Below are 51405 nucleotides of genomic sequence, written 5' to 3'. Positions count from 1 at the left end.
GCTGTGGGATGCTGTCGGAATCGGTTCCGGTACGGGAGGTGCCATGCGTCGGGTGTCCCTTGCCGATGTCGCCAAGGCCGCGGGGGTGGCGAAGGCGACCGCGTCGCGAGCGCTGTCCGCGCGTGACCAGGACGTCGGCGCCGCTACGCGGGCGCGCATTCTCGAGGTCGCGGCCGATCTCGGTTACCAGCCGAACCGGGCGGCGCAGAGCTTGCGCACCGGGCGGTCGCGCGTGCTGGCCGTGGCGGTGCCGAGCGGACGGACTGGCTGGGAGGGGGTGCTGGCGGGTGCGGTTGCGCAGGCGAGTCGTCGCGGGTACCAGCTCGTGCTGCACTCGCCGGGGAAGAACGAGGGAGCGGAGGATGCTTTCGCCAGGCTGCCCGCCGACGGCCTCCTGGCGATCGCTCCTGGCCGGGCGTGGGAGGCGCCGGTGCCGGCGGACGGTGCGGTGTTGCCTGCCGTGGTTGTCGACGACACCGTCGAGCACAGCTCCGGGACGGTGGTGCGCACCGCGCTCTGGCATGCAGGCCGCGCGGCTGGTGTCCACCTGGCCGCGCAAGGGCGGACGCGGCTTGCCGTGCTGGCGGAGGCGGCCGGCCCGCTGATCGACGGGTTCGCCGCGGCGTGTGCGGAGGCCGGGTTGCGGCAGCCCGAGGTCGTTGTCGCTCCTTCGGTCCTGGCGGTGGACGCGGACGGTTTCTTCGCCGTCACGCCAGCGCTGGCTGCGCGTGCGGTCACCGGGTTCCGGCGGGCGGGCTTGACGGTGCCCGGTGACGTTTCCGCCGTGGCTTTCGGCGACGGCGAACTCGCGCGGCACGCCGATCCGCCGTTGACGGTCGTCCGGCCGCTGTGGGGGGCACTCGGCGCGCGAGCGGTGGACGTGCTGGTCGACGCGGTCGAAGACGTCGCGGTGGCTCCCGCGACGGTCGAATTGGCGGCGGAGTTGGTGGTGCGGGAGTCGAGCGTTCCGGAACGAAGCGCTTCGCAGCCTCCTGGTCGTCCCGGTCACCCCCGTATTGACCAGTCGTAACCCGAGTGACATGATCCCGGAATCGATTCCAGGCGGTGCGGCTCGGATGGCCTGACGCCGCCATGAGGAGGTTGCCGGGTGAGCGGGCATACATGGTTCCTGCTGGGCGTCCTGGTCGCGGCGGTCGCGCTGCTGGTCACGCTCATCAACTCGCGGCTGCGGCTGCATCCGTTCGTCGCGTTGCTGGTCGTCTCGCTGATCGCGGGGCTGGCGGCGGGCGAGCCGCTGACGAAGATCGCCAAGTCGATCGAGACCGGCGCGGGGGACATCCTGGGCAACGTCGGCGTGACGCTCGCGCTGGGGACGATGCTCGGCCGCCTGCTCGCCGATTCCGGGGCGACCGACCGGATCGCGACCGCGGTGGTGGAGCGCTCGACTCCGCGCACGCTGCCGTGGCTGATGGCGCTGGCCGCGTTCGTGATCGGCATTCCGATGTTCTTCGAGGTCGGCCTGATCGTGTTGCTGCCGCTGGTGTTCAGCGTCGCCGAGCGGCTGCGCCAGACGGGTGCGGCCGGCGCCTCCTCCTACACTCTGCTCGCGACCCCGACGATCGCCGCGCTCGCCACTTTGCACGGCATGGTGCCGCCGCACCCCGGTCCGCTCACCGCGGTGTCCGGGCTGCACGCCGACCTGGGGAAGACGATCGTCGTCGGGTTCGCCTGCGCGGTCCCGACGGTGATTCTCGCCGGACCGGTCTTCGGCCGCTGGCTCTCCGCCCGGCTGAGCATCCAGCCGGACCAGGCGCTGGTCGCGCAGTTCACGCACGGCGCCGGTGGTGCCGACGCCGGCCGCGCCATGGCAGGGGCCGGGGTCCCCGCGGGCGCCGGCGAGCCGGAGACGGCCCGGAGCGCGGTGCCCACCGGCACCGCGATCGTGTCGATTCTCGTCCCGGTCGCGCTGATGCTGCTGCGCACGCTCGCCGAGATCGCGCTGCCGGACAAGAATCCGGTCCGGTCGGTCGCGGTGCTGCTGGGCGAGCCGGTGATCGCCATGCTGGCGGGGTTCTTGTTCGCGCTGTTCGCGCTGGCCCTGCTGCGCGGACGCCCGGGCGAAGTCGTGCGACGGTCCGTTTCGGACAGTCTGAAGCCGGTCGTCGGCATCCTGCTGATCATCGGCGGCGGCGGCGCGTTCAACGAGGTGCTGCAGGATTCGGGGATCAGCCACGCGGTCGGCTCCGCGGCGGGGCGCCTGAAAATCAGCGTGCTTGTGCTGGCGTGGCTGCTGGCGCTGCTGCTGTCGGCGTCCACCGGTTCGGCGACGGTCGGCATCGTGTCCTCGACCGGCATCGTCGCGCCGCTGCTGGCGCACAGCGGGAGCTGGTACACCGCGATGGTCGTGGTCGCGATCGGCGCCGGTTCGATCGGCTTGAACTACGTCAACCACGCTGGCTTCTGGCTCGTGAAGGAATCGTTCGGGATGACGATGGGGCAGGCGACCAAATTGCACACCACGGTGCAGACCCTGGTGAGCGTGCTCGGCCTGGCGGCACTGGGGATCCTGTCGATTTTCGTCTGAGGACACCGCGTCGCGCGGCGGAGGCGACCCGATCGTGGGGCTGACCCGAATGCCGCCTCCCCGACCTGCGCGGAGACGGCGTCGCGGAGCGGCCGAAGACGCCCGCACCCTCGAGGGCATCAGCCAGTGCCGACGGGCGCGGCGCGAACTTCTCGGAATCGTCGGTCAAGAAGGGCGAGCAGGCGCGAAGCCGCGCGGACGGAGGCGAAACCGAGCACCTTGACCTGGACGCGTGCCCCGAAGCGGATCTTCAGCGGGGGTCTGTTCTGGTCAACGCGTTGCGCGAGCGGTGGACCGGCTGGGTTCGAGCCCAGAGCCTATAAGACCGCCGCCGACCTGGCCCCTGTGCGCCGGCGGAGTCTCCTGACGCTCAGTCTGGCGTTTTCGGGGTGGCTCCCAGTCGTCGGGCGGCGAGGGGAAACAAGTCCAATGCGCGTCGGCGGACGGTCGCGGCCTCCGCTGCGGTCAGAGCGCCGCAGTGCTGGAGGCTGTGCCGATTTTCTTCCGCGGTGTCCACAGTGGTGCATGGTGCGCCCCAGTCGCTGCCGTACACGATGTGGTCGGCTCCCAGGGTCGCCGCTGCCGGCAGGAGCGAACTCGGGAAGGCTGTCGCGGCGGTGTCGACGTAGACGGTCGCCAGTTGGTCTTTCAGGTCGCGTGCCGACAGTCCGTGCGGCACCCATGGCTCGTTCCCCAGCAACGAGACTCGACCGGCGAGCGCGGGAAACGCTCCGCCGCAGTGGGCGAATACGAACGTGATGCCGGGGAATTGAGCGAAGACCTTGCGGAACAACAGGTCGAAGACGGTCCTGGCGGTCTCGAAGGCTACTTCGTACAGCGGTGCCGGGTGGTCCAAGGTCGGGGGGCCGCCTGGAGTGCCTATCGTGGCGTTCGCGTCGATCGGCGTTGTCGTCCGAGTACCTGACGATCACTTTCGGCAGAAAACGCCGTCCCTTATCGCCAAGGCCGTGAGGTCGGGTCACGCGCGCCCGGCGACCAGCCAACGTGATCACGATGCCTGCGGCTCCCCCGCCGGATCGCAGTTGGCGACGATGAATTTGCTGTCCGATGACCGCGGCGGAGTTGAACAAGCGACTCGCGGACGTCGGGCGGTGCACCGTTGCGCGCGGCTGTAGTGGCTGAGTCAATCAGTCACTACGCCAGGCGAAGACTGCCGCGTCGCGCTGTCGGCCGTCAGCAGCGCCGCCTGTCGGCTGCAGTGCGTGAGGGCCGAGTAATGCCCATCTACGGGAGAATCGGGAAATAGCAGCTGTTTCCGTGTCCTGTTGCCGAGTTTGGCACTCAAAACGTAGCGAGTGATGGAGTTCGGGGGTCGACTCGGAGCCGAAGGCGAGCACCGGGCACTGGTCGCAGTGAGTGAATGTCCATCAGTGTGCTTGCCCCGGCGCTCCGCTCCCTCCTAGGGTTGGGCGCGCTGGGGAAGGGCAGTGGCGATTCTGGGCCGAATCGGCGTAACCGTCGAATCCTGCCCTGCCAACAAAGGGGAGCGACTGTGTTGCAATTGCCGGATATTTTCGATGCGCAGAACTACGCGCGGGTGCGCAGTGCGCTGCCGGAAGCGCAGACCATGCCGCACTGGTGCTACACCTCGCCCGAATGGCATCGCCGGGAAATCGACGCCATTTTCCGTCCCGCTTGGCATTTTGTCGGGCTGGCTTCGATGCTGCCCTCGCGCGGCAGTTTCCTCACCGCCGAGACGCTCGGCCAGCCGGTGCTGCTGGTCCGGTCGGACGAGGGAATCCGGGCATTCCGGAACAGTTGCCGGCATCGCGGCTCGATTCTCCTGGAGGAAGCCCAGGGGACCTGCGGCGGTATCCGGTGCCAATACCACAGCTGGGTGTACAGCCTCGACGGAAAACTGCTTCGGGCTCCGGGGACCGAGGAGTCGAGCACCTTCGACCCGGAGCGGCACGCGCTCACCGACCTGCGCTGGTCCGAATTGGAAGGCCTGCTTTTCGTCACCTTCGACGAGAACGCCCCGCCCGTGGACCAGTACTTCGGCGATTTCGCCGAGCGGGTGGCCAGATCTTACCGGATCGCCGAGATGGCGTGCGTGCACCGACGCAGTTACCATCTCGCCTCGAACTGGAAGCTTTACGTCGAGGTGGACATGGAGACCCTCCACACCAAGCACATCCACCGCGGGTCGATCGGCGAGCAACCGGTCGTTTCGCCGCCCACCAGCGGCGAGTGGATCACCGTATTCCACGAAAACGACCACACCCCGGCATTGGCCCCCGGCGAGCGGCACCTGGGTTTCCCGGCCACGCCGGGCATCAGCGGCGCGGCGAAACGCGGCACCCATTTCTCCGTGCTCGCTCCCGGGTTTTTCCTCGTCACCGCGCCGGACTGCATGTGGTGGATCCAGAAATACCCGGAGACGCCGACACGGACCCGGGTCGACGTCGGCTACTGCTTCCCGCGCGCCAGTGTCGACCGCCCTGACTACGCCGAGGTTTCGGCACGCTACATCCGCCGCTGGGACCAGGTCGTGCGCGAGGACGACTGGATCACCGAATTCCAGCAGCGCGGCCTGCCGGGCAGCACCCCCGGCTGCTACACGCCCGAGGAACACGTGGTGCACCGCCTGGACAACTGGATCCTGGACCGGGTGCTCGGCGCGGCGGGCGACCGGGCGCCGAGCGCGCAGGGGGTGCCTGGGTGAGGACCGGCGAGGCCGCGCCCGCGGAACTCCGCCGCGGGTTCCGGCGGGCGCGAGCCGGCTCGACGGCGCTGCTGCTGGCCTTGTTCACCATCGGTTTCTTCCAGCGGTTCGCGCCCGCCACGTTCGCCGAACCGATCGGCGCGGCGTTCGGCGTCTCGGCGGCGCAGCTCGGCCTCTTCGCCGCGGGCAATTTCTGGGTGTACACGGTGATGCAGGTTCCGGTCGGACTGCTGATCGACCGGTACGGCACCCGGATGGTGGTCGCGGTCGGCGGGGCGGTCACCTCGGCGGGGACCTTGCTGCTGGCCGCGGCTCCGGGGTTCGGTGTCGCCGCCGTCGGACCGCTGCTGGTGGGGCTCGGCACGTCCGGCATCTTCGTCGGCCTGCTGAAGAGCAACGCGACCTGGTTTCCCGAGCGCCGCTACGGTGTCGTCACCGGCATCACGATGTTCGTCGGCAATCTCGGCAGCATCGTCGCGGAGGGGCCGTCCGCCTTGCTGCTCACGGCGTTCACCTGGCGGTCGATATTCCTTGTCGTCGGACTGCTCGCCGTGACGACAACGGTGCTGGTCCTGGTCGTCGTGCGGGATTCGCCGGAGGAGGCCGGGTACCCGGGCGTGCTTCCCCGGCCGGCCGCGCCTGCCGCGACCGCTCCGGCGAACGGGTCGCACCGGTTGAGGTCGGCGCTGGCCAGCAGGCAGGTTTGGCTCGTTTTCGCCGCGGTGATCGGCACCAACGGCACCTTCTACGCTTTCTCCGGCCTGTGGGGGGTGCCCCTCCTGCGCGACGGCTTCGGGTTGAGCAACGCGGCCGCCTCGGCGTACACGACCATCGGGCTGGTCGTGTACGGCTGCGGCAACATCCTGCTCGGCCTGCTCTCGGATCGGCTGGGCCGGCGGTGCCCGGTGATCCTGGTCTGCTCGGCCAGCGCCGTGCTGGGCTGGGCCGGGTTCGCCTTTCTTCCGTGGTCGCCCGGCTGGTCGGCGGTGGTGCTCTACGCACTGGTGGGCCTCGCCGGGGCGCAGGTGGTGCCCGCGTTCGCGGCGGTCAAGGAATCGACCGCGCCCAGTGCCGCGGCGACCGCGCTCGGGGTCGTCAACGTCGGCGCGTTCCTGGCGTCGGGACTGATCCAACCGGTCTTCGGCTGGATCCTTGACGCCCGTCCCGGTTCAACGGACGCGTTGAGCCATCCGGTCCTCGCCGATTACCGGTGGGCCCTGATCGTCCCGCTCGCGCTGAGCGCGGCCGGATTGTGCTGTGCGCTCGGCGTGCGGGAGACCTTCCGGCACGGCCCGGATCACTGACCTCCCAGCGCATCCGCGACGGCCAGCAGCGCCGCCCGCGAGCGCTCAGTGCCCTCCGGATCCGCGAAGCGGCCGATGTCCTGCACGATCACGTGCTGGCACCCGGCCTCGGCGTACTCGCCCAGTTTCTCGGCCACGTGCTGGGGAGAACCGTGCAACACAGCCTCGCGCACCAGCGCGTCGGGGATGCTTGCGAGCACCTCCGGGGCCTGTTCGGCCGGAATTTCGTGCGGCACATACGCGTGCGGCAACGGGTAGTCGGCACCGTGTTCGGCGAACGCCGACCGGCCGCGATACAGCGCGACAGCCCGGACTTCGGGGCGCTGCAACAATTTCGCGCTGTCCGCGTCGTCGCTGCCGAGCGCGGCCCAGAGGAACAAACAGGGGCGAACGGCAGCCGAATCCCGGCCCGCCGCGGCGGCAGCCTCCCGGATCGCGGCGAGATTCGACCGGTACTGCCGCACCGGCAAGCTGGTCGGCAGCCATCCGTCGCCGTACCGGGCGGTCAGCCGGAGCATCTGCGGACCGTGCGCGGCCACATACACTTCGAACGGGGAGACCCCGGCCAGCGGCAGGTCCGGGCCCTCGGGGCTCAACCGGCCCTTGTCCCGGAGCGCGGCCAGGTCGCGCAGGGCCGGCCGGATGTAGTCGAGCCGTCCGGTCCGTTCGCGGCCGGGGTGCAGGCCGAACGGGCGGAGCTGGCCCGGGTCGCCGACCCCGAGTCCCAGCACCATTTTCCGGCCGCCCAGCCAGCTCGTGGTGGCGGCGGTGTGCGCGAGCGCGACCGGGCTGCGCCGCACGGGATCGGTGACCGCGACGCCGAGCGGCACCCGGCTCGTCGCGGCCGCGCCCGCTGCCAGCACAGAGAACGGCTCCAGCAGCAGGTGCGGATCCGTTTCCTGCGCGCCGCGCGGCGCCCAGCCCTGGAGGTGGTCGAGCATCCACGCGCCCGCGACGCGGGGTTCGCGGTCCGCCCACCGGATGTCCTCCAGCGGATCGGCTTCCGGACGCACCGAGATTCCGGTTCCGAGGGTCAGCACGGGACACTCCCTGGCAAGTCGACGGCGATTCCGCGGAATCCCGCCGATTTTTCCGGCCCCTGCCGCCGATCGCAACCGGGCGGCCAGTACTGCTCGATCACCAGCCTGCCGATCACAGCAGTCGACCGGGTTTTCCGGCTGTCGCCCTCAAAGTCGTCAAGCAAGCGTTCGTGGCGTGGATCCCGGCGGGCGGCGGGCAGCATGCGAGGTGCACCCGCCTGGTCTCGTCCGTCTGTTTGAATGCGGTCGGAGCTTGCAGGGCAGCATCGCGGCTCGGGCGGCTCAGAAGCGCCACACGAGCCAGCTCATCAAGGTCCGGCCCAGCGCGTCGAGCCAAGCCCAGCGGGGTTGTCGCGCCTGCAAGAACGCCGTGGTTCCGGCAAGGAAGATGCAGAGAGCCCAGTAGAATCTCGCCGGACGCTGTCGCAATGCCCGTCGCCACGAGGATTCCCAGAATCGCTGCCCACGCGGGAATCGGGAGCTGGAAGAGGGCGATCGCGCCTCCGCTGGTCATGATCAGGGCGACGCCGGGCACCCGATCCAGTGCCTCGTCTGGATCCGCAAGCAACGCTCCGCCCGGGGCCACCGCGATCAGCACGACCGCACCGACTCCCAGCCAGCCCGCGCCGAGCACGCCCGAGAGCACATCCACCGCGAAGAGCAGGCTCGGATACACCCGAAGCTCGGAAGAGGCGTCCGCCATGGACCAGGCGAAAACTGTTTCTGCGAGCAAGACAGCGCCGACGACGAGCATGCTCACCAGCAGGGCGCGGGAGGACGCCAGTATCCTCCTGATCGTCGGCGAGGTGCTGTGCGCGCTCCCCGGCGAAGCTTCGCCGAGCCCGCAGGTGACGGTCCTGTCAACTTTCTCGGCTCGAGCCGGGCGCATTGGCTGACCCGCCCGGCGCGAGGGCGTCACGCTGGTCCGGCACCTGCGCACGACCGACCGCTCCATGCTCGGCGGCCATTGCGAACTGCTTTTCGACGACGTCTTCGTCCCGGACGAGGATGTTCTCGGCGAGGTCGACGAGGGCTTCCGATACGTCCAGGTCAGGCTCGGCCCCGCCCGGATGACGCATGTCATGCGCTGGACCGGCGCCGCCCGCCGCGCCCACGAGGCCGCGGTCCGGTACGCGGCAGAGCGCAGTGCGTTCGGCGGCAGGCTCGCCGGACTCGGCATGGCGCAGCAACTGATCGCCGACAACGAGATCGACCTCGCGGCGACCCGCGCCCTGCTCCGCGAAGCGTGTGCCGAACTCGACGCGGGAGGCAGGGGAGCCAAGATCACCTCTATCACCAAGACCTTCGCGGCGGAGGCGCTCAACCGGGTGGCGGACCGGGCGACCCAGCTCTGCGGCGGCATGGGACTGTCCGCCGATCTTCCGGTCGCCCGGATCGCGCGCGAACTCCGGGCGTTCCGCATTTACGACGGGCCCTCGGAGGTGCATCGCTGGTCGCTGGCCAAGCGTGCGGTGCGGGACCTCGAACGGGAGATCCGGTGAACGCTCCACAGTTGACCGAGGCCGAGCTGGCGCGCGTCGTGTCTGTCCTCGCCGGCGCCGGCGTGTCGATGCGGGGCGGCTTGGAGTCGCACCTCATCGCGGGAGGCCGCTCCAAGCTGACCTATCGGCTCAGCGACGGCGACGCGTCCTGGGTGCTGCGGACGCCGCCGCGGGCCGGTCGCACGCCGTCGGCGCACGACGTGGCCCGGGAGTACCGGGTGACGGCCGCCCTCGCCGGCACCGGGGTTCCGGTGGCGCGGGCAGTGGCGCTGTGCGAGGACGAGTCTCTGATCGGCGGCCCGTTCGCGGTCGCCGAGTACGTCGACGGGCACACGATCCAGACCCAGCACGAGCCGAAGTTGCGTTCGCCCGGGGCGCGAGCGGGCGGCTGTCCAGCACCGGTCCGAGCCCGAGGGGCGGTTCGTGCGACATCGGCTCGTGGTGTTTCGCGACTGGTGGCATTCGCACCTAGTGGACCGGAGCAGCGTCCCCGGACGCGACCGCTCAGCCCCTCGACCAAGACTCGCGGGGGCCGTCGCTGGCTGGCTGGACGCATTCCCGGCTCGCGTATTCCCGGGCCGAGGTCCGCCTGTCCGGCGGGATGAAGGCCGCCAGCGACGAGCGCTCGTGCTCGGTCATCGGGCGAGCCGTGCGGCGCTGTCCGTCCCACATGACCAGCACCGCCTCCGACTTCGCGCGGATGGTTCCGCCGGCCGAGACTGCCTCGGATATCAGCACGCTCGACGTGCCCAGTTCCAGGACTGCCAGGGTCACCGTCACCGTGCCGTCCGCGGGCGTGATTTCGCGGTGGTAGTCGATGTGCTGGGACCGGAGGACGCACGGCGGGTGTTGGGTGCCGAGACTTTTGACCAGCCACTCGGCCCGCGCCTCCTCCAGCAAGGCGAGATACGCGGTCGCGGTGAGGTGGCCCATCGCGTCTATCTCAGTGGGCCGGAGTTGACAGTCGCTTCGCCACATGGACGCACGGTATGCAACCCGGCCGCGTTGTTCGGACGGCGGGCGGGTTCTCCGCCCGGTCGGGGGAAGCATCCCCCAGCCGGGCGCAGTCGGGGAGAGGTTCCGTCTTGGCGCGGGCGCGTACGTCACGGTCAGGCGTCCCCGGCCCGGCGCTGTCGCGGCTGTCATTTTGTCGGTGTGAAGCACCTCCGCCGACTCGCGCGGAGCGGGTGCCGCCGGAACCGGGGACAGGTACTACCCGGGTAGTTCCCCGGGTGTCCGGACGCCTGTGACCAGCAATGATTCACATCACAGGTGGATGGCTCGCCCCGTGAAGCGGGTGGTGCAGTGCCCGGCGCGGCGCTGCGGGAGCCGTCCCGTGGGTCGGCGTTGACCGCACGAGCAGCCGGAGGTGCCCGGATGACAGTCATGGCCATGGAACGGCCCGTTCCAGCCGGGGAGATCCCGCGCGACCGCTGCCAGGCGCAGCGGGTGTTGATCGTCGAGGAACACGAATTGCTGCAGGCCGGGTTGCGGGCGGTGCTGCACGGCGAACCGTGGGTGGCGTCGTGTCTCGGGGTCTCGACGGCCGATCTGGCCTGGCAGGTGGCTCGGCGGTACCAGCCGCAGCTGGTCCTGGTGAGCACGTCGTTGCCGGGCCGGGCCGGGCTCGGGCTGTGCCGCGAATTCCATGCGCAGATGCCGCATGTCCGGGTCGTGCTGATGTCGGCGGAGGGGCGGGTGTCCGCCGCGCTGGGCTTGGTGAACGGCGCCGTCGCGGCCTTGCCGAAGCAGATGCCGACCGCGGCGCTGGTCGCTTCGGTGAAACGCGTCGCGGAGGGCGGGCGGGTGTTTCCGAAGGACACCGGGCCGTTGCCGGTGCAGCTTTCCAAGCGCGAGCTGGACGTGTTGCAGCACCTGGTCTCCGGTCAGAGCAATCCCGAAATGGCCCTGTCGCTGAACCTTTCGCGGCACACCGTCAAACAGCACACGAGCGCGGTCTACCGCAAGCTCGGCGTCCGCAACCGGGCGCAGGCCGCCAGCCGTGCGCAAGAACTCGGGCTCGTCGCCTGACCCCGCGTGCGGCGCCGCGGTCCGATGGGGCAATGGCGCACAAATCGGGCGACGGCGCCCCGGTTCCGATGCCTGGTGAGCCGGGAACCGGAGACGTACGATGACGCGCGTCCCGGCCACCGATACCCGCAGGATGCCCATGGCTTCACCGCAAGGGAGAGCGCCGACGACCGTGCCGGCGGACTTGACGAGTTTCGTGGGCCGGCGGCACGACGTCACCGCGGTCCGGCAACTCATCGGCGCGGCGCGGCTGGTCACGCTCACCGGCATCGGCGGCGTCGGCAAGACTCGGCTGGCCTACCGTGTCGCGGCTGACGTGCGGCGCGCGTTCCCGGACGGGGTGTGCCTGGTCGAACTGGCGGCTCTCGAGGACCCGGCGTTGCTGCCGCACGCGGTGCTGGGCGCCCTGGCCGTCCGGGAGCAGTCCGCGCGCGAACCGGCCGAGGCGCTGTGCGATCAGCTGCGGACCTCGCGGATGCTGCTGGTCTTCGACAACTGCGAGCATCTGGTGGCGGCTGTCGGCGACCTCGCCGACGCGGTGCTGCGCGCGGCGCCCGAGATCCGGATTCTGGCCACCAGCAGGCACTCCTTGAAGATCGCGGGCGAGCATGTCTTTTCGGTGCCGCCGCTGCCGGTGCCGGATCCGGACGAGCCGAGCACGCCGGGAGCGGCGACGCACTACCCGGCTGTCGCGCTGCTGACCGAGCGCGCGGCGGCCGCGGTGCCCGGTTTCGCCCTTACCGCGGAGAACGAGGCGGCGGTCGTGCGGCTGTGCCACCGGCTCGACGGCATTCCGCTGGCGATCGAGCTGGCCGCGGCGCGGCTGCGGGTGCTGTCGATCGACGATCTCGTGAGCCGCCTCGACGACCGCTTCGCGATGCTGCGCGAGGGCAACCGGAACGTGCCGGAGCGGCATCGGACGCTGCAGGCGCTCGTCGACTGGAGCTACGACCTGTGCACGCCGGCGGAGCGGCTGTTGTGGGCCCGTGCGTCGGTGTTCGCGGGCGGATTCGACACCGAGGCGCTGGAAGAGGTCTGCGCGGACCTGGCGCTGTCCCGGGAGGCCGTCCTCGACACGGTCGCCGGTTTGCTGGACAAATCGATCTTCACCCGCGACTTGCATGCGCGACACGCTCGGTTCGGGATGCTCGACACGGTCCGGGCGTACGGGCAGTCCCGGCTCGCGGAGGCCGACGAGCGGACGCACCTGGAGCGGCGGCATCGCGACTGGTGCCTGAAGCTCTTCGAAGCGGCGGGCGAGAAATGGGTCGGCCCGCAGCAGCAGGAGTGGACTGACCGGGTGCTGGCGGAGCACGCCAATCTTCGCCGGGCACTGGAGTTTTCCTTTTCAGTGCCGGGGGAAGCGCGAACCGGCCTGCGCTTGGCCGCGATGCCCTGGTTCTGGGGAGCCATCACGTCGGTGTCCGAGGGAAGGCTCTGGCTGGAGCGCGGGCTGGCCCTGGACGAGGAGCCGAGTCACGAACGAGCCTGGGCCTTGGCGACCGCTGCCTACGTCGGCGCCTTTCTGGGCGACCAGGACGCGCTCACTGCCGCGCCGGAGCAGGCTCGTGACCTCGCCCGGCAGCTTGGCGACACGGCTGCGCTCGCGTACGCCACGCACGTGATGGGGATGCGGCTCGTGGTGTCCGACGATCCCGCCGGAGCGGTGCCGGTGCTGACCGAGGCGCTGGTGCTGTACGAGCGCGCCTGCGTGAACTCCCAGTACCCGGACAGTTTGAGGGTCGAGTTGGGAGCCGCGCATTTGCGAGCGGGCGAGGTCGGCCGCGCGGCCGACCTGTTCGCCGAACTGTTCGAGCACTGCAAAGCCAACGGTGACCAGTGGAATCTCTCGTACGCGTTGTGGGGGAGGGGTTTCGCGGAATTGCTCCAGGGCGACGTCGCCCGCGCCGAATCGGACTTGCGCGCCGCGCTGCGAATCAAGTGGACGTTCCACGACACACTGGGCATGGCTTTCGCCATGGAGCAGTTGGCGTGTGCGACCGCGGCGAAGGGGGACAGCCAGCGTGCGGCGATGCTCTTCGGTGGCGCGGAAAAGCTGTGGCAGGCCATCGGAGCCCCGCAGCCCGGCGCTGGCGCCCGGCAGTTCGGCCCGCAGCGGGAGAAGTACGAAGCCGCGGCGCGGAAGGATCTCGGGGACGAGCGGTTCGAAACCGCCTTCGTCCGCGGGGCTGAGCAGCCGCGGTCGGAGATCGTGGCGCTGGCATTGCTCGACGCTGCGCCGGACAGCGGCTCGGAGCCGGTTCCGGCGGACGTCTCAGTGCTGACCCGGCGTCAGCGCGAGGTCGCGGAACTCGTCGCCGAGGGGCTGTCGAACAAGGAGATCGCCAAGAAGCTGGTGATCTCCCTGCGGACCGCGGAAGGGCATGTGGAGAGCATTCTCGCGAAACTGGGCTTTTCGACCCGGACCCAGATCGCGAACTGGATGGTGCGGCCCTCGCGGTGACGCGCGGGCCGCGGCGCCGGGCGCCGTCAGATCTCCTCGGAGACGACCTCGACGACCGGTCCGGCGGGGCGGTTTTCGACGAACAGGGACAGTTCGGCGAAATAGGCGTCCGGGTCCACCGCGCCCTCCGGCCCGTGCACGCCGGGCTTGTCGACCACGCCGCGCGCCATCATCAGCGTCGCGACGGCGAGCGGGTAGCCGGTCATCTCGCCCATGTTCGCGTCGGGCAGCACGATCGGCTGCGCGCCGACCCGGATTCCCTTGCCGTCCTTGGTTCCTTCGGCGACCGCGAAGAGGTTCGGCAGCGTCGGGGACGGGCCCGCGGCGGCGCCCCCGGTGTTCGGTTCGCGCAGGATCTGCTTGGCCGCGCCGGCGACGTCCAGTTCGCCGGCTCGCACGCGCTCGGCGACGCGGATCATGCCGTCCATCAACCCGCGGCGGGCCACCATGAGGTTGAGCGAGTCGCGCACCTCGGGGCGGACGCGCGGGAGAGTGAGCGGCTCGGGATGCCCGCAGACCCAGACGGAGCCTGCTTCGCGGCCGGGGTAGGCGAGAGTCATCTCCTCGAGTGCGTAGGCGTCGACGAGCCCGCCGTCGCGCCAGGTCTTGATCGGCTCGGTGCAATTGTGGACCCAATGCTCCAGAGCGGCATTCGGTTTCGGGTCAGGATCGTCGGCGGTCGGGTAGGGCAGCGCTCCGGCGCGCCAGGCAGTGCAGACCCGGTCGACGGTGTCGCACTGGTTCATCGCCAGCAGCGCGAGGAGGTTGCTCGTGCCGGGGCTCGCGCCCATCCCGATCACCGCGGTGACCCCGGCGGCGCGGGCGGCGTCGTCGAGGCCGAGCATTTCGAGCGTCGGTTCCCAGTCGTCGCAGATGTCGAGGTAGTTCGTCCTGGTCGCGATCGCCGCGGTGAGCACCTCGCGCCCGAAGCGGTAGAACGGCCCGGCGGTGTTGAGGACGATGTCGACCGGCGTCAGCGCGTCGTGGAGGGCGTCGGCGTCGGAGATGTCGAGGTTCAGCGGCTGGGCTTTCGGGCCGAGTTCGGCGACGAGCCGGGTGGCGCGGTCCTGGTCGCGGTCGGCGACCAGCACCGATTCCACCTCGTCGGCTTTGGCGAGGGCGCGGCAGGCGTAGGCGCCCATCTCGCCCGCACCGCCGGTCACGAGGATCCGCTTGCGCCCGCGGCGGTTCGTGGAGGAATTCGTCATGCGGCCATGGTCGGGCGCGCGGCAGGCCCGGCGAGCCGGTGCGGGCGTTCTACGCCCGCTCGGGGGATTCGGGCCGCGGGTCCGGCGGAGTGCCCGCGCGGCGGCGAACCGGGGATGCCGGATATCGCCGGTTCTGCCTGTGCTGCGAGCTTTGCGCGGGACGGTGTGACCCACGGCATCCCCCATCCGGTCACATCGCGGGTCCGGCGGCCGGTCCGGTCCGGGGGCGCTTCTACCTTGTCCGCCACCCAGCGAGCCACTCGAAAGATCGGGATCGAACATGACCCATATGCAAGAGCCGGCGAGCCTGTCCGCCGCCGAAGACGTCGGTGCGCGGCCCGCGCCCAATCGTGCCGCGCTGATCGGGATCGCCGCGGTCCTTGCGACCGTGACCAACGCGGTGGCCTTCATGCTTCCCCCGCTGCTGCCGCTCATCACGATCAGCTACGCGCACAACTCGGTGACCGCCGCGACGTGGGTGTTCACCGCGCTCACCCTGGGCGGCGGCGCCGGGTTCGTCCTGATCCCGCGGATGACCGACGTGCTCAGCGATCGCACCGTTTCGCTGCTGTCCGGCGGATTCCTCACCGGCGGCGCACTGATCGCGGCGGTGGCCGACAACTACGTCGCCCTCGTCGCGGGCTCGGCGCTGATGGGCTTCGGCGGCGCGGCGCAGCTGGTGCCGCTGAGCTTCCTGCGCCGGCACTTGGGCGGCAACGCCGTGTCGACGGCGGTCACCGTGCTGATCATGGCCACCGGCACCGGCGTCGTGCTCGGCATGGTCGGCGGGGGCGTCTCGCTGAAGCTGTGGCCGGTGCCGGACCGGCTGACCCTCGATCCGACGACGATGGCCCCGGTCGTCCCGCACCAGTCGATCGCGCCGTTCTTCTATGTGCTGGCGGGGCTTTTCGTGCTCACGACCATCGGCCTCCTGGCGATCGTGCCGAACTCGCCGCCGGAGTCCCGCGGGCGGATCGGCGTCTTCGGGACCGTGTGGCTGATCGGCTGGGTCGCGGTCGTCCTCCTCGGCTTCAGCGCGCCCGCCGACACCGCGATCGGCAAGCACGCCGACCTGGTCCTGCTGCTCGGCCTCGTGCTGGCGGCCGGCTGGGTCCTCGCCGAGCGCAAGTCCTCGAAACCGACCTTCGACTTGACGTTGCTGCGCAAGCCTTTCGTCACCACGGCGTGCTTGTCGGCCGGCCTGTTCGGCTGTGTCGACGCCGCGTTCCTGGTGCTCGTCAACTACTACTTGCAGAACCCGAACGACCCGGCGATGCTGCACGGCAATCTGCCCAACCCGTTCCCGGTCGGCGGCGTGCGCCTGCCCGCGGGCGCCGGGTGGCCGGATCACGTCGCACAGTACGGCCTGAACTTCAGCCCGCTCGCGACCAGCCTCGTGATGCTGCCGTTCGCGCTGACGATGTTCCTGTCCGGCAAGGTTTCCGAGCGGTTCGTCGCGCGCGGACGGCCCGGGGTGGTGCTGGTCGCCGGAGCGGTGATCTGCGCGGTGGGCCTGGTTTTCCTTGCCGTCGCGCATGATCAGGTATGGGAATACGTCGTCGGTTCCGGCATCGTCGGCCTCGGCAGCCGGGCAGGCTACAGCGGCGCGTTCGCCGTGCCGCAGTTCGTCGTGCCCGAGGAGCGCGCCGGCATGGCGGCGGGCATGCCGGGCACCGTCATGGCGATCGGGTTCGCGGTCGGCGCGGCGGTGATCACCGTGGTGCAGAACGCGTCGGGCTTCGTCTACCAGTCCGTCGACGCGGCGGTGCTGACCGAACTCGGGACCAAGGCCGCGAGCGGTTCTCCGGCGGCGGTGAAGGCGTACACGGATTATGCGGGCCAGGTGAACCTGAGCACCTCGGACCTGCTGCTCGACGGCACGCACTTCCCGCTCGCGGACGTGTACACCTACGGGTATTGGATCACGCTGGCCTTCCCGGTGCTCGTTATCGTGGCGACACTGGTGTCCCGGTTGCGGCACCCGCACGGCTTCAGCTTGCTGGTGGGCGCCAGCGACTGAACGGTCTGCCTCGCCACAGCGGAAAGTCCCGGTGCGGGCAAGAAGCCGCAGCCTTCGATCTGTCAGGAGGCTGCGGCTTCTCCGTGCCCGTCTCGCTGTCTGCGGGAACGCGACCGGAGCGGGGACTCCTCCCGCTGGATGTACCGGCCGCGCCCGGCGCCGACCGGCCCGGCAGTCCTGCGAGCGCACGCCGGTCTGCTTCTGCAACCCCGGCAGCCCGTGGCAACGCGGATCGGACGAGACCACGGACGGCCTCCTGCGGCAGTACTTTCCCAAGCGCACCGACCTCGCGGGCTGCACCCGCCGGGACCTTGACGACGTCGCCGCCGAACTCGCCTCGCGACCACGCAAAACGCTCGGCTGGGAAACCCCCGGCCGAGCGTCTCGCTAAGCCTCTCACCGAAGCCAGTTGATCAACTTGGGGTGCAACGACCCCTTGAATTCGCCTCGCGGCCGGGGCTTTCCGCTGTGCTCAGGAGATCGGTCCTTCGCGGACGATCAGCAGATCGTCGACCGAGTCCACGGCCGGTTCGACGAACTCCAGGAACACGGAGAAGAAGTCCCGCGGCTCGATGACGCCTTCCGGTGCGTGCACGCCCGGCTCGGCGATGCGGCCCTGGCGGAGCAGTTCGAGCCCGACGGCCAGCGCCGCGCCAGTGCCGCCGCCCATCTTGCCCGGCGGCATGGAGGCGGGCTCGATCGAGACCGCCAGGGGTTCGCCGTCGCGTTCTCCCCGGGCCAGCGCCCACACCTGGTGAAGCGGGTCGCGGGTCCGCGGCGTGCCTTCGGGCGGGCCGGGCATGTCTTCGAGCCGGCTGGCTCCCTCTGCGAGAGACACGCGGCCCGCATCGTAGTCCGCCGCGACAGAGCGGGCGTGGTCGAAAACCCAGGCCGGACCGGACGTGAGGTTGGTCGAGTTCACGACCGTGGGGAAGTAGCGAGGCAGCGTGATCGCTTCCGGGTGCCCGACTGTGTAAGCCTGAACCTGGCCTTTGCCCGGGTAAAGCAGCTCGACGGGAGCGATGGGTTCGATGTCTTTCTCCGCGCCGTCGCGGTAGGCGCGGATCGAGCCGCTGATCTGGATCAGCCAGTGCTCGACCGCCGCACCGGCTCCTCCGGCCGACGGGTAGGCGGGTTCGTCTTCGAGCACGGCGCCGCGCATCGACCAGCCGGTGAAGATCTCGGTGACCTTGTCGAGTCGGCGGGCAGCCGCGACCGCGGCGAGGTTGGAGATGCCGGGGCTGCCGCCGATGCCCTTCACGACGCGCAGGCCCTTCTGCCGGGCAGCCGCGTCGAATTCGAACGCCTCGACGGTGGATTCCCAGTCGTCGTCGATGTCGAGGTAATCGCAGCCGGATTCGACGGCGGCTTCGACGATCGGCCGGGCGAACTTCGAGAACGGACCCATGGTGTTGAGGACGACGTCGCAGTCCGCGAACGCCTCGCGCAGCGCAGCCGGGTCGGTAGCGTCCAGGCGCACTGCCTCGCACGGACCGCCGACCTCGTCGGCCAGTTGCTGAGCGCGCGCGAGGTCGAGGTCGGCGATGAGGAGCTTGCGCGCGGAGCCGAGCTTGGCGATGCCGCGCACGGCCCAGCGGCCCATCGCGCCGGCTCCGCCGACGATGATCACGGTGCCAAGAGGCGGATTCTGGTCAGACACGGGTGCTCCTTCGGATCTTGTCGCGGTTCAACAGTTGGTCGGCTCGGTCGAGCGTGCGGTCGGCGAGCCAGCCCAGGCGCAGCGTCACCGGGTTCACGACGCCGGGAGCGAACCGGGGCGACTCGCGCCAGACGGCGGCGAGGTCGTCGTGCGTGCCTTTGTCGCAGAGCCGGTCGGCGAGCAGGGTGCCGAGGTACGGCGCCTGGGGAAGCCCGTGGCCGTTGCAGGCCAGCGAGTAGTGCACGCGGGGGCTGGCCTGTCCCGCGACGGCCATGTTGGAGGGGGTGAGCCCGATCCAGCCGCCCCAGGCGCGCGCCGGTGCGATGCCGGCCAAGGTGGGGAAGCGTTCCCGGAAGCCGCGCATCAGGTCGTCGACGACCGCCTGGCCGGGCATCCGGTCGGCGCGTGCCCGGCGCGCGGTCTGCAGGCTGCGCGTGGTGAAGACGATGGTGCCGCGGTCCGTGGTCCGGAAACTCTGCATCACGAAGTGGTTCGTCGTCATCGGGACGCGGCTCGTCCAGCCCGCTTCGTCGAGTTGCGCGGCGGAGACCGGCTCGGTTTCGACGGCGGTCACATACACCGGCGTGCTGAGGTTCCTCGGCGTGATCGGCAACTGGTTGGCGAACGCGTTGACGGTCAGGATCGCTTGGCCGGCAAGGATTCTCCCGCCGGGAAGGTCGATCCGGACGGTGTCGCCGGTGTCGATGACGCCGGTGACCGGGCTCTGCTCGAAGACGCGGACATTCGAAGCGCGAACCGCCTCGCGGACGCCGAGAGCGAACTGCCCCGGGTTGAGGATGCCGCCGACTTTGACGTGCATTCCGCCCGGAAACGCCGGGGGGATGCCCAGCTGCTGAGCGTCGCCCACGACGGATCGGCGGCCTGGCTTGGCGTGCGCCGCCATCTTGCGGAACGCGGCGACGGTCGGGGCGGCCGCGATGTTGCCGGTCGGGCGGTAGCCGCACTCGATCCCGCGGCCGTCGATCAGTTCCTCGGTGAAACTCACGGCATTGGTGGCGAACCGGTACAGATCCCGAACGCGGTCGCGGTAGAAGGTCTTCAGGATCCGGGGATCGCTGCCCAGCGTCGGCGTGAGGTACCCGGCGTTGCGCGCGCTGGCTCCCCAGCCGCACAGGTCGGCCTCGACCAGCACGACGTCCCGGCCGAGTTCGGCGAGCCGGAGCGCGGCGGCCATCCCGCCGAGCCCGCCGCCGACGACCGCGACGTCGCAGGACGTCTCGCCGGACAGAGCCGGCTCGAGCGTCTCCGGCCGGTCGACCCAGCCGCTGCCCGAGAGATAGGCGACGGACGATCCGCCCGCGTTGTCCATTGTGGTCACTCGATTCGCTCGTCTCTGCGCGGATTGGTCAACGGTCGAGGATTTCGGTGACGACCTCGTACACCTCGGCGCCGGGCGCCGGCGGTTCGGGCGCGAACTTCGCCAGCTCGGCGAAGAAGACCTTCGGATCGATCGCGCCCTCGGGGCCGTGTACGCCCGGCTTGGCGGCCTGGCCGCGTGCCGACATCAATGCCGCGACAGCCAGCGGGATGCCGGTCATTTCGCCCATGTTCCCCTCCGGCTGCACCAGTGCCTGCGCGCCGATCCGGACCCGGGAGCCGTCCTTGACGCCCTCCGCGACGGCGAAGATGTTGCTGGGCAGGTTCGGCGACGGACCCGCGGCCTTGCCGCTGAGGTTCGGCTGCCGCAGCAGTTCGTCGGAGGCCTGCCGGACATTCAGCTCGCCCGCACGGACGCGCTCGGCGATCCGGCCGATCCCGTCCATGAGGCCCCGGCGCGCGCTCATCACGTTCAGGGACTCCCGCACCTCGGGCCGGACCCTGGGCAGGGTCAGCGGTTCGGGGTGGCCGCACACCCAGACTTGGTCTTCGCCGTGTCCGGGGTACGCGAGCGTCCGTTCCTCGAGCGCGTGCGCGTCCACGAGGCCGTTGTCGCGCCAGACCTTGATCGGCTCGGTGCAGTTGTGCACCCAGTGCTCGATGGCCGCGGTCGCCTCGGGGAACTCTTCTCCTTCGCCGGGCCGCGGGAAGTGCGCGGCGGAAGCGCGCCACGACGTGTAAACGCGGTCGACGGTGTCGCACTCGGCCATCGCCAGCACCGCGAGCAGGTTGCTGGTGCCCGGACTGGCGCCCATCCCGATCACTGCGGTGACGCCGGCCGCGCGGGCGGCGTCGTCCAGTTCGAGCATCTCCAGGGTGGGTTCCCAGTCGTCGCAGATGTCAAGATAGTCGGTGCCGGCGGCGATGGCGGCGCTGAGCACTTCGCGGCCGAACCGGTAGAACGGGCCGGCACAGTTGAGTACGAGGTCGACGTCGGAGAGTGCCTTCGCCAGTGCTTCGGAGTCCGAGATGTCGAGCGCGAGAGCCGTCGCCTTCGACCCGAGCTTGGCCGCGAGCCGGGCTGCCTTCTCCTCGTCCCGGTCTGCGATGACGAGTCGCTCGATCTCGGCGGCGCCGGCGAGAACGCCGCACGCGTACGCGCCCATCTCCCCGGCGCCGCCGGTCACCAGAACGTGCTTGGCGCCGTGCGCGGAATCTGTCGAAGTCATGGCCGCATCGTGGCGGGGAAGCGGGTGCGAGAGCGGTCGCGACGGACGCAGTGTGCCCGGCTGGGGGAGCAGCGGCGAACGGCACGCGAGCGGACTTTTCCTTGCCCGGCATGTCGTTTCGCCGCTGCCGTCCCGGCTAGAAGGTCACCACGCCGCGGATCAGCTCGCCGGCGAGGAGGTCGTCGTAACCCTGGTTGACCTCTTCGAGGCGGTATTCCCGGGTGACCAGCTCGTCCAGTTTGAGCTTGCCGGTCTCGTAGAGGCCCAGCAGCCGCGGGACGTCGGATTGCGGGTTGAACTGGCCGAAGATGCAGCCCTTGACCGTCTTCTGGAACATCGCCAGCTGCGCGGCGGGGAGCTGGATGCTCAGGTCGTCCCACGGGCCCATGGCCGTGACCGCGACAGTGCCGCCCTTGCCCACGACGGTGAAAGCGGCCGTGACGACCTCCGGGCTGACGTCGCCGACGATGACCATGGCCGACTCGGCGCCCTGGCCGTGGGTCATCTCCCACACCGACTCCAGCGCCTGGTCCGCGTCCGCGAACGCGTGCGTCGCGCCCAGCTTCAGCGCGGTTTCGCGCTTGAACTCGACCGGATCCACGACAACGACGTACTTCGCGCCGGCCGCGGCCGCGCCCTGGACCGCGTTCACGCCGACTCCGCCCGCGCCGTAGATCACCGTCGTGTCGCCCGGGCGGACGCCCGCCACGTTGACCGCGGTGCCCCAGCCGGTCGGGACGCCGCAGGAGGTGAGCACTGCGCGGTCGAGCGGGAGGGCAGCGTCGATCTTGATCACGGAATGCTGGGAAAGCGTGCCGTACTGCGAAAAACTGCCGACCGAGCACATGCCGCCGGCGTCCTCTCCGTTCAGCTTGAACCGGAAGGTGCCGTCCGGCAGCTGCCCGTCGAGCAGGTTTTCCCCGAGATCGCACAGGTTCTGCTTGCCGCTGCGGCACCATCGGCATTCGCCGCAGCTCGGGATGAAACTCGCCAGCACGTGATCGCCCGGCTTGACCTTGGTGACGCCCGCGCCGACCTCCTCGACGACGCCCGCGCCTTCGTGGCCGCCGACGATCGGCAGCCGGGACGGGAAATCGCCCTTGAGCAAATGGAGATCGGAATGGCACAGGCCCGCGGCGGCGTACCGGACGAGAACCTCGCCCTCCTTCGGGCCGGTCAGGTCGAGTTCGACGATTTCGAAGGGCTTGCCGACCTCGGTCAGCACCGCGGCAGTGGTTTTCATCGCGTTTCCTCGGATTGGCTCGTTCGTGGGGGACGGCGAATCTAGGCCGGTCGTGCCCGCTCTCCGCCCCGTCCTGGCGGGGAATGCCCGGACGGGGGAGCCGCGGCCGCGGGGTTTGCCGTCCGTGAGGGGAACCCTGAGGGACTCTGATTCCGTCAGGGTTCCCCTCACGGACTTGAGCAAGCGGGCATTCGGGGTCAGGAACTGACGCGGGCGACCTTCGTCGAGGCGAAGAACCCGAGACTGCCCAGACCGGCTTTTTCGGCCTCGGTGAGGTTTTCCACGGCCGCGGCGAGCAGCCGGGCCTTGTGGCCCGCCGACTGCATGGCGCCGACCGTGGCGCGGCAGCCTTCGGCATAGACGCTGAGCGTGGCCGTCTCGGTCTCGTGCTGGCCGCTCGCGATGGCTGCCACCGCTTCCTTGGCGGTACCGGCCAGGGTCTGGAACGCCAGCTCGCTGATCGCGTTGAGCGTCTCCGGGTCGACGCCTTGGTCGAGCGCGTAGGTGGATGCTTCGACGTACGCGCTGAGCGCAGCGGAGTAGAACCCGCCGATGATCGCGGCGTCGAGGACGCTCGCCGCCTTCACGTTGTCCGAGACGAACATGGAGTACGGCCCGGGTGCGGTCAGGGTTTGCTCGTGCTCGGCCCATGCCTCGGCCGAGCCCGAGTAGAGGACCATGCCCTCGTCGGTGCCGACCTGCTGCGGGTAGCAGAGCACCGCGCCGTCGAGGTAGCGAATGCCGCGGGCGTCGGCCCACGCCTTCAGCTCCTCGGCGTCAGCGGGAGTGCCGGTGCCTACGTTGACGAAGGTGGTCCCGGTCCAGTCGGAGGCAGCCGCGATGGCTTCGCCAGTGGTCGCGTAGGTGGAGGTGACAGCCACTACGAGTTTCGAGGACCGGACGATTTCGCCGATGTCCGCCACGGCGCGCACGCCGTCGGCTTCGAGTGCTTCGGCCTTGGCCGGGGTGCGGTTCCAGGCGGCGGTCCGGTGGCCCTTGGCGGCGAAGTTGCGGGCGAGGGCGGAGCCCAGCAGCCCGCAGCCGAGGACGGCCACGTCGTAGGTCTTCGTCGTTGAAGAGGTGTCAGTCATGGATTCTCCGTGTTCTTTCGGTGCGGCGGACGGGTCAGGCCTTGCGGGGACCGAGGCGTACCGGGAGCGATTGACGCTGGTTGGCGAAAAACGACGCGGTGAACGGCGCGTCCCCGGCGATCTCCATTTCGGGGTAGCGCTTGAGGGTTTCTTCGATCATCACCCGCAGTTCGAGCCGGGCCAGTGCGTTGCCGAGGCAGAAATGCCGGCCGCCGGCCCCGAAAGCCAGGTGTTCCGGGTTCCGGGTCACGTCGAAGCGATCCGGGTCCTCGTAACGGTCTTCGTCGCGGTTCGCCGACGGGTACCACATGACGACCGAGTCGCCTTCCTTGATCTGCGCGCCGCCGAGTTCGACGTCCTTGGTCGCGGTGCGGCGCATCAGCGCGAACGCCGGGAACATCCGCAGCGCCTCCTCGACCACGTTCGGCACCAGCGACGGGTCGGCGAGGACCTTCCGGCGTTCGTCCGGGTTCTCCATCAGCGCGATCATCGCGCTGGTGTAGGTCGCCATCGTGCTGTCGTTGCCCGCGGCGAACAGCAGCAGCATGCCCGCGATGATCTCGTCGTCGGTGAGCTTGTCCCCTTCGACCTCCGCGCCGACCAGGATGCTGATGAGGTCGTCGCCCGGGTTGGCCTTGCGGTCCTCGACCAGCGCCACGCACTGCCCGATCAGGTCGGGGATGAAGACGGTCAGCCACTCCTCGAGCCCGCCGGGGTTGAAATGCGGGTCCTCGAGGGCGATGTAGCGGCTGATGTTGTGGATCCAGCGGGCGTCGTCCTCTTCGGGAATGCCCATGAACCCGTGGATGACGCGGGCGACGATCGGCTTCGACACGTCGTTGACCAGGTCGCAGGAGTCTTTGCCGTCGAGGCGGTCGAGCACGTTCTTGACCGCCTCGACGACCCGGTCCTCCTCCGCCGCGATGCGGTCGCGGGTGAAGCCCTCGAGGAACAGCTGCTTGAGCCGGTCGTGCCGGGGCGGGTCGAGGTTGATCATGTCCGTCTTGGCCAGTTCGACCAGGTCCTCGGGCATGCCGTGCCAGGTCAGGTCGACCGCTCCCTCCCGGTGGGAGGAGAACGTCTTCCAGTCGCGGCTGACGCGCGCGACGTCGTCGGCTTTGGTGACCGACCAGAAACCGGCCGCCTCGGGCATCCCGGCGATGCCGGCCGAGTGGTGCACCGGGCATTTGCCGCGCATTTCGGCGAAAACCTCGTGCGGCGGGCCGGCGGCCCACAGCTGCGGGTCGGCGACTGTGAAGCCGGGGTCGTCGAGTGTGCTCATCGTTCCTCCGCAGTGACGTAGCTAACGCTGATGCGCGCGAACGTAGATCCAGGGACCCGGCGCCAGCGGGGACCGGCTAGGTCTCGGCCCGGTTGGGGGAGGCCCCGTCAGACCTTTTCGCCGTCCCACGCCGCCCCGGTGACGCCGCGCGCGCGGACCTGGTCCTTGTTCACGCGCTGGGTCGGCGTCTTCGGCAGCTCGTCCACGATCTCGATGAAGCGCGGGACGGCGTGCTTGGGAAGGTCGGCGGCGAGGAAGTCGCGCAGCGCCGCCGGATCGCATTGCCCGCCTTCGTGCTCGACGACCAGAAGCGCGACGTCCTCCTCTCCGAGGTCCGAGGGCACTCCGATCGCCGCTGCCTCGCGCACGTCCTCGTGCTTGTTGGCGGCGCACTCGACCTCCCAGGCCGACACGTTCTCGCCGCGCCGGCGGATGGAGTCCTTGAGCCGTCCGATGTAGTAGAGGAAGCCGTCCTCGTCGGCGCGCATCCGGTCGCCGGTGTGGAACCACAGGTTCCGCCAGGCGGCGACCGTCGCCTCCGGCTTGTTCCAGTAGCCGGCCATGACGGTGTGCGGTTCGCGGGGCCGCAGGATCAGCTCGCCGACCTCGCCCTCGGGCACCGGCTGGTCCTGGCTGTCGACCAGTCGCACCTCCAGGTCGGGGGTCGGCCGTCCCACCGAGCCGATCCGGTTGTGCGCCGGCGTGTTCTGGGCGATGCACAGCGCTTCGGTCATGCCGTACATCTCGATCAGCCGGACGCCGAACCGTTCTTCGAACGCGTTCTGGAGCGCCGCGGGGGCTCCGCCACCGGTCCCGATGACGGCAGGGTGGTCGCGGTCGGCGGCGCTGGGCTCGGCGGAGTACAGCATCGAGAGCATCGTGCCGAGGTAGCCGAAACACGACGCGTCGGCCGCGCGCACCTCGTCCCAGAACCGGCTCACGCTGAACCGCTTGCCGAGAGCCAGCCGTCCGCCGGTGAGCAAGGCGCCGAGGACGTAGGAGCGGGCGTCGGAGTGGAACAACGGTTCCGGCGTGTAGGTCGTCTGCCCCGCTTGCATGCCGAGACCGGTGGCTCCGCGGCGGGCCCACGTGATCTGGTAGGCGTGGGGAAGCAGCACGCCCTTGGACGGACCCGTCGTGCCGGACGTGTAGATCATCGTCGCGATGTCGCTTTCGAGCGGTGGCACGACCGCGCCGCCGCGGCCCAGCTCCCGAAGCTCGTCGAAGGTCAGGTGCCGGGTGCCGGGCCCGAACGGCAGCTCGCCGTCGTCGGGATCGATGAGGACCGCGAACTCCGGGGGCTCCGGAACGACCGCGGCGACTGCGCGCAGATAGGCCGGAAGCCCGATGACCACCCGCGGGCCGCAGTCGCGGACGAGATACTCCAGGAACGCGCCGCGCGCTTCCGGGTTGACCGGGACGTCGATCATCCCGGCACAGTCCACCCCGAGCCAGGCGACCACCGTCTCGAGCCGGTTGTCCGACACGATCAGGCCGCGGTCTCCCCGGTCGAGACCGAGCGCGCGCAGGCCGGCGGCGATCGCCGTGACCGACCCGAACAGATCCGCTCGCGAGCATTCCTCGCCGTCGATCAGCAGAACCGGAGCGTCCGGGGCCTGCTCGGCCTGCTCCTTCAGCACGGCGAAAACGGTGGCTTCACCCACAGCGGAATTCCTTCCCAGCGATGTTTCTCGGCAGTGCGCGGCGCATCGGCCCGGACGGCAGCAAACCGCGCGAATCGCGCGCAGGGACGTGCTGCTGCCCAAGCGGTGCCCGGCTGGGGGAGCACCGTGTCATCCCCCAGCCGGGCCCAGTGTCGCCGGGCCGGCTCCGCGCAGCGGCCGCCGCACGCACGATCGCCCGGTGCAGAGGGACAAAAACGTGCGTGAACAGCAGTGTGAAGTCGTTGTCATCGGCGCCGGCGCGGCCGGGCTGGTAGCCGGGTCGACACTGGCGGAATCGACGGACGTCGTCGTGCTCGAATCCGCGGACCGGCCCGGCGGCCGCGTGGAATCCGTCCGGCACGGGGACTACTGGCTCAACATCGGGACCCAGTTCACCGAAGGCGCCGGGCCGTTGTTCGAGGTGATGGACCGCTACCGGATCGAGCGGGGCTCGCTCGCCGGCCGCAAGGCGGCGCTGTACCTCAAAGGCCGCATGGTGACCACGGACAGCCCGCCGCTGCTTCTCCTGCGCTCCCGGATGCCGTTGGCCGCCAAGGTGGAGCTGGCGCGGGTCGGCTTGCGCATCAAGTACGCCTACGCCCGGCTCTTCGGGAAGAACGCCGAGGCCGCCCGTGCGATGCGGACCCGCCTCGAATCGCGAACCGGTGCGGAGGCGCTGATGGCGGGCGTCCGGTCGCGCGAGATGACCGCGCTCTTCAGCGCGTGGTCCGGGCAGTGGATCGGCTGCGAGCCGGAGGAAACCGCGGCGACCCAGCTCGCGATCTCCATCGGAACCGCGTTGGAGAAGGCGGCGAAAGTGCCGAACTTCGCGCTGCCCGTCGGCGGGAACCAGACCTTCACCGACGCGCTCGCGAAAGACCTCGGCGACCGGCTGCGGCTCGGGTCCGAGGTACGGAAACTCACCTGGACCGACAGCAGCGTGACCGTCGAGTACGCCGACGAGGACGGTGCGGTGCGGTTGACGGCCAAGCGCGCGATCGTGGCGACTCCGGCCGACTGCGCCCTCGCGGTCATGCCTGACCTGCCGGACGCTTACCGCGCGGCGTTGTCCGACATCGAGTACGGCCGGTATGTCCTCGCCGGCGTCTTCACCAAGGAACAGGGTTCACAGCGATGGGACGACTACTACGGCATCTCGACGCCGGAGCTGTCCTTCCAGATGGTGTTCAATCACGCGGCGCCGCAGCGCGTCGAAGGTCCGCGGAAGCCGGGCGGTGCGCTGGTTCTGCTGTCCGGAGGGGCCGCCGCCGATGCGCTCTCCCGGCTCTCCGACGAGGAAATCGAGGATGCGTTCCTCCGCGACCTGGTCCGGTTGTTCCCGGAACTCGACGGCGAGATCGACCGCGTGGTAGTCAAGCGGCAGCCGCGGGTGGTCTCCTACTGGAAGCCGGGCAAGCGGGACGCGTCGCAGAAAACTCTGCGAGTGCCGGTCGGTCCGATCTGGTTCGCGGGCGACTACCTCGGCGATCCCTCGCTGGCGGCCGCGGCGGCGTCGGGGCAGCGCGCGGCCCGGAAAACCTTGCAGAGCCTGGAATCGTGACCTGACCCGGCAGAACAGGAAGACCGCCGCGGCTTGGCGCCGCGGCGGTCTTCCTGGAGAAGAGACGGGGGTCAGAGACCCATGTCGTGGGCGATGATCAGCTTCATCACCTCGGACGTGCCGCCGTAGAGCCGGTTGACCCGGCTGTCCGCGTAAAGCCGGGCGATCGGGTACTCGTTGATGTAGCCGTAACCGCCGTGCAACTGCAGGCAGCGGTCGATCACGCGATCGGCGACCTCCGTGCAGAACAGCTTGGCCGAAGCCGCCTCTGCCGGGCTCAGTTCGCCCGCGTCGAGCGCCTCCAGCGCGCGGTCGGTGACCGCTTCCGCCGCGTCGACCTCCGCCTTGCACGCGGCCAGCTCGAACTTCGTGTTCTGGAACGTCGCGACGGGTTTGCCGAAGACCTTCCGGTCCGCGGTGTAGGACTGGGCGAGCGCGACGGCCGCCTTCGCCTGGGCGTACGCGCCGTGCGCGATGCCCCAGCGCTCCGAGGCGAGATTGTGCCCGAGGTAGGAGAATCCCTTGTCCTCCTCGCCCAGGAGGTCCTCGGCGGGAACGCGGACGTCGGTGAACGCGAGTTCGGCGGAGTCGGAAGTGCGCAGCCCCAGCTTGTCCAGCTTGCGTCCGACCTGGTATCCGGGCAGCGACGTGTCGACGGCGAACAGGGAGAGGCCGAACCGGCGGTCGTCCTCGCGGGGCGGGCTGGTGCGGGCGGCGACAATCACGCGGTCGGCGTTGACGCCGCCGGTGATGAACGTCTTGGCCCCGTTGAGGACGTAATGCGTGCCGTCTGCGGAGAGCTTGGCGGTGGTGCGGATGCCGCTCAGGTCGGAGCCGGTGCCGGGTTCGGTCATGGCGAGCGCCCACATCTGCTCGCCGGTGACGAACCCCGGCAGGTACCGCTGAAGCTGTTCGTCGGTGCCGAGCAGCTTCAAGTACGGAAGGGCCAGCAGAACGTGACAGCTGGAGCCGCCGAGCAGGACCCCGACCCGGGCGATCTCCTCGTATTCGATCGCGGTGAACTTGTGCGTCGTCAGTCCGGCGCCGCCGTGCTCCTCCGGCACCGAGATGCCGAACAGGCCGAGTTCGCCCAGGTCCCGGTACAGCTGGCGGGGGACCCCGCCGGCCGCGAACCACTCGTCGTAATGCGGGACGACTTCCGCTTGCAGGAAGGCTCTCAGCGTCTTGCGGAAGGACTCGTGGTCTTCGTCAAACACAGTGCGGTGCATGGAACCTCAGCTTGTTCGGGGGAGTCCGGCGCGGCCGGCGGCGCGCCCGCGGCGTCCGGGAATCTAGGCAGCGGTCCCGGTTGCTTGGCGGCCGTCGCGCGTGCTCGTGCCCGGGTGGGGGATGAGCGGAGCCTGGTCCGAGCGCACGGACACCCCCGGTCGGGCATTCTTTGCCCGCGCGGGCGCGGGCGCCCGCCGGGAACGCTCCACACTTTCCGGCCAGGTCCGCCGGAACGCAAGGAGAGCACATCATGGCGCTGACGCTCACGATCGACCTCGAAGGATGCACGGGCTGTGCTTGCTGCATGATGGAATGCCCGGATCTCTTCGACATCGACGACGAATCCGGCCAGGCCGTCCTTCTGGAACCGCACCCGTCCGACGACCGCCTCGACGAGGCTGAACGCGCGGTGCGGTCTTGCCCCGAGGGCGTCATCACGTTGGGGAAGGGCTGACGGCGATGGACCGCATCGTCGTGGTCGGCGGCTCGGTGGCGGCGGTGAACGCCGCCGACGGGCTCCGGCGCGCCGGGCACGAGGGCGAGATCACGCTGGTGAGCGCCGAGAACGTGCTGCCGTACGACCGTCCTCCGCTGTCCAAGGACGCATTGCGCGAGGGACAGCAGCACGCGGCCCTGCTGATCAAAGAGCCCAGCTGGTATGAGGAGAACGCCGTCGGCGTCTCGCTCGGCGCGGCGGCGGTCGGCCTTGACGCTGCCGGGAAAACGGTGTTCCTCGAAGGCGGCCGGGAGCTGTCTTACGACGGCTTGGTCGTCGCCACCGGATCCCGGACCCGGCCGCTGCCGGTCCTCGAAGGCGTGCCGGGCGTCCACGAGGTGCGATCGTTGTCGGATTCGCTGAGACTGCACGAGCACCTGCTGCCGGGCCGTCATCTGGTGGTGATCGGTGCCGGCTTCATCGGGCTGGAAGTCGCCGCCACGGCCCGGAAGATGGGGCTGGACGTTTCGGTCGTGGAGATCGCGCCGGTCCCGCTGACCCGGGTGCTCGGCGCGGAACTCGGCCGCTGGTTCCAGGACCACCATGTCGGGCACGGGGTGAACCTGCACTGCGGCACCGGAATCGAACGGATCGAGAGCGCGCCGAACGGGAACCGGGTCCGCCTGGCCGACGGCACGGTGCTGGCGGCCGACCTCATCGTCGCGGGTGTCGGCGTCCAGCCGGCAACCGGCTGGCTCGACGGCAGCGGCGTCGAAGTCGAGAACGGCGTGGTCTGCGACGAGACGCTGAGGACGACCGCACCGGACGTGGTGGCGGCCGGCGACCTCGTGCAGTGGCCGAACCGGCTGTTCGGCGAGACGATGCGGGTCGAGCAGTGGCTGAACGCCGTCGAGCAGGGCGCGCACGCGGCCCGGACACTGCTCGGCGAGAGCGAGCCGTTCGCCCCGGTCCCGTACTTCTGGTCGGACCAGTTCGAGGCCAAGGTCAAGTTCGTGGGCCACGTCAGCGGCGACGACCAGGTGAAAATCACGAAGGCGGACGAGAAGTCGCTCGTCGCGATGTTCGGGCGCGGCGACCGGCTCCGCGGGGTGCTCTGCGTGAACGCGCCGCGTCAGCTGGCGCTCGGCAAGCGGGCCATTCTGGACGGCGTGTCCTGGGCGGACGCCGTCGCGACTTGACCGGCATCGACGGAACTGGAGAAACCCATGGGCACGGACGGAATTCCGGAAAACCTGACCCTGGCCGAATTCGGCTTGTGGACAGACGGTCCCCCGCACGGGACCTTCGCCGACCTCCGGGCGAAGTGCCCGGTGCACTGGTCGCCGGACATCCCGGTCCTGCCCGAGGAAGAGGGTTTCTGGTCGCTGACCAAGGCGGACGACATCGCCGCGGTGAGCCGGGACTGGAAGACGTTCTCCTCGGAGCGCCAAGGGATCGACATCACCAACCACCAGATCCCGCTGGAGTTCGCGCGGGCCGAGTTCATCGGCATGGACCCGCCCAAGCACGACCGGATCAAGCAGCTTTTCCTCAAGGGCTTCACCGCGCAGAAGATCGCCGAACACGAGGAATGGATCCGGGCGATCGTCGTGTCCGTGCTCGACCGCCTCGACGGCGAGGAGACCTGCGACCTGGTGAGCGCGGTTTCCCAGCCGATCGTGGCGCGGGTGATCCACCGGCTCCTCGGCATTCCTGAATCCGAGGATGTCAAGTGGGCCGGTTACATGAAGCGGTACATGGGGCGCGACGACCCGGACCTGAACCCCGGCGGGATCGACGCATACGTCAACGAGCTGCTGCCGACGCTGATGTCGGAGGTCTCCGAGATGATCGAGGCGCGCCGGGCGCATCCGACGGACGATCTGATCAGCGTCCTCGTCCACGCGGAGATCGAGGGCGAGACGCTTTCGGCCGAGGAGATCATGTACGGCACGTTGCTGCTGATCGGGGCGGGCAACGACAGCACGATGGCGACGTACGTGAGCGCGGTCAAGGCGCTGATCGAAAACCCTGGCGAACGCCGGAAAGTGCTCGACGATCCGTCTCTCGTCCCGAGCGTGGTCGAGGAGGCGTTGCGGATGTTCCCAGCGTTCTCGATGATGCGCCGCACCGCGACGAAAGACGTCGAGATCCGCGGCCAGCTGATTAAAGAAAACGACAAAGTCGTGATGTGGTATCCGTCGTCGAACCGCGACGAAGACCGTTACGAGGACCCGGATCGCTTCGACGTGACCCGGAACCCGGAGCACCAGGCGTTCGGGGCCGGAGGCAGGCATTTCTGCCTCGGCAACGCGTTGGCGCGACTGGAACTGCGGCTGATGCTCGAGGAGACGCTGAAACGCTACCCGGAGATGGAGATCGTCGGCGACGCGCCGCACGCCGAGTCGTTCTTCGTCAATCAGGTCAAGGCATTGCCGGTCCGGCTCGGCCCGCGGGTCGGCTGACGCACGCAACACCGCCGCTGCCCGGCGAACGAGCAGCGGCGGTGCTGTGTTTCAACCGGTTCTTCAGCCCGCGGTCCGGATGAGCTTGCGATTGACGAACTCTTCCGCGCCGAGCCGGCCGAGTTCGCGCCCGAACCCGGACAGCTTCACGCCGCCGAACGGCAGGCCGGGTTCCTCGGCTCCGACGAGATTGACGTAAACCATTCCGGCTTCGAGCTGGTCCGCGACCCGCTGCGCCTGCTCCGGATCGGTGCTGAACACGTAGGAGCCGAGCCCGAACGGAGTGTCGTTCGCGACCGCGATCGCTTCCTCTTCCGAGTGCACGCGGTACACATTCGCGAAGGGCCCGAAGAACTCCTCTTTGGCCGCCGCGTTCCCAGCGTCGATGTCGACCAGGACAGTGGGAGCGAAGAAAGCCCCGTCCCGCGTACCGCCCAACGCGACCCGCGCTCCTCCGTCGACGGCGCGGCGCAGTTGCTCCTCGAGCCCCTCCGCGGCACCGACCGAGGAGACCGGACCGAGCACTGTGTCCTCGGCGGTCGGTGAAGCGGGTTCGAGCTGGGCCAGCGTCGCGGTCACCTTCGCGAGGAACGCGTCGTAGAGATCGTCCATGACGATCCAGCGCTTCGCGCCGTTGCACGCTTGGCCCGCGTTGTCGTAGAACCGGGCGCCCAGCGCGGATTCCACCGCGGTGTCGAGATCGTCGGTGCTCAGCAGGAGGAACGGGTCCGAGCCGCCGAGTTCGAGGACCGCCTTCTTGAGGTGCCGACCGGCGGTCGCCGCGACGTGCGCGCCGGCCTTCTCCGAACCGGTGACCGACACTCCGGCGACCCGGGGGTCGGCGATGATCGAGTCGATCTGGGCGTAGGTGGCGTAGACGTTCTCGTAGGCGCCGGCCGGAAAACCGGCGTCCAGCAACAGCTGCTCGATCGCGGCCGCCGACTCCGGGCACTGGGACGCGTGCTTGAGCAGAATCGTGTTGCCGGCCATCAGGTTCGGCGCGGCGAAGCGGGCGACCTGGTAGTAGGGGTAGTTCCACGGCATGACGCCGAGCAGAATGCCGACGGGCTGCCGCCGGATCACCGCGGTGCCTTCGCCCCACTGAAGCGGGACCGGCTCGTCGGCGAGGAATTCCGCGGCGTGCTCGGCGTAGTACTCGAAGATGGCGGCGGCGAAGTCGACTTCCAGGACGCCCTGGTTGGTCGGCTTGCCCATTTCCCGGCTGATGACGAGCGCCAGCTCGTCCCGGCGCTCGGCGAACAGCGCGGCCGCTTTGCCGAGCAGCGCCGCCCGGTCGGAGACCGACGACGAACGCTGCCACTGGCGGTAGGCGGACTCGGCGCGGTCGAGCTTCGCGGCCAGCTCGCCGTCCGACAGCGCGGCGTACTCCTTGAGGGTCTTCCCGCTGGTGGGGTCGACAACGGCGTAGGTGCTCACGTCATCCTTCTTTCTCGATCGCCGGGCGCGTGGCGTCCACCCTGGGCGACCCGATGCGCGGCCGGGCTTTCGTCTCTCAAGGAGTGCCTGGCCGGGGGATGCGCAGCCGGGCCGGCGATCAGGTCCGAGGCGCTCCGCCGGCCAGGCGCAGCGCCAGGCCGGCATACCGGTCGGCGATCTGTTCCGGGGTCCAGCGGCCGCCGTCGCGGTACCAGCGCACGAGATCGATGCCGAGCGAGAGGATCGCGGCCGCGGTGAGGTCGACGTCGGGCACGTCGAACGCGCCCGCCTCGACACCGCGGGCGACAAGCCGGCGCATCTCGTCGTCGATCGCGCGCCGGATGCCGCGGATCTCGGTGAGGTGCTCGGGCGCGAGAGCGGCGAGTTCGTAGTTGACGATGCGCGCGCCCGTCGGGCTGCTCGCGTGGTGCAAGGCGAAGTCGTGCATGGCCCGGTGCAGCGCTTCGGCCGGATCGGCGGTGGTTGCGATCGCCGTCCGGACGAGGCGGAGCGTGGTTTCGTGTCCGTCCTTCGAGATTTGGTACAGCAGCTCTTCTTTCGATTTGTGGTGCACGTACAGCACTGCTGGGCTCTTTCCGGCCGCGGCGGCGATGTCGCGCGTGGTGGTGCCGTGGAAACCCTTGTCCGCGAACGCTTTCACCGCCGCTTCGTGGAGGAGGGAGCGAGTGTCTCGGGGGTGCTCTGGAGTGTCCGGCACGGGTGGTCCTCTCGTCGGGCCGCCGGGGCATCCCCCAGCCGGGTGCGACGTCGCGGGTGCGCCGCGGGAAGCGCGGCGGTGCGGCCTAGCTTGGCATAAGCGAGCGCTTAGTCAAACCAGGAGAGCACATGCCCGAAGCAGTCATCGTCGCCACCGCCCGCTCCCCGATCGGCCGGGCGGGCAAGGGATCGCTCAAGGAGATCCGGCCCGACGACCTCGCTGTCCAGATGGTGCAGGCGGTGCTCGGGAAGGTGCCCGAGCTGGACCCGCGCGACGTCGCCGACCTGATCCTGGGCTGCGGGCAGCCGGCCGGCGAGTCCGGCAACAACCTGGGCCGGGCGGTCGCCGTCCTGTCCGGATTGGACCACCTGCCCGGCGTGACCGTGAACCGTTACTGCTCAAGCAGCCTGCAGACCACCCGGATGGCCTTCCACGCGATCAAAGCCGGGGAAGGCGACGCCTATCTCTCCGCCGGGGTCGAGACGGTCAGCCGCTACGTCAACGGCACGGCCGACATCGCCGACGCGCAGAGCCCGGCCTTCGCCGACGCCCAGGCGCGCACCGAGAAGCGCGCCGCTGGCGGTGCGGAAGCGTGGACTAACCCGCGTGAGTCCGGGGAGCTGCCGGACCTCTACGTCGCGATGGGGCAGACCGCCGAGAACGTCGCCCAGGTGCTCGGCATGTCCCGCGAGGAACAGGACGCCTTCGGCGTCCGCAGCCAAAACCTTGCCGTGCAACGGATCGAAGAGGGCTTCTGGGCTCGCGAGATCACGCCGGTGACGACGCCGGACGGCACGGTCGTCACCGCCGACGACGGCCCGCGGCCGGGCACGACTCTCGAGGGCGTCAGTCAGCTCAAGCCGGTGTTCCGTCCGGATGGGACGGTGACGGCCGGGAATGCGTGCCCGCTCAACGACGGTGCGGCCGCGCTGGTGGTCATGAGCGACACCCGCGCGAAGGAACTCGGCCTCACGCCGCTGGCCCGGATCGTCTCCACTGCGGTCACCGCGCTCTCGCCGGAGATCATGGGGCTGGGCCCGGTCGAGGCGGTCCCGGCGGCGCTGAAGAACGCCGGTCTGGCTCTCAGCGACATCGATCTGGTCGAGATCAACGAAGCGTTCGCCGTGCAGTCGCTCGGTTCGGCGCAGCAGCTGGGCATCCCGCTGGAGAAGCTGAACGTCAACGGCGGCGCGATCGCCGTCGGCCACCCGTTCGGCATGACCGGTGCCCGGATCACCGCGACCCTGATCAACTCCCTGCAGTGGCACGACAAGCAGTTCGGCGTCGAGTCGATGTGTGTCGGCGGCGGCATGGGCATGGCGATGGTGCTGGAGCGGCTGTCGTGACCGGCCGGTTCGCGGGCAAGACCGCGATCGTCACCGGGGCCAGCCGCGGCATCGGGCTCGCCGTCGCCGAACGACTGGTCGCCGACGGTGCGCGAGTGGTCATCACCGCCCGCAAGCAGGAAGCATTGGACGAAGCGGTCGCGCGCCTCGGCGGCCCGGAAACGGCACTGGCGGTCGCGGGCAAGGCGGACGACGCCGAGCATCAGGCGGACACGGTCCGGCAGGCGATCGACACCTTCGGCAGCGTCGACTTCCTGGTCAACAACACCGGGATCAACCCGGCCTACGGGCCGCTGGTCGACCTTGACCTCGCTGTGGCGCGCAAGATCGTCGAAGTCAACTGCGTCGCCGCCGTTTCCTGGGTGCAGCACGCGTACCGCTCCTGGATGCGCGAACACGGCGGCGCCATCGTCAACGTCTCGTCGCTCTCCAGCGTCCGGACGGCCCCGAACATCGGCTTTTATGGGGCCACCAAAGCGATGCTGAATTCCCTGACGGAATTGCTCGCGGTGGAACTCGGGCCCGGCATTCGCGTCAACGGGGTCGCTCCCGCGGTCGTGAAGACGAAGTTCGCCACCGCGCTCTATGAAGGACGCGAGGAGGAAGCCGCGCGGGCCTATCCGTTGAAACGGCTCGGCGAGACCGAGGACATCGGCGGAGCGGTCGCGTTCCTGCTCTCGCCGGACGCTGCCTGGATGACCGGGCAGACCGTCGTCATCGACGGCGGCGTCAGCCTCACCGCGGGCGAATAGCGGGGGTCTCGTGAGTGGCGGCGCCGGTTAGAACCGGCATAGCCACTCACGAGACCCGGCCACCACCATCGACAGGAGTCATGCATGACCACCACCCGCCGTACCGCCATCGTCACCGGCGCTGCCCGAGGCATCGGTGCCGGTGTCGCCGAACGCCTTGCCGCGGACGGATTCGCGGTCGCCGTACTCGACTTGGACGAGGCGGCGTGCGCGGCCGTAGTCGCCCGGATCGCCGAAGCAGGCGGCACCGCGCTCGCTGTCGGCGTCGACGTCTCCAATGAGGAAGCGGTCGAGGCCGCCGTCGCCCGTGTCGCCGCTGAACTCGGCGACCCGGCCGTGCTGGTCAACAACGCCGGGATCCTCCGCGACAATCTGCTGTTCAAGATGACGGCTGCGGACTGGGACGCCGTGATGGGCGTCCACCTGCGCGGATCCTTCCTGATGAGCCGGGCGGTCCAAGGGTTCATGACGAAGGCCGGCTGGGGACGCATCGTGAACCTGTCCAGCACTTCGGCGCTCGGCAACCGGGGCCAGGCCAACTACGCGGCGGCCAAAGCCGGTCTGCAGGGCTTCACCAAGACCCTCGCCCTGGAACTGGGCAAGTTCGGCGTCACCGCCAACGCGATCGCACCCGGCTTCATCGAGACGGAGATGACCAAGGCCACCGCCGAGCGGATGGGCGTCTCCTTCGACGACTTCCGGACCGCCGTGGTCAAGGACATCCCGGTCGCCCGCGGCGGTCTGCCCGCCGACGTCGCGCACGCGGTCTCCTTCTTCGCCAGTGAAGGCGCAGGATTCGTCTCCGGCCAGGTGCTCTACGTGGCGGGCGGGCCGAAGGCGTGAAGACCTTCGACGGAGTCGCGGAGCTGGAACAGGCGGTCGGGAGCCATCTCGGGTACTCGGACTGGCATTCCATCAGCCAGGAGCAGGTCGATGCCTTCGCCGGGGCGACTGGGGACCACCAGTGGATTCACGTCGACCCCCAGCGGGCGGCGTCGGGCCCGTTCGGCACGACCATCGCGCACGGATTCCTCACGCTCAGCCTCGTTTCGATGCTGAGCTGGCAGGTCTACCGGATCGACGGCGTCTCGGCCGGGCTCAACTACGGGGCCGACCGGCTGCGCTTTCCCTCGCCGGTGCCGGTCGGCTCCCGGGTGCGGGCGGGTGTCGAACTTCTCGGTGTCACCCCGAAGACGATGGGCTATCAGGTGACGACCCGGGTGACCGTCGAGCGCGAGGACGGCGGGAAACCAGCTTGCGTCGTCGACCTGCTCGCGGTCGTGGTGCCGTGATGGGGCAGGAGTCGTTGCCGGACCTTGATCTCGACCGGTTGGGGGAGTGGTTGCCGACCGCGGTCCCGGAGGCCGGTGCGGACCTGTCGGCGCGATTGATCGCGGGCGGCAAGTCGAATCTGACCTACGAGGTGAGCGACGGCGTCCGCACGTGGATTGTCCGTCGCCCTCCGGTCGGTCACCTGCTGGCCACCGCGCACGACATGGCCCGCGAGTACCGGGTCCTGGCCGCCCTCCAGAACTCGGCCGTACCGGTGCCGCGGACTTTCGCGCTCTGCCGCGACGAGGCGGTGCTCGGCGCACCGTTCTACGTAATGGAACGGGTCGACGGACGGCCGTACCGGTTCCGGGCGGATATCGCGCCGTTGGGTCCACAAAGGACTCGGGCAATCGCCGAATCGTTAGTCGACACACTGTCCGCGCTGCACGCCGTCGACCCGTTCGAGGCTGGGCTGGCCGACTTCGGCCGTCCGGGCGGATTCCTTTGCCGCCAGGTGAACCGGTGGAAGCGGCAGTTCGACGCTTCGCATACCCGGGACCTGCCGCGGGTCGACCAGCTGTACATCGCGCTGCTGTCCGAGGTGCCCGCCGAATCCGCGACCGGCATCGTGCACGGTGATTTCCGGCTCGACAACGTGCTCGTGGACGACCAGGACCGGTTGCGGGCAGTGATCGACTGGGAAATGGCAACTCTCGGCGACCCGTTGACCGACCTCGCGCTGATGCTCGTCTACGGCCGCCTCGGCGAGACCGCGGCCGGGAACCAGATCGTGGATGTCGCGTCGGCACCGGGGTTTCTGTCCGAGCGCGAGATCATCGAGAGGTACGCCGCCGCGAGCGAACGCGATCTTTCCCGGTTCGGCTTCTACCTCGGCCTGGCGTCGTTCAAGCTGGCCGGAATCGTGGAGGGCATCCATTTCCGGTACGTCAACGGGCAGACCGTCGGCGACGGTTTCGCGGACGTCGGTCAGTCGGTCGAACCGCTGCTCGAGCGCGGCCTGGACGCGATGAGGGAGTACCGCTGATGGAATTCCAGTACGACGCCCGCACCGAAGAACTGCGCGCCGAACTGCTCGACTTCATGGACAACCACGTTTATCCGGCCGAAGCGGTGTTCCCGGAGGAACTCGCGGCGCTGCCGGACCGCTGGGCGTGGGACAGCGCGCCGATCATGCGCGAGCTGCGTGCCGAAGCACGTCGTCGCGGTCTGTGGAATCTGTTCCTGCCCGGGGAGCACGGCGCGGGTCTCACCAACCTGCAGTACGCCCCGCTCGCGGAAATCACCGGACGCAGCGGGCATCTGGCACCCGCGGCGCTGAACTGCGCGGCGCCGGACACCGGCAACGCGGAAGTGCTGACCCAGTTCGGCACCGCGGAGCAGAAGGAACGCTGGCTCGAACCTTTGCTGGCGGGCGAGATCCGGTCGGCGTTCGCGATGACCGAGCCCGCGGTCGCGTCGTCGGACGCGACGAACATCGAGCTGAGCATCAGGCGCGACGGCGACGAGTACGTCTTGAACGGCCGCAAGTGGTGGATCACCGGCGCGATGAACCCGAACTGCCGGATCTTCATCGCGATGGGCAAGACGGACCCGTCCGCCGAACGGCACCGGCAGCAGTCGATGATCCTGGTTCCGCGGGACACGCCCGGGTTCTCCGTCGTGCGCGGCATGCACGTGTTCGGTTACGACGACCACGAGCACGGCGGCCACGCGGAACTCGTCTTCGAGAACGCGCGGGTTCCCGCCGCGAACCTGATCGCGGGCGAGGGCGACGGATTCGGCATCGCCCAGGCCCGCCTCGGGCCGGGACGGATCCACCACTGCATGCGGGCGATCGGCGTCGCGGAACGGGCTGTCGAGCTGATGTGCGCTCGCGCGGCGGAACGGGTCGCGTTCGGCAAGCCGCTCGCCGAGCAAGGGGTGATCCGCGACTGGATCGCCGAATCAAGGGTGCGGCTGGAGCAGCTGCGGCTGCTCGTCCTGAAAACCGCGTGGCTGATGGACACCGTCGGCAATCGGGGCGCGCACACCGAGATCCAGGCGATCAAGATCGCCACGCCCGCCACCGTGCAGTGGATCCTGGACAAAGCGATCCAGCTCCACGGCGCGGGCGGGCTCTCGCAGGACTTTCCCTTGGCCGCCGCCTATTCTGCCAACCGGACGTTGCGGTTCGCCGACGGGCCGGACGAGGTGCACAAGAACGCGCTGGCGAAGGCGGAACTGCGTCGCCAGGCGGAACGGAGGCAAGCGAAATGACGCCCGACGAACTCGCCGGAAAGGTCGCCGGTTTCCTCGCCGCGCACGACCCGGCGACCACTGAGCGCACCGAGTTCCTGCGGGCCCGGTTCTATGCCGGGCTGGCCTGGGTCGCCTTTCCCGAGGGGTACGGCGGTCTGGGGCTGCCGCAAGCGCTGCAGTCCGAAGTGGACCGCCGGTTCGCCGATGCGGGAGCGCCGACGAACCGGCCCGAGCGCAACGGCATCGGGCTCGGCATGGCGGCGCCGACGATCCTGAGCTACGGCACGACGGAACAGAAGGACCGCTTCTTGCGTCCATTGTGGACCGGCGAGGAGATCTGGTGCCAGCTGTTCAGCGAGCCAGGTGCCGGGTCCGACCTGGCGAACGTCTCCACCCGCGCGGTGCGCGACGGGGACGGGTGGGTCGTCAACGGGCAGAAGGTCTGGACCTCCGGCGCGCACAACGCGCGCTTCGCGATCCTGCTGGCCCGGACCGATCCGGACCAGCGCAAGCATTCCGGGCTCACGTACTTCCTGTGCGACATGACCGATCCGGGCGTCGACGTCCGCCCGCTGCGGCAGCTGACCGGCGAGGCCGAGTTCAACGAGGTCTTCCTCACCGACGTGCGGATTCCGGACAGCCAGCGGCTCGGCGCGGTCGGGGAGGGCTGGAAGGTCGCCAACGCGACGCTGAACAACGAGCGCGTCTCGATCGGCAAGTCCGCCGAGCGCGAGTCCGGCATGATCGGCGTCGTCGCCACTGCCTGGCGGGAACATCCCGAGAAACGGACGGCCGAGCTGCACGACCGTCTGCTCAAGCTGTGGGTGGAGGCCGACGTCGCGCGCGCCACCGGCGCCCGGCTGCGGCAGAAGCTGGCCCAGGGGCAGCCCGGACCCGAGGGGTCGACAATGAAGCTGACCTTCGCGCGGCTCGCCCAAGCGCTGTCCGGCCTCGAACTCGAACTGCTCGGCGAGGACGGCCTGCGCTATTCCGACTGGACTATGGTGCGGCCGAAGCTGGTCGACTTCACCGGCCGCGACGCGGGATACCGCTACCTGCGCGCCAAGGGCAACTCAATCGAGGGCGGCACCTCGGAAATCCTGCGCAACATCGTCGCGGAGCGGGTGCTGGGCTTGCCCGGCGAACCGCGCGTCGACAAAGACGTCCCCTGGAAGGAAATCCCGCGATGACCCCGGCAAGCGATCTCGATCTGCTCCCTACGGAGATCGAGGAGGACCTGCGCGCCAGCGTCCGGGACGTGCTCGCGGACCGGTGCGACCCGCACGCGGTGACGGCGCTGTACGACGGTGACCGAACGGTCGTCGGCGGCCTGTGGAAGACGCTGTCGGTCGATCTCGGACTGGCCGGCCTGCTGGTTCCGGAGTCTCGCGGCGGGCACGGCGCGTCGGCGCGGGAAGCGGCGGTCGTAGCCGAGGAATTGGGCCGGGCGGCCGCACCGGCTCCCTTCCTGACCAGTTCGGTGATCGCCACGACCGTGCTGCTGAACTCCGGTTCGCAGCTGCTCGACGAGCTGGCGGCCGGAAGCCGCACTGCCGCGCTGGCCGTGCCGTGGTCGACGGGTCCGTACGAGGTCCTCCCGGCCTTGACCTCGGACGGCGACCGCATCACCGGCACGGTCACCAGCGTCGCCGGAGCGCTCGAAGCGGACTTGCTCCTGGTGCCGGTGGCAACGTCGCACGGCATCGCAGTATGCGCGGTCGACGCTGACGCCGTCTCGACGGAACCGGTGGTGTCGTTGGACATGACCCGGCAGCTCGCCGACCTCACGTTCGACCGGGCACCGGCTTCGGTGGTCCTCGACGACGCGGAGCCAGCGATTCGGCACGCGCTCACGGCGGGGGCAGCACTCCTGGCGGCCGAACAGGTCGGAATCTCGCGGTGGTGCCTGGAGACGACTGTGTCCTATCTGAAGGAGCGGCGTCAGTTCGGCCGCGTCGTCGGCGGGTTTCAGGCGCTGAAGCACCGGCTGGCGGACCTGTACACCGAGATCGAGTCAGGATCGGCGGCCGCCGGTTACGCCGCGGCGACGCTGGCCGCCGAGGACCCGGACGTGCCGGTCGCAGCGGCAGTCGCACAGTCCTACTGCAGCGACATGGCGGTGCACGCGGCGGAGGAAGCGGTTCAGTTGCACGCTGGAATCGGGATGACCTGGGAGCATCCGGCGCATCTGTATTTGAAGCGGGCCAAGGCCGATCAGCTTGCGCTCGGGTCTCCGGGCGCGCACCGAGGCGCCCTTGCGCGCCTGGCGGATCTGCCCCCCGCCCCGGTCCGCTCCGACTGACCGCTGTCTCGGTGGGACCACTGGGCTCCAGCAGATGCGGCGCGTGATCTGCTGGAGCCCGTCGGCCAGTTGCACTGACGCGGAAGCCCTTCCAGCGCAAGCGAATCGCTTACCGCCCGTCCGCTTCCTGCTGGAGCACCCAGCTCGCGATCTGGGTGCGCGCCTTGAACCCGCGCTTGGCCAGGATCTTTTCGACATGGCCTTCGGCGGTCCGCAGGGAAATCACCAGTTTCGCGGCGATCTCCCGGTTCGACATGCCCTCGGCGACCAGCCGCGCGACCTCGAGTTCGCGCCGGCTCAGTCCGGACGGCGCGGAGTCCGTTCTGCGCTCGGGCTGCTGCTGCTGCGGCTCGCGCAGGGCGAACGCGAGCGTTTCCTCGACGGTGAACGCGCCGCCGCGCTCGCGGGCAGGCTGGAACTTCTCCGCGGCCAGGTCCATCCGGCCCTGCCGTTCGTACCGTCTTCGCGCCCCGGGCATCAGCCGGGCGCCGATCGTCCGCCACAAACTGTCGGTGGCGCCGACCAGAGTGGCCGCGCGGTCGGCTTCGCCGCGGTCGGCGGCGACCCACGCGAGCACTTCGAGCGTCAACGCCAGGCCGAGGGTGTCGCGGAAGGGCCGCTTGATCCGCAGCGCCTCGAACAGTTCGGTTTCGGCCGTCTCGTGCTCGCCCCGGACCAGCGCGAGCATCCCGCGCAGCCATCGGGCGTACGAGAGATTCCAGCGTTCCCCAGCCGCGGTGCAGCGTTCGTAAAGCTCCTCGACGAGTTCCGCCGCGCGGTCGAACTCTCCCAGGAGGACGTAGGTGGTGGCCATTTCCACCCGGAGGCTGTCGGCGTACTGCGCGGGGACGCCGGCCTCGGCGTACTGCTCGAGAGCCTCGGCGAAGATCGAGAGCGCGGCCCCCATCTTCTCGACCGGGCCGAACGACCGGAAGAACCCGCGGACGTGGTTGGCGAACGCCAGCGCACCGAGGTCGCCCAGCTCGATCGCCAGGTCCCGCGCCTGCTCGGGCAGGTCCGCCAAGGTCTGGTCGCCGCCCTCGAAAGCGCCGACGTACGCGGTCGTGGCCAGAGCCCAAGCTCGTTCGCGGCTCGGCGCGGGGTCCAGGGCCAGCGCCCGGTTCAGCCACAGGCGTGCTTCGTCCATGTGGTCCATGGCACCCCAGAACCACGGGACGGCGGCCATGGCAAGACCGGTCCGGGCCTCGGCCGGGTCGGACACGCAGTACTCCAGCGCATGGCGCAGGTTCGCGTACTCCTGGTGCAGCCGCAGCGCCCACTCTTCTTGCCGCGGTCCGGCCCATTCCCGCTCGGCGGTCTTGACGAGACGGGCGTACCAGTCGCGGTGGCGGCGAGCCAGTGCGGTCTCCTCGCCGGCCGCGGCGAGCCGGGCGCGGCCGTATTCGCGGATGGTCTCCATCATCCGGAACCGGACGTGGGCGCCGTGCTCCTCCCGGACCAGGATGGACTTGTCCACCAGCCCCGCGACGGTGTCGAGGACGGCGGACGGCGGGAGGCGGTCGTCCGTGCACACCGCCTCGGCCCCGGGGATGTCGAACCCGCCGGCGAAGACCGACGAACGGGTCCACAGCACCTGTTCGGCCTCGGTGCAGAGGTCGTAGCTCCAGTCGATGAGCCCCTGCAGCGTCCGGTGCCGTTCGGGGATGGTGCGGTTGCCCTCCCGCAGGAGCTGGAAGCGGTCGTCCAGCCGGTCGGCCAGCTCCTGCACGGTCAGCACCCGCAGCCGGACCGACGCCAGCTCCAGGGCCAGCGGGATGCCTTCGAGACGATGGCAGAGCCGCACGACGGCGGCTTCGTTTTCGGGCGTGACCCGGAACCCGGGAACGACCGACGCCGCCCGGTCGGCGAACAGGGCGACCGAGGGATAGTGCAGGGAGCCGCCCGGCGCGAGACCGGCGTCCGGGTCGGGGACCAGCAGCGGGAAGACCGGGTAGAGGTGCTCGCCGCGCAGCCGGATCGCGTGCCTGCTGGTGGCGAGGACGCTCACGTCGGGCGCGGCGCCGAGCACCTCGTCGGCGAAGTCCGCGATCGCTTCGACGAGGTGCTCGCAGTTGTCGAGGATCAGCAGCAGCCGGCGCGGCCGGAGGTAGTCCCGGAGGACGGCGAGCGGACCGGCGGTGGTCCGCGAGCGGATCCCGAGCGCGTCGAGCACGGTGTGCGGCAGAAGGTCGGGATCCTTCAGCGAGGCCAGTTCGACCAGGCACACCCCGTCCGGGAACGCCCGGTTCAGCTCCTTGGCGACCTGGAGCGCGAGGCGGGTCTTGCCGACTCCGCCGAGGCCGGTCAGCGTCACGAGCCGGGTGCTGGAGAACAACTGGCGGACGGCGACGATGTCGTTGCGCCGGCCCACGAAGCTCGTGAGGCTGGCCGGGACTGTCCTCGTCGTTGAGGCAGACGGAGAAGCCATGAGGTCCTTGGTCTCGCGGTGGGCGGGTCGTGGAGAAGTCTATGCCCGGCCGAGCACGGCGGGCGGCTTCGGCGTGCGGCTCGGACCGCGCGAACACCGGTGCCGGAGAAGCAGGCAGGACCGGGACCCGAAGCCGCCAGTGCGGTGCCGACGACCGGCCCGGGGCGGGTGGCTCGGGCGGTCGTCGGCACCGCACTGGTCGCGGTCCGGGGAGGATCGAGTCAAGCCCGCTGGGGCACGGACGCCGCGCTCGCGCTCCGCGTCAGGACCGGCGGATTCTTTGCGGGCAATGGCTTCTCCTCCTCGTCCGCGGGCATCTGGACAACGGCCGTCCCGTGTCGCGCAAGCGGTGGGACCTGCTCGATCAGGCGCGAGAGTTTCCGGGCTCGGCGTCACCCCTTTCGTCGGGTTGCCGGTCCGGCCGGGGGAGGGAGAGAAGCGCCTGCGCGTAGAGGCCGAGCTTGCCGAAGCCCGCCGCGTCCGCCTCCTCCAGCGTCGTGACCGCGGCCTCGATCAGCCGCGGCCGGCGGCCGTCCGCGCGCAGTGCGCCGAGCGTCCGCTTCGCGCCCGCGGCATAGGTTTCGAGCGTGGCCTGGTCGGTGGCGAAGTCTCCGGTCTCGAAGGCCGCGGCGGCCTCCTTGGCACTGTGGCCGATCGTGCGGAGCACGAGCCTGGTGGTCTCGCGCAGCATTTCCGCCGAGACGCCCTGCGCTTGGGCGTAGCTGGCCGCCTCGAGGTAGGCGCCCATCGCGGTCACGTAGAACGACCCGATGATCGCCGAATCCACCGCGCTGGCCGCGCCGATCCGCTCGGAGATGTGCTGGGATTTGCCGCCGAGGCACCGAAGGGTCTTTTCGTGCGCCGCCCAGACCCCAGGGGAACCGGAGTACAGCACGAGCGCGTCAGGTGAGCCGACGAACTCGGGGAACGTCAGGAGCGAGCCGTCCAGATAGGGCACGCCGCGCTCGGCGGCCCAGGCTGCCATCGATTCCGCTTCGGCGGGGACGCTCGTGCCGAGGTTCACCAAGGTGGTCCCGTTCCAGTTTCGCACTGGGGCCAGCGAAGAGCGGGTGGTCGCGTAGTCGGCCGTGCAGGCGATCACCAGCGGCGCGCCCGCCACGGCGTCCTCGATCGCCCGCACAGGTTCGATCCCGTCTCGGGCGAGGCGCTCGGCGCGCTCCGGAGTGCGGTTCCAGACCGCGACGGAGCGGCCGTGGTCGGCGAGGGTCCGAGCGAGCGCGGCACCCATCAGACCGCAGCCGACGACCGCGACGTCGTGGCGTTGTCCGGTGGCGGTCACTGGGCGGTCAGGCCGCCGTCGACGACCAGCGTGTGGCCGGTCAGGTAATCCGAGGCGGCCGAGGCGAGGAAAGTCGCCGGTCCGACGAATTCCTCCGGCTGCGCCCAGCGGCCCATCGGGACCTGCCGGCGGATGTACTTGGCGACGGCCTCGTTGGCTTCGAGGTCCGGCAGCATCGCCGTTTCGACATAGCCCGGAGCGATGGCGTTGACCTGGACGTTCTTGCGGGCCCATTCGAGTGCGACGGCTTTGGTGAGGCCGACGAGTCCGTGTTTGGCGGCGATGTAGGCGCTGTCGTCGCGCATGCCGACGAGCCCGAGCACGGACGCGATGTTGATGACCTTGCCGCCGCCGTCCTTCAGGTAGGGCGACGCGGCGCGGGTCAGCAGCCAGCAGGACTGGAGGTTCAGTTCGATGACCCGCTGGAAGACGGACGGATCGGTGTCCTCGATCGAGGAGTCGTGGTCGTCCGCGGCGTTGTTCACCAGGACGTCGAGACCCCCCAGCGTCTCCGCGGTCGTCGTCACGCAGGAGTGGATCGCGTCGCTCGACCGCAGATCGACCGCGTGGGCCTGGAAAGTCCCGGCGGTGTCGGCGATGAGCTTGGCGGTCTCGCGCAAGCCGTCTTCGGACCGGGCGGCGCCGACGACGTTCGCGCCGCGGCGGGCGAGGCCGACGGCGATGGCCTGGCCGATGCCGCGGCTGGCGCCGGTGACGAGCACCCGCCGGCCGGTGAGGTCGAACAGGTCGGAGGTAGCGGAGAAGGCGTTCATAGACGGGAGGCTCCCCGCCAACGGGCCGCAGATGCCGTTGGAGCGAAAGAATCCTGCCCAGCTGGGTGATGCGTCGCCGGTTGTCCCGGCGCTTCCGCCGCGCGGCGGAAGGCGGCACGGTGCCGGACGGCGGCGGGGACGGGAGAGCCCGTTCCGCGGCGGAACTTCCCCCAACCGGGCCGTTTCCCGGCGCGCGCCGGACCGTTCCCCGCGGCGACGACCACTATGGACGCGCAATGCCGGTTCGGGCGCGTGAGTGCGGCCGCGCCCGAACCAGCATCCATGCGCCCTTGCCCCGCGCATGCGCGGCCACCGCGCGTGGAGGTCATCGAGGTGGCGGTGCCACGCAGCAGCGCTCCGGGCGGGCGAGGGCCGGGGTCGATCCGCTTCTGGCCGCGGACGTGCGGACGAGCGGGAATTCGAGTCCGGACACGGTGCCCGCTCGACGCGTGCTGGCCTCCTTGCCCTTCTTCGTCAGGGGCGTTCCTCTCCATCCGGCGGGAAGCCCATCAGCTGTTCCCAGTCGGTCAGCGTGTCGTCGAGGCGCGCGGCCATGTCGTCGAGTTCCGCCTCGGTGATGGTCAGCGGCGGCGAGATCCACATCGGAAGGCCGCGTTCGCCCATGGCGCGCCGGTTTCCGTACAGCGCCGAGTAGAAGACGAGGCCGTTCGCGAGGCCCACCTGCTGGAAGCGTTGTTCGGCGGAGGCATTCCTCGGGAAGTAAGTCCGCCCGTCAGGTCCGACCAGTTCGAGGACCATGAAGAGGCCCCACCCGCGGACGTCCGCCACAGACGGATGAGCCAGCAGACTCTCGCGAAGGGCGAACAATTGCGCGCTCCGGGCCCGGCAGTTGTCGAGCAGGCCCTCCGCCTTGATGATGTCGATCGTCGCGACACCGGCCGCGCACGCCAGTGCGTTCCCGCCGTTGGTGAATCCGTGGACGAAGCCCACGCCATTGACGAAGGGCTCGTTGACCCGGTCGTGGACGGAGACCGCGCCGAGGGGGACATTCGCCGACGAAATGCCTTTCGCGAAGGTCATGAGGTCCGGCACGACGCCGTGGTGGTCGATGCCGAACCATTCGCCGGTGCGGCCGAATCCGGTGACGACCTCGTCGTCGATGAACAGCACGTTGTTCTCGTCGCAGATGCGGCGCACTTCCCGCCAGTACAGTGCGGGCGCGACGACGCCGTAATCGGAGCCGCAGCCGTGCGGGGTGGCGATGAAGGCGGCGATGGTCGGGGCTCCTTCGAACGCGATGAGGCGCTCCAAGTCGCGCGCGCAGCTCAGTGCCCAGTCGTCCCGGCTGACGCCCTCGGGGCGGCGTGCGTCGCTGTACTGATGGATTTTCGGCCAGTGCTGGATCATCGGGTCGTAGTGCCGCAGTGTCCCGGGGTGGCCCGACAGCGCCATCGTCGCCAGGGTCATCCCGTGGTAGGACTCGTAGCAGCTGACGATCTTGTGCTTGCCCGGGTTTCCCGTGGCCACGTGGTACTGCCGGGCGAGTTTCAGCGCGGTCTCGACGGCCTCCGAGCCGCCCGACACGAGGAAGCTGCTGTTGTGCCCCTCCGGCGTGATCTCGGCGATGGCCTCGCCGAGGTCGATCCGGCGCCGGTTGGCCAGCGTCGGGTGCACGAAGCAGTACCGGTCGAACTGCTCGACGATCGCCTCGCGCATCTTCGGATGCCCGTGCCCGAGGTTGACGGCCATCGGCCCGCCGGAAATGTCGTAGTACCGGTTTCCCTTGGTGTCGTAGATAAAGACGCCCTCGGCTCGCTCCACTTCGACGTCGAGTGCGTGGTAGTTGAACGCGCGACCCCACTCTCCTTCGGCCTCGAGCGGGGCATAGGCCACCTCCGGCGACTCAGCCATCTCAATCAGCTCCTCGTGTTCTCGTGGACGGTGAACTGCGGCTCGCGACCTTCGGCGAAGGCCGCGGCGGCTTCTGTGGAATCGGGTCCCTGGGACGCCTCGACGCTCGCGAGCGTCTCGCGGCGCATGATCTCCTCGGTGGTGCCGTCCCAGGCCTGGTCGAGCAGGTTCTTGGCCAGCCGTAGCGCGGTAGGCGACTTGCGCTTCAGGACGGTGACGACGCGGGCGACCTCGGCATCCAGTTCGGCGTCGTCGACGACCCGGTTGACCAGCCCCCACGTCTGGGCTTGCGCGCCGTCGAAGGGCTCGCCGAGCAGGATGATCTCCTTCGCGACGACCGGTCCGGCGGTACGCGGCAGCACCGCGGTGAAGCTGTTCGTGACGACGAGCCCGACGGCGGTCTCGGTGAAACGGAACACCGCGGAACTGCCCGCGATCACCAGGTCGCCGCTCAGCGCGATCTCGGCGCCGCCGCCGATCGCGTAACCATGCACCCGGGAGACCACCGGAACCGGGCAGGACCGGATGCGGCGGGTGATCTCGTGCAGCCGGTCCGTCGTGGCGGCCAGTTCGTCCGCGGTCATCGGCGGTCTGCCAGCCTGCTCGGCCGACCATTTGAGGTCGTGCCCCGCAGAGAACGCACGGCCCGCTCCGCGCAGCACGACGACCCGGGTCGACGCGTCCAGTTGCTCGAAGGCCTCGTCGAATGCTTGCAGGAGTTCGGGATTGAGCGCGTTGAGTCGGGCCGGCCGGTTCAGGATGATCGTGAGAACGCCGTCTTCGAGCGAGGTCAGCACCGCGGCTTCGGTCATGGGGGCATCGTTCGGCACGAGCGGGCGCGCACGCCGTCAGCGGCGGGCCAACCGCACCCAGCCGGGGGAAGCAACGGGTTCGTCGCGCCCCGATCGGACCATGCGGCAGGTGCGGCGCCGGTGACGGACCGGGGCGTCGCCACCCGGTGGCCACACCCCGGTCCGGCAGGTCATCCGGCAGTCATCGCGGCCCAGGAAGAGAAAGCCTGTTCCGTGTTCTGTGCCCACCACTTGCTGTTGTACGCGGCCTCGCCGTCCATCTTGCCGACGTTGTTCTGCGGGAGCCATTCCTCGAAGATCGCGGGCACCTTCGGTTTCGACTTGGGAGTGGTGGGGCCGTAAGGGACGTTCTTGGTGAACGCGGCCTGCGCTTCCGGCGTCGCGATGTAGTTCAGCAGTGCCGCTTGCGCCTTCGGGGCCTTCGATCCCTTGATCGCATACAGGGCCGCCCACGCGGCGAAACTGTGGTTCCAGACGACCTTGACCGGAGCGCCCTTCTGGGCCGAGAGGGCAGCCCGGCCGAGATAGCACAGGCACATGGCGAAGTCCCCGGACTCGAGCTGCTGCGACTCTTGGGCGAGGGTGGCGTCCAGCGTCAGGTTCTTGCCCAGCGTCTTGACCGTGCTCGCCGCGCGATTCAGGTCCAGCGGATAAAGCTTGCCGGGCGCGACTCCGCTCGCCAGCAGCAGCGACTCGAGACCGCCGGCCGCGTAGTTGTACATGAGCCGCTGGCCGGGGTACTTGGCGGTGTCCATGAAGTCGGTGATCTTGGCAGGCGGATTGTTCCCGAATTTCGCGGTGTTGTAGACGAGCGCGATCTGCTCCACCGAGACCGGCACGGCACACTCGTCCGCGACGTACTTGGGGTCGATGTCGCCGATGCGGACGCCGAGGTCCGCCCGTTTTTCGTAGAGAGAGCCGCAGCCCTGCGACCCGTTCCCGGTGTCGAGCCAGATGACGTCCCAGGTGGTGTTGCCCGCCTGCACCATCGCCTTGACCTTGGCCGGGTCGGAGGGCGAGTCGGTGGCGACCTGGACTGCCGTCTTCCGCGCGAAGGGCTCGAGCCATGCCTTCTGCGCTGCAGCCAGCGTGTCCCCGCCGTAGTTCACGTAAACGAGCCGTTGGCCGGACAGACTGTCGCCGTTCGCTGAACCGGCGTCGCTGCCGGACGACGACCCGCACGCGGCGACGAGCACGAGCGCAAGACCTCCGCTCAGCGCGGCGAGCGCGGATTTGGCTGTGATTCTCACGATCCACCTCTGTTCAGGGGTTCAAAGGGAACGGCGATCGTGCGGGAGGCGGGCAGGTCGCTCGCGACCCGCGAAAAATTGGTTGCCCGCCTGGGGGAGTGACGGCAGCGTGGGGTGATGCTCTTCCCCCAGCTGGGCGGCAGTCTCCGCGGTCAGGCGTCCGCTCGCGCTGGCGGGAGCGGACGATGAGGGGCCGCCGCAGAGAAGGGGAACACGCTGTGAGTACTGAGATTCGGCGCACCACGACGCACTGGGGGACTTTCGACTTCACCGTGCGCGACGGGAAGGCGGAGTCCACTGGCGCACCGCCTGACGACCCCTTCGGGGCGCCGCTCGCGGTCGGTCTCCACGAAACCCTCGACCATCCGCTGCGCATCCTGCGTCCGCACGTCCGGGCGGGATGGCTGGAGCACGGGCCGCGGCTGAAGGAAAACCGCCGCGGCGGTGAGCCGATGGTCGAAGTCGAGTGGGACGAGGCCTACGACCTCGTCGCACGGGAACTCGCGCGAGTACGGTCCGAGCACGGCGACCAAGCGGTCTTCGGCGGTTCCTACGGTTGGGGCAGCGCCGGCCGATTCCACCACGCACAGAGCCAGATCCACCGCTTTCTGAACCTGGACGGCGGCTACGTCTCGTCCCGCAACAGCTACAGCATGGGTGCTCTGGAGGTCGTTCTCCCGCACGTGATCGGCGGGCCGGACACGGGGATGTTCGACTGGAGCCCGCAATGGTCCGAGATCGCCGAGCACGGCGAGCTGTTCATCGGATTCGGCGGCGCACCGCTGAAGAATGCCCGGGTGAACAACGGCGGCTTGCGCCGGCACAGTGCGGCCGAGGCACAGCGCGCCTGTGCCGAAGCGGGCGTGCGGTTCGTCCTGGTGAGCC

Annotated in this window: 43 protein-coding genes and 1 pseudogene (1 of these 44 cut by a window edge); 23 read left to right on the top strand and 21 right to left on the bottom strand. The window is 69.7% G+C overall.

Annotated features, from left to right (window positions below; all coding sequences use genetic code 11):
- Together D0D37_RS01430 and D0D37_RS01425 are read left to right on the top strand one after the other, a co-directional pair.
- Positions 1-1030: LacI family DNA-binding transcriptional regulator (locus D0D37_RS01430; RefSeq protein WP_208719743.1), on the top strand; the 1030-nt coding region annotated here is incomplete at its 5' end.
- A 78-nt stretch (positions 1031-1108) separates the two neighbouring features.
- Positions 1109-2545 (top strand): GntP family permease, encoded by a 1437-nt coding sequence (locus D0D37_RS01425; protein WP_116198648.1) that lies wholly within the window; start codon positions 1109-1111, stop codon positions 2543-2545.
- A 370-nt stretch (positions 2546-2915) separates the two neighbouring features.
- Here the strand turns inward: D0D37_RS01425 and D0D37_RS01420 are convergent, their stop codons facing one another.
- Complete coding sequence (locus D0D37_RS01420; protein WP_244223336.1) at positions 2916-3401, bottom strand: amidohydrolase family protein; 486 nt, start codon at positions 3399-3401, stop codon at positions 2916-2918.
- Positions 3402-4058: 657 nt separating this feature from the next.
- Here D0D37_RS01420 and D0D37_RS01415 point away from each other — a divergent pair.
- Both D0D37_RS01415 and D0D37_RS01410 read left to right on the top strand, forming a co-directional pair.
- Entirely contained in the window at positions 4059-5231 is a 1173-nt protein-coding gene (locus D0D37_RS01415) for an aromatic ring-hydroxylating oxygenase subunit alpha (RefSeq protein WP_162834039.1), read from the top strand.
- Positions 5228-6535, top strand: coding sequence for an MFS transporter (locus D0D37_RS01410; protein ID WP_162834038.1), 1308 nt, complete (start codon positions 5228-5230; stop codon positions 6533-6535). Before D0D37_RS01415 ends, D0D37_RS01410 begins: the two co-directional genes overlap by 4 nt.
- On the opposite strand, the gene D0D37_RS01405 is transcribed toward D0D37_RS01410, so the two are convergent.
- Together D0D37_RS01405 and D0D37_RS01400 are read right to left on the bottom strand one after the other, a co-directional pair.
- Positions 6529-7575: an LLM class flavin-dependent oxidoreductase gene (locus D0D37_RS01405; protein WP_116198644.1), complete on the bottom strand. Its 1047-nt coding sequence runs from the start codon at positions 7573-7575 to the stop codon at positions 6529-6531. The two genes, D0D37_RS01410 and D0D37_RS01405, sit on opposite strands and share 7 nt — an antisense overlap.
- Positions 7576-7687: 112 nt before the next feature.
- Positions 7688-8329 carry a hypothetical protein gene (locus D0D37_RS01400; RefSeq protein WP_116198643.1) on the bottom strand — a complete coding sequence of 214 codons (642 nt, stop codon included), beginning with the start codon at positions 8327-8329 and terminating at the stop codon, positions 7688-7690.
- 199 nt (positions 8330-8528) lie between these two features.
- Between D0D37_RS01400 and D0D37_RS01395 the strand changes: the two genes are divergently transcribed.
- Both D0D37_RS01395 and D0D37_RS01390 read left to right on the top strand, forming a co-directional pair.
- Positions 8529-9077 carry an acyl-CoA dehydrogenase family protein gene (locus D0D37_RS01395; protein ID WP_116198642.1) on the top strand — a complete coding sequence of 183 codons (549 nt, stop codon included), beginning with the start codon at positions 8529-8531 and terminating at the stop codon, positions 9075-9077.
- Between the two features lie 68 nt (positions 9078-9145).
- Positions 9146-9682, top strand: a complete 537-nt coding sequence (locus D0D37_RS01390; RefSeq protein WP_116198655.1) for a phosphotransferase — start codon at positions 9146-9148, stop codon at positions 9680-9682.
- On the opposite strand, the gene D0D37_RS01385 is transcribed toward D0D37_RS01390, so the two are convergent.
- Positions 9582-10055: an acyl-CoA thioesterase gene (locus tag D0D37_RS01385; RefSeq protein ID WP_279630233.1), complete on the bottom strand. Its 474-nt coding sequence runs from the start codon at positions 10053-10055 to the stop codon at positions 9582-9584. The genes D0D37_RS01390 and D0D37_RS01385 overlap by 101 nt on opposite strands.
- A 399-nt stretch (positions 10056-10454) precedes the next feature.
- Here D0D37_RS01385 and D0D37_RS01380 point away from each other — a divergent pair, with 399 nt between their 5' ends.
- Positions 10455-11108, top strand: coding sequence for a response regulator transcription factor (locus tag D0D37_RS01380; protein ID WP_116198640.1), 654 nt, complete (start codon positions 10455-10457; stop codon positions 11106-11108).
- A 184-nt stretch (positions 11109-11292) separates the two neighbouring features.
- On the top strand, positions 11293-13572 hold the full coding sequence (locus D0D37_RS01375; protein ID WP_208719742.1) for a LuxR C-terminal-related transcriptional regulator: 2280 nt from the start codon (positions 11293-11295) through the stop codon (positions 13570-13572).
- Positions 13573-13598: 26 nt separating this feature from the next.
- Here the strand turns inward: D0D37_RS01375 and D0D37_RS01370 are convergent, their stop codons facing one another.
- Positions 13599-14780: a saccharopine dehydrogenase family protein gene (locus D0D37_RS01370; protein ID WP_162834036.1), complete on the bottom strand. Its 1182-nt coding sequence runs from the start codon at positions 14778-14780 to the stop codon at positions 13599-13601.
- A 280-nt stretch (positions 14781-15060) separates the two neighbouring features.
- On the opposite strand from D0D37_RS01370, the gene D0D37_RS01365 reads away from it, so the two are divergent.
- Positions 15061-16800 carry an MFS transporter gene (locus D0D37_RS01365; RefSeq protein WP_116198638.1) on the top strand — a complete coding sequence of 580 codons (1740 nt, stop codon included), beginning with the start codon at positions 15061-15063 and terminating at the stop codon, positions 16798-16800.
- 193 nt (positions 16801-16993) lie between these two features.
- Positions 16994-17191: pseudogene (locus D0D37_RS01360) on the top strand (transposase); the annotation flags it as partial.
- An 81-nt stretch (positions 17192-17272) separates the two neighbouring features.
- Here D0D37_RS01360 and D0D37_RS01355 read toward each other — a convergent pair.
- The 7 genes from D0D37_RS01355 to D0D37_RS01325 all read right to left on the bottom strand — a co-directional run bounded on the left by D0D37_RS01355 (position 17273) and on the right by D0D37_RS01325 (position 26307).
- Positions 17273-18460, bottom strand: coding sequence for a saccharopine dehydrogenase family protein (locus D0D37_RS01355; protein WP_116198637.1), 1188 nt, complete (start codon positions 18458-18460; stop codon positions 17273-17275).
- Positions 18453-19790, bottom strand: coding sequence for an NAD(P)/FAD-dependent oxidoreductase (locus D0D37_RS01350; protein WP_116198636.1), 1338 nt, complete (start codon positions 19788-19790; stop codon positions 18453-18455). The genes D0D37_RS01355 and D0D37_RS01350 overlap by 8 nt, the downstream gene beginning before the upstream one ends.
- Before the next feature lie 37 nt (positions 19791-19827).
- Entirely contained in the window at positions 19828-21027 is a 1200-nt protein-coding gene (locus D0D37_RS01345; RefSeq protein ID WP_116198635.1) for a saccharopine dehydrogenase family protein, read from the bottom strand.
- A 136-nt stretch (positions 21028-21163) separates the two neighbouring features.
- The gene (locus D0D37_RS01340) at positions 21164-22270 is read right to left on the bottom strand and encodes an NDMA-dependent alcohol dehydrogenase (protein ID WP_116198634.1); all 1107 of its coding nucleotides are present in this window, start codon (positions 22268-22270) and stop codon (positions 21164-21166) included.
- Positions 22271-22467: 197 nt separating this feature from the next.
- Positions 22468-23361 carry an NAD(P)-dependent oxidoreductase gene (locus D0D37_RS01335; protein WP_116198633.1) on the bottom strand — a complete coding sequence of 298 codons (894 nt, stop codon included), beginning with the start codon at positions 23359-23361 and terminating at the stop codon, positions 22468-22470.
- Positions 23362-23395: 34 nt separating this feature from the next.
- The gene (locus D0D37_RS01330; protein ID WP_116198632.1) at positions 23396-24643 is read right to left on the bottom strand and encodes a cytochrome P450; all 1248 of its coding nucleotides are present in this window, start codon (positions 24641-24643) and stop codon (positions 23396-23398) included.
- Positions 24644-24750: 107 nt separating this feature from the next.
- Positions 24751-26307: an AMP-binding protein gene (locus tag D0D37_RS01325; RefSeq protein ID WP_162834035.1), complete on the bottom strand. Its 1557-nt coding sequence runs from the start codon at positions 26305-26307 to the stop codon at positions 24751-24753.
- Positions 26308-26524: 217 nt separating this feature from the next.
- Here D0D37_RS01325 and D0D37_RS01320 point away from each other — a divergent pair, with 217 nt between their 5' ends.
- On the top strand, positions 26525-27868 hold the full coding sequence (locus tag D0D37_RS01320) for a flavin monoamine oxidase family protein (RefSeq protein WP_116198653.1): 1344 nt from the start codon (positions 26525-26527) through the stop codon (positions 27866-27868).
- 71 nt (positions 27869-27939) lie between these two features.
- On the opposite strand, the gene D0D37_RS01315 is transcribed toward D0D37_RS01320, so the two are convergent.
- Positions 27940-29097: an acyl-CoA dehydrogenase family protein gene (locus D0D37_RS01315; protein WP_116198630.1), complete on the bottom strand. Its 1158-nt coding sequence runs from the start codon at positions 29095-29097 to the stop codon at positions 27940-27942.
- 251 nt (positions 29098-29348) lie between these two features.
- Here D0D37_RS01315 and D0D37_RS01310 point away from each other — a divergent pair, with 251 nt between their 5' ends.
- From D0D37_RS01310 to D0D37_RS01300, 3 genes are read left to right on the top strand one after another with little or no spacing between them, the layout of a single operon-like run.
- Positions 29349-29552: a ferredoxin gene (locus D0D37_RS01310; protein WP_116198629.1), complete on the top strand. Its 204-nt coding sequence runs from the start codon at positions 29349-29351 to the stop codon at positions 29550-29552.
- Between the two features lie 5 nt (positions 29553-29557).
- Entirely contained in the window at positions 29558-30733 is a 1176-nt protein-coding gene (locus D0D37_RS01305; RefSeq protein WP_116198628.1) for an NAD(P)/FAD-dependent oxidoreductase, read from the top strand.
- Between the two features lie 27 nt (positions 30734-30760).
- Complete coding sequence (locus D0D37_RS01300) at positions 30761-31999, top strand: cytochrome P450 (protein ID WP_116198627.1); 1239 nt, start codon at positions 30761-30763, stop codon at positions 31997-31999.
- 63 nt (positions 32000-32062) lie between these two features.
- On the opposite strand, the gene D0D37_RS01295 is transcribed toward D0D37_RS01300, so the two are convergent.
- Both D0D37_RS01295 and D0D37_RS01290 read right to left on the bottom strand, forming a co-directional pair.
- On the bottom strand, positions 32063-33436 hold the full coding sequence (locus D0D37_RS01295) for an NAD-dependent succinate-semialdehyde dehydrogenase (RefSeq protein ID WP_116198626.1): 1374 nt from the start codon (positions 33434-33436) through the stop codon (positions 32063-32065).
- A 118-nt stretch (positions 33437-33554) separates the two neighbouring features.
- A complete protein-coding gene (locus D0D37_RS01290) occupies positions 33555-34097 on the bottom strand; it encodes a TetR/AcrR family transcriptional regulator (RefSeq protein WP_244223335.1) in 543 nt (180 codons plus the stop codon).
- Positions 34098-34282: 185 nt separating this feature from the next.
- On the opposite strand from D0D37_RS01290, the gene D0D37_RS01285 reads away from it, so the two are divergent.
- The 8 genes from D0D37_RS01285 (at position 34283) to D0D37_RS01250 (ending at position 42085) form a co-directional block, all read left to right on the top strand.
- Positions 34283-35500: an acetyl-CoA C-acetyltransferase gene (locus tag D0D37_RS01285; protein WP_116198624.1), complete on the top strand. Its 1218-nt coding sequence runs from the start codon at positions 34283-34285 to the stop codon at positions 35498-35500.
- Positions 35497-36252 (top strand): SDR family oxidoreductase, encoded by a 756-nt coding sequence (locus D0D37_RS01280; RefSeq protein WP_116198623.1) that lies wholly within the window; start codon positions 35497-35499, stop codon positions 36250-36252. Before D0D37_RS01285 ends, D0D37_RS01280 begins: the two co-directional genes overlap by 4 nt.
- An 84-nt stretch (positions 36253-36336) precedes the next feature.
- Positions 36337-37095, top strand: coding sequence for an SDR family oxidoreductase (locus tag D0D37_RS01275; protein ID WP_116198622.1), 759 nt, complete (start codon positions 36337-36339; stop codon positions 37093-37095).
- Positions 37092-37544 carry a MaoC family dehydratase gene (locus tag D0D37_RS01270; RefSeq protein WP_116198621.1) on the top strand — a complete coding sequence of 151 codons (453 nt, stop codon included), beginning with the start codon at positions 37092-37094 and terminating at the stop codon, positions 37542-37544. The genes D0D37_RS01275 and D0D37_RS01270 overlap by 4 nt, the downstream gene beginning before the upstream one ends.
- Positions 37544-38569 carry a phosphotransferase family protein gene (locus tag D0D37_RS01265; protein WP_116198620.1) on the top strand — a complete coding sequence of 342 codons (1026 nt, stop codon included), beginning with the start codon at positions 37544-37546 and terminating at the stop codon, positions 38567-38569. Before D0D37_RS01270 ends, D0D37_RS01265 begins: the two co-directional genes overlap by 1 nt.
- Complete coding sequence (locus tag D0D37_RS01260; RefSeq protein ID WP_116198619.1) at positions 38569-39801, top strand: acyl-CoA dehydrogenase family protein; 1233 nt, start codon at positions 38569-38571, stop codon at positions 39799-39801. The genes D0D37_RS01265 and D0D37_RS01260 overlap by 1 nt, the downstream gene beginning before the upstream one ends.
- Complete coding sequence (locus D0D37_RS01255) at positions 39798-40973, top strand: acyl-CoA dehydrogenase family protein (RefSeq protein WP_116198618.1); 1176 nt, start codon at positions 39798-39800, stop codon at positions 40971-40973. The genes D0D37_RS01260 and D0D37_RS01255 overlap by 4 nt, the downstream gene beginning before the upstream one ends.
- The gene (locus D0D37_RS01250) at positions 40970-42085 is read left to right on the top strand and encodes an acyl-CoA dehydrogenase family protein (RefSeq protein ID WP_116198617.1); all 1116 of its coding nucleotides are present in this window, start codon (positions 40970-40972) and stop codon (positions 42083-42085) included. Before D0D37_RS01255 ends, D0D37_RS01250 begins: the two co-directional genes overlap by 4 nt.
- Before the next feature lie 109 nt (positions 42086-42194).
- Here the strand turns inward: D0D37_RS01250 and D0D37_RS01245 are convergent, their stop codons facing one another.
- The 6 genes from D0D37_RS01245 to D0D37_RS01220 all read right to left on the bottom strand — a co-directional run bounded on the left by D0D37_RS01245 (position 42195) and on the right by D0D37_RS01220 (position 50520).
- A complete protein-coding gene (locus D0D37_RS01245) occupies positions 42195-44513 on the bottom strand; it encodes an ATP-binding protein (protein WP_116198616.1) in 2319 nt (772 codons plus the stop codon).
- A 364-nt stretch (positions 44514-44877) separates the two neighbouring features.
- Positions 44878-45813, bottom strand: coding sequence for an NAD(P)-dependent oxidoreductase (locus D0D37_RS01240; protein WP_116198615.1), 936 nt, complete (start codon positions 45811-45813; stop codon positions 44878-44880).
- Positions 45810-46586: an SDR family NAD(P)-dependent oxidoreductase gene (locus tag D0D37_RS01235; RefSeq protein WP_162834034.1), complete on the bottom strand. Its 777-nt coding sequence runs from the start codon at positions 46584-46586 to the stop codon at positions 45810-45812. Before D0D37_RS01235 ends, D0D37_RS01240 begins: the two co-directional genes overlap by 4 nt.
- Before the next feature lie 474 nt (positions 46587-47060).
- Positions 47061-48458, bottom strand: a complete 1398-nt coding sequence (locus D0D37_RS01230) for an aminotransferase family protein (protein WP_116198613.1) — start codon at positions 48456-48458, stop codon at positions 47061-47063.
- A 5-nt stretch (positions 48459-48463) separates the two neighbouring features.
- The gene (locus tag D0D37_RS01225; protein WP_116198612.1) at positions 48464-49270 is read right to left on the bottom strand and encodes an enoyl-CoA hydratase/isomerase family protein; all 807 of its coding nucleotides are present in this window, start codon (positions 49268-49270) and stop codon (positions 48464-48466) included.
- A 170-nt stretch (positions 49271-49440) separates the two neighbouring features.
- Positions 49441-50520 carry an extracellular solute-binding protein gene (locus D0D37_RS01220; protein ID WP_162834033.1) on the bottom strand — a complete coding sequence of 360 codons (1080 nt, stop codon included), beginning with the start codon at positions 50518-50520 and terminating at the stop codon, positions 49441-49443.
- 218 nt (positions 50521-50738) lie between these two features.
- Here D0D37_RS01220 and D0D37_RS01215 point away from each other — a divergent pair, with 218 nt between their 5' ends.
- Positions 50739-51405 carry the beginning of a molybdopterin-dependent oxidoreductase gene (locus tag D0D37_RS01215; protein ID WP_208719740.1) on the top strand. 1676 nt of this gene lie beyond the right edge of the window, so the window shows 667 of its 2343 coding nt (coding positions 1-667); the start codon lies at positions 50739-50741; its stop codon lies off the right edge, out of view.

Origin of the sequence: Amycolatopsis circi, assembly GCF_003385235.1 — a bacterium.
GTDB classification, from domain to species: Bacteria; Actinomycetota; Actinomycetes; order Mycobacteriales; family Pseudonocardiaceae; genus Amycolatopsis; species Amycolatopsis circi.
This window is presented reverse-complemented; position numbering and strand designations above follow the sequence as displayed.

Bases quoted from the DNA above. Each gene is read 5' to 3' on its own strand.
- D0D37_RS01400 (WP_116198643.1), bottom strand. From the start codon at position 8,329: ATGCTCGTCGTCGGCGCTGTCTTGCTCGCAGAAACAGTTTTCGCCTGG.
- D0D37_RS01395 (WP_116198642.1), top strand. From the start codon at position 8,529: ATGCTCGGCGGCCATTGCGAACTGCTTTTCGACGACGTCTTCGTCCCG.
- D0D37_RS01390 (WP_116198655.1), top strand. From the start codon at position 9,146: ATGCGGGGCGGCTTGGAGTCGCACCTCATCGCGGGAGGCCGCTCCAAG.
- D0D37_RS01385 (WP_279630233.1), bottom strand. From the start codon at position 10,055: ATGTGGCGAAGCGACTGTCAACTCCGGCCCACTGAGATAGACGCGATG.
- D0D37_RS01380 (WP_116198640.1), top strand. From the start codon at position 10,455: ATGACAGTCATGGCCATGGAACGGCCCGTTCCAGCCGGGGAGATCCCG.
- D0D37_RS01370 (WP_162834036.1), bottom strand. From the start codon at position 14,780: ATGACGAATTCCTCCACGAACCGCCGCGGGCGCAAGCGGATCCTCGTG.
- D0D37_RS01365 (WP_116198638.1), top strand. From the start codon at position 15,061: ATGACCCATATGCAAGAGCCGGCGAGCCTGTCCGCCGCCGAAGACGTC.
- D0D37_RS01350 (WP_116198636.1), bottom strand. From the start codon at position 19,790: ATGGACAACGCGGGCGGATCGTCCGTCGCCTATCTCTCGGGCAGCGGC.
- D0D37_RS01345 (WP_116198635.1), bottom strand. From the start codon at position 21,027: ATGACTTCGACAGATTCCGCGCACGGCGCCAAGCACGTTCTGGTGACC.
- D0D37_RS01340 (WP_116198634.1), bottom strand. From the start codon at position 22,270: ATGAAAACCACTGCCGCGGTGCTGACCGAGGTCGGCAAGCCCTTCGAA.
- D0D37_RS01335 (WP_116198633.1), bottom strand. From the start codon at position 23,361: ATGACTGACACCTCTTCAACGACGAAGACCTACGACGTGGCCGTCCTC.
- D0D37_RS01330 (WP_116198632.1), bottom strand. From the start codon at position 24,643: ATGAGCACACTCGACGACCCCGGCTTCACAGTCGCCGACCCGCAGCTG.
- D0D37_RS01315 (WP_116198630.1), bottom strand. From the start codon at position 29,097: ATGCACCGCACTGTGTTTGACGAAGACCACGAGTCCTTCCGCAAGACG.
- D0D37_RS01310 (WP_116198629.1), top strand. From the start codon at position 29,349: ATGGCGCTGACGCTCACGATCGACCTCGAAGGATGCACGGGCTGTGCT.
- D0D37_RS01305 (WP_116198628.1), top strand. From the start codon at position 29,558: ATGGACCGCATCGTCGTGGTCGGCGGCTCGGTGGCGGCGGTGAACGCC.
- D0D37_RS01300 (WP_116198627.1), top strand. From the start codon at position 30,761: ATGGGCACGGACGGAATTCCGGAAAACCTGACCCTGGCCGAATTCGGC.
- D0D37_RS01285 (WP_116198624.1), top strand. From the start codon at position 34,283: ATGCCCGAAGCAGTCATCGTCGCCACCGCCCGCTCCCCGATCGGCCGG.
- D0D37_RS01275 (WP_116198622.1), top strand. From the start codon at position 36,337: ATGACCACCACCCGCCGTACCGCCATCGTCACCGGCGCTGCCCGAGGC.
- D0D37_RS01265 (WP_116198620.1), top strand. From the start codon at position 37,544: ATGGGGCAGGAGTCGTTGCCGGACCTTGATCTCGACCGGTTGGGGGAG.
- D0D37_RS01260 (WP_116198619.1), top strand. From the start codon at position 38,569: ATGGAATTCCAGTACGACGCCCGCACCGAAGAACTGCGCGCCGAACTG.
- D0D37_RS01255 (WP_116198618.1), top strand. From the start codon at position 39,798: ATGACGCCCGACGAACTCGCCGGAAAGGTCGCCGGTTTCCTCGCCGCG.
- D0D37_RS01250 (WP_116198617.1), top strand. From the start codon at position 40,970: ATGACCCCGGCAAGCGATCTCGATCTGCTCCCTACGGAGATCGAGGAG.
- D0D37_RS01245 (WP_116198616.1), bottom strand. From the start codon at position 44,513: ATGGCTTCTCCGTCTGCCTCAACGACGAGGACAGTCCCGGCCAGCCTC.
- D0D37_RS01235 (WP_162834034.1), bottom strand. From the start codon at position 46,586: ATGAACGCCTTCTCCGCTACCTCCGACCTGTTCGACCTCACCGGCCGG.
- D0D37_RS01230 (WP_116198613.1), bottom strand. From the start codon at position 48,458: ATGGCTGAGTCGCCGGAGGTGGCCTATGCCCCGCTCGAGGCCGAAGGA.
- D0D37_RS01225 (WP_116198612.1), bottom strand. From the start codon at position 49,270: ATGACCGAAGCCGCGGTGCTGACCTCGCTCGAAGACGGCGTTCTCACG.